The organism is Desulfosporosinus burensis (assembly GCF_054657535.1).
Map to the genome: position 1 here is coordinate 345,004 of NZ_BAAHYN010000004.1, position 57,671 is coordinate 402,674.

Below are 57,671 nucleotides of genomic sequence, written 5' to 3' on the forward strand. Positions count from 1 at the left end.
CTCCAAGCTTTAACTCTTTGGTTATCTGCTTCAAGAGCGTTTTGACGTTCGCTCCAGAAAGTACATCCAATTCTAGTATTTTATCCTTGAATAAGGCCAAGACACTCGACACCTGCTCGCCCTTTAACACCTCCAAGGCTTCCCCTTCAGGACTAAGCGGCACATCCCCATGGAAATAATGTACGAATTCCTTGGCTTCTGCCATATAAGATATTTTCTCAGAGATGGCCCCAATAAAATCGTTAAACCACTGTTGTTGGTCCGCAGACCGCTCTCCGAGAGGACTAATACCCAATTCCTCTACATGAGGCAAAGCAAGCTCTGCCAACCGTTCTGGAGCAGTCTTTTTAATGTAATGAGAGTTGATGTAATTTAACTTATGTCGATCAAACACAGCAGGGCTCTTAGAAACTCGGTCTAGCGAAAACGCTTCTGTCAACTCGGCCAAGGTATAAAACTCTTCTTCTCCAGAAGGAGCCCAACCAAGAAGGGCAATAAAGTTGACAATCGCTTCCGGTAGATACCCTTTTTTCTGATAGTCTATGACGGCAGTATCCCCGTCGCGTTTGCTCATTTTCCCACCTTCCGTATTAAGAATGAGAGAAATATGCGCAAATTCAGGGGCGGGCAACCCCAAGGCTTGATAAATCAGAACTTGGCGTGGTGTATTCGATAGATGTTCCTCTCCACGAATAACATGCGTAATTTTCATGGTAAGATCATCGACCACCACCGCAAAATTATAGGTAGGTATCCCATCTGATTTAACAATGACGTAATCCCCAATTCCATCACTATCAAAAACAACATCCCCACGAACCTGATCAGAAATATGAATCGCTTGTCCTTCTGGCACACGGAATCGCACAACAGGTTTACGACCTTCAAGCTCCAGCGCTGCCCTCTGTTCAGGGGTTAATTGTCGACACTTGCCTAGATAACGCGGAGTTTCCCCTTTTGCTATTAAAGCCTGCCTTTCTTGTTCCAATTCCTCCTCGGAACAGTAGCAATAGTAAGCATTCCCACTAGCAATGAGCTTCTCGGTATACTCTTTGTAAAGTGCTAAACGATCTGTTTGGCGGTAAGGGCCATGTTCCCCACCCACCTCGATTCCCTCATCCCATTGGATATTTAACCAACGCAGTGCTTCCAAGATGTTATGCTCTGACTCTCTGCTGGAACGCTCTAAATCAGTGTCCTCACTTCGAACAATAAAAATCCCTTTATTTTTGCGTGCCCATAAATAATTGAATAAAGCCGATCTTGCCCCACCTATATGTAGTGGACCTGTTGGACTAGGTGCAAATCGAACGCGAATTCCCATAAATCATCCTCCAACCTTTTCTAAGCTTACAATGGCTTGAGCACCTACGCCTTCTTCTCTTCCAATAAATCCCAACCGTTCAGTTGTAGTTGCTTTCACAGAAATACAAGCTTCCTCTACGTTCATAGCGCGCGAAAGGTTATAGCGCATCTTTGAGATAAACGGAGCAAGTTTAGGTCGCTCTGCCATGATGATACTATCCATATTTCCGACGCGATAACCCTTTGCTTCAAGGAGTCCCATGACATGCTCCAATAAAGTGAGACTTGAAATACTACGATAGCGGGGATCATGATCTGGAAAATGCCCACCGATATCTCCTAAAGCCAAAGCCCCTAAAAGCGAATCCATGACCGCATGAATTAGAACATCCGCATCCGAATGTCCCAGTAAACCTTTTACATAAGGAATTTCCACCCCTCCAAGAATTAAAGGGCGCCCCTCTACCAGAGCATGTACATCATAACCGATTCCTACTTTAATACCTAACACCCCTCAATCGAGGCACGAAGCACGAAGCTCGAAGTTCGAACCTCAAAACCCGAAATCTAAGCATATCTCAAAACAAGGTCGGACCAAGCTTAGAAGTACGTGTTTCGCGCATTTATACCATCGTGTATCTTGTCTAAATGTCTCGCTCAAGCGGTAAGCGGTAGCTCATCACAGGTAGCGCCTTACGCTTCGAGCATCGCGCATCGATAAAATCCGTTCAGCCAACCACAAATCCTCGGGCGTTGTCAGCTTAATATTTTCCTGCAAACCCGCTACCACCTGCACGGGACATCCTATCCATTCTAGCAAAGATGCATCATCAGTACCATAGTAACCCGCAGAAAATGCCTTCCGGTGTGCTTCTTCCAATAGTTTACGGTCAAAGATTTGCGGGGTCTGAACAGCACATAAACTTTCACGTGGCAAAGTTTCAAGCACTTTACTCGATAAATCGATTTGTTTTACGGTATCCTTAACAGGAATCCCCATAATAGCAGCGCTGAACTCTTCCGTCTCGCTCAGAAATTTATGAAATGCTTGTAACGTCAAAAGGGGCCGCGCCCCGTCATGCACTACTACCCGTTGAATAGTAGGACTAAGAGCTTGAACCCCCGCACGAACCGAATCTTGGCGTAGTGCACCACCTTGACAAATGGCCCTAATTTTCTTAAACGAATGGTGATGCACTAGCTCTTCAATAACGGAAATATCACCTTCTGCCCCAACAATGACAATTTCCGATACATGACCCGAATCTTCAAAGAGTCTTATCGTATGAGCTAAAATCGGCTGTCCCATCAATTTCATAAATTGCTTGTTGCACCCGGCCCCCATCCGTTTGCCCTGACCGGCTGCAGGTATGACAATCCCGAGCTTAGCCAATCGCATTCACCTCATCCGTTGGACGAAGGCCCATCGGCTTTTTTTCTAAAGAGCTTTTAGGCTTAGCGAAAATCATCCGCCCAGCTGCCGTTTGAAGAACACTTGTCACTAAAACGACTACACTTTGCCCCATATAACGTCGGCCCATATCCACCACAATCATGGTTCCGTCATCCAGATAGGCTACACCTTGACCAGGTTCTTTTCCTTCTTTCATAACCTGGACTTGCATTTCCTCACCCGGTAAAACAATGGGTTTAAGGGCATTGGCTAACTCATTAATATTTAGAACCTTAACTCCTTGAAGTTCAGCCACTTTGTTCAGGTTATAGTCATTAGTTAGGAGAGGGGAACCTAAGACCTGTCCTAACCGGACCAGTTTGCTATCGACTTCATTTATATCATCGAAGTCTTGCTCATGAATATGGACTTTGATGACCGTTTCCTTCGAAATCTGATTGAGAATATCAAGCCCTCTACGCCCGCGATTTCGTTTAAGCAAATCCGAAGAATCCGCGATATGGCGAAGCTCTTCCAGCACAAAACTTGGAATAAGTAAGATTCCCTCAATAAAGCCTGTCTTGACAATATCCGCGATTCGGCCATCGATAATTACGCTGGTATCAAGAATCTTATAATTCACCAATTCTCGTGTACGGCCACCCTTTGCTTCCTTATTTTTTTCTGCTTTATCCGCCTTGTCTCCTCTGTCGCGAAATCTCGGAATAAAATTAAGAAAGCCTAATACATCCTCTTTACGCTTCAGTCCAATCGTTAAACCCAAATAACCTAAGAAGAGGCTTAAAAGGACTGCTAACAGTGGTCCGAAGAATGTAATACTAACAAAAGAATTACTGAATAAACTTGCAATAATAAGTCCAATAATCCCCCCGATGGCTGCGCTCATCAGATCATGTGTGGGGACTCTAGTTAAGCGAAAATCCATCCAACGCATTAATGCTATAAAAGAACGGATACTTACCGGAGCCACTAAAAAACCCAAGATAGCAAATAAGATTGTCATTACTGCGTAAGTCCAAACAGGTGATAAACTCCCTCCAAGTGTTTGTAAGAAATCAAGGCGTATAAGAACATAGTTAAGATAAAACCCAACCGCCCCTAATAATAAGGTGATGATCCCGCGTATTAAATTGCGAATCATCTTTTCACCTCCTTTATAACTTATTCTGACTAAAAGTCTTTCCAATTATACTCCGAGCTTCATTATTTTTCAACCTAAGGTAAATAAATCCTTTTATCTTTGGTAAACCATGAGTATAAAACCCTTGAACTGGTCTCAACTACCTGTTACTTGCCATCACGACACCTTGCCATCCATGGCGGTGTTCTAATCTCGAAACATCCTCGTTAGAGTCATGGCGATGCTCTAATCTCAAACACCTTGTTCGAGTCATGGCGATGCTCTAACTTCGAATATCCTTGTTCGGGTCTTGACTTGCGCACTAATCTTTAACTTCTTTGTGTGATGCATTAAGCCGATTCTGGAGTTCAACAAGATTTCATTAATTTAAGGGAAGGGCTAGAACAACCTAAGAAAATTTTAAACCAAGGCTGTCGAAAGCCATTGCCTGACCGCAGCCTCTTCAGAACCCTCAGTTAAAACGAGTTCACTGATTAAGATTTGACAGGCATTTTCGTACATCTTCTTTTCTCCAGTAGAAAGGCCTTTTTCGTGATCTCTTTGAGAAAGACTACGAACGACATTAGCAACTTCAAAAATATTTCCGCTCTTTATCTTCTCTAAGTTCGCACGATAGCGACGATTCCACGCTAAGGTTGCTGCTGTATCTTTGGTCCTTAGCACCTCCAACACATCTTTAACCATCGCAGGAGAAATCACTTGCCGCAAACCAAGATTTTCCACGTTGCTCAGAGGAATGAATAATTTCATGTTCCCCACTGGTAAATGCATGACATAGTATTGGCGTATTTCACCTAGAACTTCCCGTTCTTCAATCGATTCAATAATTCCGGCACCGTGCATCGGATATACTACTTTGTCACCAACTTTAAACATTCAGCCACCCCCTTAACTACCATTATAGCAAGGAACATTGCCCGGGTCAAAATTTTAAAATTATATCACACAGTCTTTAGGCTGTCAATTTACCTTTTTTAACCTTAATTCTGTTTAAAATTGACAACAGACCAACCGTCTCGTTATAATAGAGATGGCAGAAAGGAGTGAGGATAGCACTTATGGAGCAACTCACTGACCAATTCCAAAGCACAGTAAAATCTCTGTTGATCCGACATCAAAGCATTCTCGATATCATGTCAAAAGGGCAAGAAACCTCCGCGCGTGTTAACCGAGCTGTTGTCAAATCCGTGACAAGCTGTGGTTGCCATGCCATAAATGCCCATAAGAAATTCTTGCCTGCTGATGCAAGCCTTGCTGATTTAAAAGAACTCTTGGACAGTCAGCTTGAAGGAAACGTTTGCGATAATTGCCGAGACATCATAGAAGCAGAATTAGGTAAGCAACTCTTTTATATGGCCGCTCTGTCCAACGCCTTGGACATCTCACTGACCGATGTCCTTGAGCAAGAATACAAAAAACTTCAGACTTTAACGATTTTCAATTTGACGTAAGTCATTACCCACTCAATTTAATATTTCTTGAGTAATTAAGCTCCTGCATGGCAGGAGCTTTTATATTATTACCTTTATCCACGAATTCTAGTAGTTGTGAAAGAGGGACATCTTTACACGGGTTTGAACATTTTTTTACCAACTCCACACAACGGGCATCTCCAAGTATCCGGCAATTCCTCAAAAGGAACATCCTTTGGTATTTTACTTTTTTTACAGCCCTTTTCTGAGTTAAAAATATATCCACAGTTTTGAGTTTGACATTGATACATTTTGCTTTCGCTCATTTTTTGGCTCACCTCCTAATTTATTTTACCATTAATTAGTATGGATTCCAATTAGCTAACAATAATAATTCAAAGACATGAAGGCCACTCGCCCCCCCTTCAGGGCTATTATCCAATTGCTCATATGAAACCTTTAACAGTGGAATATTCAAAAAAACCAGCGCGTCTAAATACGTTCTGGCAGAGCTACATTTACCTATTTGAGCGCCAGTACTCATTGGGAGCCGCTAGCCCGAATATTAATGAACTCTTATGTTTTTTACAAATACGTTCAATATAGAAACAATCCTAATACACAGAAAGCTGCTATGTCTGGTCGTAAATGAAAACTTATAAATGCACTATATCCCATTCCTGATAAAGCAATGCCAATCGCAATTCCGGCATTGCGTGAAAGAACATTTATGCTTGCTGCCATAGCAGCAAATTCGTTAGGCACACTTTGCATAATCATTTTATTATTGGCAGGGTTAAAAATGCCTACTCCCGAGCCTAGAATTAGATTCCCCATAATTAGAATCCAATTCAATTTAAGGTAGACTCCTATAAGGAGTGTCATCATGCCGAATAGCACTAACATTATACCCATTGATGTGATTTTTTGAGTTCCTAATTTATCCGCTAAAAATCCGCTATAATATGAAACAGCTACTATTGAAACGGCCATAGTAGCTAGAACCATACCTGAGTACGCGGAAGAGTAAGTAAAAACATCATGAAAATAAAAAGGTAAAACTACTGTAACTGCCATCATAATGGCGTAGATCAATCCAGACTGCATATTTGCCTGGAGAAAATTTTTTCGTCCCCAAATCTTTGGATTTAAGACAGGATTCAAACTTTCTCTTTGACTGTTTCTGAAAAAATAGAATAAAGAAATAGCCCCTACTAAAGCTAAAAGAGCGAACGACGGATACCTGCTCTTCACAAGATAAAAACAGCTAAAAAACGCAAATACACCAAGAATACTCAAAACTGACCCTTTTAAATCAAACGACGCTATTGGTTTTTGATCTTCTTTTTTTAATAGTTTCATAGCCAACACCCCGGCTAAAGCACCTATCGGGGTTATTAAGAAAAAAATTGCACGCCAACCCCACATTGTGGCAATAGCTCCTCCTACAACTGGACCTATAATACTTGCAACGGATGTGGCAGTAAATATAATTCCAAACGCTCTTCCCTTCACCTTGTTACTGAAGTGGGTATTTATCAAGGCCATACCGTTTGCCATGAACATAGCAGCACCAATCCCCTGAATTATCCGGAAAAGAATGAGAATAAAAATATTAGGAGAAAAGGCAGCTGCCAGGCTGCCCATCGAAAACAAAGTAACCCCTATACTAAAAACGTATTTTCTGCCAATCGATGCGAGAGATAGGCAAAAAACAACAATAAACTGCAGATAGCGAAAACATAAGAAGACGACACGAATTGGACCGTACCCAGATCAGTTTCAAATTCCTTGGCTAATAGTGGCAGACATATATTTAACACGTTATTGTCCAATGCTGCAGAAAAAGCGCCTAGAGCCATTGGTAGAATCGCAATGGATAATTTATCCTTCATTCATGCACGCCCTTGCCAAAATACCTATGGAGAACCTTCACGAATTCCGGTATTCCTTTTTGCAGACTTAATAACTTGGCTATTTTTTCATAGTCCTCCTCAACCTTAAGACAATGGACAGCATACTCAATCAGATTCTTTGCCTCAACCTTACGCCCTGTTTTAGAATGAAACAAAACAGCGAGTAGGTCCATGGCCTCACGACTTTCAATAATCGCAAAAGAGGTAAAAAGACAGAAGCCAAGGTTTTCTAAGGTCAGCATATTGGCATATAGATATTGTTTGTCCTCTAAATCCTCACACCCTGTAACTTTAAAGCTGAGCTTTATATTAAAGCTATGTTCCTCAGCGATGGAAGGTTGGGTAACCATGGGCAACAACTCGGTGTGGTCTTGATAAAGACGATATAATCCTTCCGTCCTGGAAGCTAAAATTCTTCCAAGATTGGTTAACTCTTTAACTTCGTTCAGAGCCGCTAATAATTCTATTTTACCTACCTTGATATCCTTGATTTTGTAATATAACGCGCAACAAAATAGAAACTCGACTGAATCAATCCCTTGTTCAAAGGCTATTCTATTAAACCTCGAGGCAAATTCAGCGTCTTCTATGCCAAAATCCTCAAGCGCTGCCGAAACCTCACTCTCAGCTGGGGATGAAAACAACGTTTCTTTGGCATGTACATGACGGTTTAGGCAGCCTACGACACACAACGGGGCACAAGTACGGTTGATTCTGCGACTACCCTCTTTAGACGGATTAACACTCTGGTCCTCTGATATTATCTTACTCTGTGGAGTCGCTTTGATCGAACTTAGATTTAACTCATTACTCTTCATCATTTTCATTAAGGTGATTGAACCATAAGCAGGTAAAGCTCCCCCACATACCGGATGATCGATAATTATTCTGGCCAGACTTTTAGAAGCTTTTTCCATTTCATCCACATTCACTACCCTGCTGGTAAAGTTAGATTTTGTCGTGACTGCCACTGCTTTTAAGCCTTTTGAGCCAAAAATATCTCCCATACCACCACGTGCACAGTTAAAGAGGGGATTTCCCTCTGGATAGGTAGTGAACACAGAAGCAATCGGTAATAAATGTTCACCGGCAGAGCCAATCCCGATTGCCGCTGTGTCCTTTCCCCTACCGATATTGTTCCTAATATAGCTAATCGTCTCTGATATTTCTCTTTCCTTAAGACAAGGGACTTTTAGGATCTGCGCTCCAGCTTCATCGAAACTTAAAACGGCTGGAACATCTACATCTTCTAGATTTTTACCCTTAATCACTATAGATACAATACCCAAACAAGCCATTTTCTGTGAAAATGGCCCCGCTAAGTTTAGGTATTGTATTCCAGAATCCTGTGCTTTCTTCGCGGCAATAATCAGTCTTCCAGTACTTGGTGCAAAAGTTCCTGTGAGGAGCCCAGGCACCAGAATAAGACTATTTTCCGCACTATGTCTCCCTACATGAGGAGGCAAGTTTTCCTTGACAAGGTAGGAAGCCAGTCCTCTGCCATAATATTGACTGAGGGCGTCACTATATTCCTTTTCTTCCACTGTTTCAGTCGTGAGATTTACGTACACTATCCTGCTCAAAGTCAGTTCTCCCTTCAATATTTAACATGCACTCCAAATATTGACGTGTATATTCCTCTTTGGGCGAGGTTAAAACCTCTTCTCTCGGCCCGGCTTCAACAATTTTTCCTTGATGAAGGACATATATGAATGTGCACAAATCAAACAAAGTATTTTTGTTATAAGTCACAATAATAAAGCTAATCCCAAGCAGTTTGTTTAATCTTCGAAAGATTGAACTCATTTCCTTCGCAGAACTTTCGTCGAGCATAGAAGTACTTTCATCAGCGATAATGATTTGGGGACGTGTAATCAAGGCACGGGCTATGGCGATTTTTTGCCTTTGCCCACCACTAAGGCTCTTTATTTTCCGGTTCATAAATTCTTCCACAGAAAGCCCTGCTAAAACAAGTGCTTCTTTAGGCTCCAAGTAATCTCTATGATTTCGTTTACATAGTCTTGCTGGTTCAGACAGGGTGCTTATAACCGTTGCTTCATCCGCCATGGAGGCGTAAGGATCCTGAAAAACATACTGAATAGAAGCACATGCTTCAAAACTGCGCTTTCTAAGTCGTCCTACCTCTTTTCCCATAAAAAACACACTGCCTAAATCTGTCGTTTCTAAACCAATTAAGATTCTGCAAAGCGTTGTTTTGCCCCCGCCGCTCTCACCGATCAGAGCAATAATACCGCCTTCATCTACCTTAAGATTTATTCCACTCAGGATTGCCTGGCGCCCAAAAGGGGTATCAAACGATTTAGTTAAGTTCGTCCCTCTTAAAATTTCAGACATTTCACCCTCCTGATAGAGTTCAGCTCTACCCAATTGAGCCTCATGCTATAGCTCAATCACCTTGTCAGCGATACTAGTTGCAAACCCCAAATGATGAGACACAACGATTAGGCCCGTCCCCTCATGTTTCCGCTCTTTAAGAAAATTCAAGGTCTTATCTAAGGTCATAAAATCCAAGGCGGAGGAAGGTTCATCCAAGATAAAAAGCTGAGGCTGCTTGATAAATCCCATTAGAATGACCACTCTTTGCTTCATTCCACCACTAATCTGAAAAGGGTATAAACGACTGATCTCTTTTGCTAAGCCTAGTCCTTGAAAAAATAAATCAAGTCTTGAGTCAGGTACCTTGCAGCTTCTTTTAACTAGCTCAATCTGTTCCCCTATTGTTAATGCTGGGTTTAAGCCGTTTTGGGCATATTGCGGCATATAACTGATCGCTTGATACCGCTCCCTCCCCCAGGCCCGAATATCCTTCCCCATTAGTTCAGCAAGGTCGTATTCCATAATGCCTGTAAAAGAATGACTAAAAAGGGCATTTAACAACGTTGTCTTACCACACCCGGTCTTTCCCATAATCGCCAGACACATACCCTTATCCAACTCAAGTCTTGGATAACTCCACCAGGGAGAATTACTACAATACCTTGCTTTAAACTTATTAACGTTCAAAATCATTACTTTTCACTTCTAACTTCATCAACGTTATAGGCAATCCTTGAAATAGCCACCACGAAGGTCAGAATACAAAGGATCGGTGGTAAAAGGTACCAAAGATAAATATCTCCACTGAAAATTCCTTCATAATCCAAAGCATTCCGCATAATACGCCCCCACGATTTGGCCAGAGGGTCTCCTATCCCAAAAAAGGCCAAGGTGGATTCATACACAGCTGCTTTACCACACTGGAAAACAAACATCGTGGCAACTGCAGGATACAATTCTCGCCACATTTTAAGAATAATATCTAAGATGTTGCCTTTTAAAAGCAGGGTGTATTGAACCTTTTCCAGCTCAATAACACTTAGAGCTTTAGCTCTAATAATCCTAGTGATTTTACTCCAGGAAAAAAATGCAATCGCCAAAATGCTATTATAGACCATTGGCTTTACAATAGCCGTAACAAAAAGCAAAACAACAATTTCCGGGACAAGAATAAACACTTCCGTAATCCTAACAATAATCCGATCGACCAAGCCTTTATAATAAGCAGCTATGGTCGCCAGGACTGTCCCGATCAAAGTTGCCAAAACTGCCGCAGTGAAGGCAATTCCAATAGATATCCTAAAGCCGACGAGGAGCATGGATAAAATATCATGGCCCATTTCATCGGTTCCCAAAAGATGATCTAGGGATGGGGGCATTAACGATTGAAAACTAAAATCACCCGCATCATAGGGAGAAATTAACGGATACGTTAATCCTATCAGAGCCATTACTAATATGATGATCCAGGATCCTTTATTTGAATGAAAGATATTCATGGCTACACCCTCGGGTTTAACTTTTTGATGATTAGTTCAAAGATTAAATTAATAACGATTCCGTACACACCCGTGACGAGCAGAATACCCTGCAAGAGCGGGTAGTCCCTGCTATAGGCGGCGGTCTTGAGCAGGGTTCCGATACCCGGATATGAAAATACTACTTCGACAAATAAGACTCCCGAGATAGCGTAGAGAAACTGAATATTTATCTTGCTCAGAATCTCGGGTAAGGTGTTCTTTAAGATGTACTTATAATTAATAACGTGCCCTTGAATATTAAAATACTGGGCCATTTCCACAAACGGTTGGTTCTTGGTTCTAGAACAGGTATTATAGGTCAAGATAAAAATTGGAGGCAGTTCAGCCAACACAAGTACCCATAAGGGTAAAATAGCATGCCCTATTACATCCAGTATCCAACCAGGGTCACTAACGCCGATTCCTGGAGTGTATGCTCCACTCGAAGGAAACAGGTCAAACTTATAACTTAACAACATTTGCATAACGATAGCTATTACAATAACTGGCACAGAGTTTAGTCCAGTAAAAACGTTCAGCCAAACTGCTCTTTTTCTAGCCTTTCTAACCGCATAAAATAAGCCTAAAGGTATTCCTATACTGGATGAAATTCCAATGGATACAAAGGACAAGAAAATTGTCCAACCCAAGCACCCCGTCAATAAATCAGCAACAGGCAGTTTATAATGGAAGGACCTCCCCAGATCAAAATTCAAGAGATCTTTGAGATACAACAAAAACTGCTCTGGTACAGGTTTGTCTGGGTGATAGTATTGGACAAAGGAGTTAAAGCTATCTTCCGGCATCGCGGTATTGAGCACATACATATCCGAATGGGAAAAAAAGAAAGGACTACCCGGGATTAACCTGGGCAGTAAAAAACTTATTGAAGCTACCAGAACTATATAAATGATCGTCTTCTTTAGAATCTTCATCATTGATCCCCGTACTATTTCCACTGTCCCTTAATATAGACCAGCTTGTTTTGTGTCGTGGGCACAGCGATAGCGACCCCGTCTTTCGTGAAAAACCAGCCGTCAAATTTATTCTGATTATAAGCAAACGTAATTTTCCTATAATACAGGGTTAACGTCGGGAGTTCCTCGGCAATGATTTCTTGAAGCTCGGCAACCTTTTGGTAGCGCTTAGAGTGATCATTTTCCCGTAACTGCTCAGTAAAGAGTTGATCAAATTGATCGTTAGACCAACCTTTTCCGCCCTGAGTTGTTATTTTGGGCGTAGACCCTTGAGTAACTTTTTCCGAAGCAAATCTGGCAAGCAGCACCGGATCTCCACCAAAGGAACCATGCCCATTGAGAGCTAACTGAAATTTCCCTTCCTTCATTAAGGAATCTAGGCTCTGCCCATCCATGGCTTTAACATTTATTTCAATCCCCGCAGCAGAACAATAATTTTTAATCATTTCCGCTTCATTGACCCGATCATCTGTGACGATGAATTCGTACTCCATGGATCTACCCTGGAAATCCCTCGTGCCATCTTGATTGACGTCCTTCATCCCCGCAGCATCCAAGAGTTGTTTCGCTTTTTCGGGACTAAATTCATACTGCTTTACATCTTTAGAATACCATTCGGAATCGGGATGAATATGCCCAGGATTGCCCGCTACGGTACTTTTTTTAGTCGCTTTTTCGACCAACTCTTGACGGTTGATGGCGTAATATAAAGCCTGTCTCAGCTCACGTTGGTTAAACTCTGGTACTCCAAAGTTAAAATATATCCTGCCAACCCACAGACCGGGTCCTTCGATTACTTTAAACTTTCCGTCCTTTTGAAGCTGGATGGCCTCGCCGTATTTCGTTTTCTGTGCAACATCAAGTTCGCCCTTTTCAAGAGCTTCTTTCGGATTTTGGCTAGGACTAAAAACGAGCTTATCGACAACCGGCTCACCATAGAAATAAGCTTTATTGGCCTTATAAATATAAGTACCTGCTGCTTTGTCGTAGCTCGTTAACGTGAAGGGTCCTGAACCGATTACCGCGTCTGTAGTATCGAATTTTTGAGGTTCTTTGATATCCTGCCAAATATGCTTAGGCATAATAGGTACGTTTCCGGCCACATCAGTGATGAAGGGCGCATAAACCTGATTAAGGCTGATTTGGACCGTGGATCCGTCAATCACCTTGGTTTGGTCAATCATGTTTAGATAGACCCAAGGGTGAGGATGTTGTTTGATATAATCGAACGAAAACTTGACATCTTCAGCAGTGAGTGGCTTGCCATCCGTAAATTTTGCATTTTTAACAAGGTTAAAGGTCCATGTCTTCTGATCAGGAGTCACCTCCCACTTTTCTGCTAGCAGAGGAATAACCCCTTTTTCATCTTTCCAAGTCAAGGTGTCAAAAATAAAGCTCATCATTAAATAGCCTCTACCACGTGAGGATACAGTGTATACAGAAGGATAACCCAGGTTTTCTTCATCCATACGTAATACTTTTTCTTCAGCTGCTTTAGGTTCAGATTTTTTTTGAACTGTGTTTGTTGAACAGGCCATGGTAAATAGAGATAATAATATAACAATAAATATAGCAGCAAGGTTTCGTGAAGTTTTTCCCAATTAGATTCACTCTCCCATTCTTACGATTATTCTCACTATAAGTTCTGCTTATAAAATAGCTACCTTAGATTATGTACAATTTTATCCAAGGCATTTGGCATTTTTCTCCTTTCTATTATCTACCATTTAATTATATTATATATTGTCATAAGTGTGAATGTATGTACTATAATAATAGATTGGTTATGCATCCACATGAAATCAAACCATCCAAATAGTAATAGAGCAACTTCAACGAAGGCTTTCTAGTCGACGCTTCATAAATCCTGGAGGTTTGCTCATGAAATCTGTTAACACTACAACGCAGTCCTAGAGTCTGTCACTTGGGTAATTAAGAGCCTGTACAGGACATGCTTACACAACGGGGGCTGTCATCATGACCATCACATAGGTCGCATTTGACAGCCACTTTGCGTATAGGGTCACGTTAGATTGATCAAAAAAATACAATGACCTTATCAAAACATTTTTTCCCTAATAGTGCCATGACCTCAAAAAGGCCAGCCCAAACGGTCCGCCAAAAAGCTCGATGCCGCCCTCTCTTTACGCGAGAGCAAAGCGCTTCCGGCTTTCCTCGTACCTAACTAATCCTTGCCTTGACGAACTATTAAGGTGCCTTGATACTTCAGACGGGGTCAGGCCTAAAACCTTCGCGATCTCTCCGGTTGTAAGGGGTCCTTCCCGCAAGAGTGAGATAATTTGGCTTATTGCCAATTTTTCTACAACTGTTTCATCAAACAGCCTGTTGAACTCGTCACTGGTAAAAAATTTATGATACTCTTCATCCGATTTAAAACGCACTCTCAGTCTCTCCATGTCTACCAGCTTAATGTAGGGGACTAAGCGTGTAACTGCTTCAAGTTTAGACTTTAAGGCATTTTCGTCTATTCCTTCGCCTTGACCAAGAGGTCCTAACTTCTCTATTTTCATGCTGAATTCATTCATAATATTGGCGAATCGGATTCCTTCACCGGCAGATACCCATTCAATTCTTAATCTTTCGGGGTTCACCCCTATGTGCTTTAGTATTTTTTTACATAGAAGCACCATCCTTATTGCATCGTAATTTCCTTCAGTATTATAATGGCAGTCACTAAGATGACAACCGCCGATAAACACCCCGTCTTCTCCATTTGAGAAGGCTCGAAGTATATGTGCCATTTCGACTCTGCCGGAGCACATCACCCTTATAAGCCTTATATAAGGGGGATATTGAAAACGTGAAACTCCAGCAAGGTCTGCCCCTCCATAGCAGCACCAATTGCATATCATACCTAAGATCCTTGGTTTAAACGCAAGTTCTGCACTCATTCTATCTCACCCCCTTAGTTGACTGCTTTCTCCATTAGTGGACTTTCAACAAGTCTGGGAACCGCCGCGTCAATTTGGCTCATGAGCTCGTCATTGGTATAGTGCTTTAGTGAAATTGCCCCTGTTGGACACTTTGCGTTACACAGACCATCTCCCTTACAGAGAACAGAATTAACCACAGCCTTTCTGCCTTGTGGTGTATCATGAAACTCTATGGCACCATACGTGCACGCTGCAATACATGCTCCACACGAAATACAGTTACTCTCATTCACCTCGCAAACAGAGCCGGAAGCTACGACAGTATCATGGGAGAGAAGCGTTAAGACCCTACCTGCAGCTCCATAAGCCTGGCTAATCGTTTCCGATATATGCTTGGGATAGTGAGCTATCCCACATAGGTAAATGCCGTCTGTGCTAAAGTCAACAGGTCTTAGTTTGACATGGGCTTCCTGAAAGAAACCATCTAGACTAGAATTCACCTTGAATAACTTGGTTGCTTCCTGACTTCCCGCTGACGGAATAATGGCGGCAGCTAAAGCGAGCACATCCGCATCTATTTCCAGCTTCTTACCTAAAACAAGATCGGTCACGCTAACCCTTAAGACACTCCGGCCATCCTCATCAACAGCTGCATCCACCTGAGGTTCATCCTGCGGCTCATAGCGGATGAACCTTACATCCTTACTGGCCGCTTCCCTGTAATAATCCTCTTTGAACCCATAGGTTCTTATATCCCTAAACAGAATGTAGATATCCATCTGGGGCTTTAGCTCTTTTAGTTTCAGAGCATTCTTTATTGACTCGCTACAACATATCCGACTACAGTAGTTTCTGTCTTCATTTCTACAGCCTACGCATTGGATCATCACCAAACTCTCGGAGTTATGCAGCCTTTCATCTCCTTTGGCGATTTTACCCTCCAACTCCAAGTGGGTCATTACCCTATCATCTTCACCATAAAGGTATTCGGTGGGTTGGTATACTTCAGCGCCTGTAGCCAGAATGGTTGCTCCGTGTTTTACCTCTGTGAGCCTTCCTTTAGACTTCACCTTGGTTACGAAATTTCCCACAAAGCCGCCAGTCTCTGCGATGGTAGCATCAGTATAGACATGGATTAAGCGGTGCTGATAAACCTTGCGTATGACCTCACGCAAATACTCTTGAACATCCAGCCCTTCCAGTGTGTAATGGATTCTTCGCGCCATTCCCCCCAAGTCTGTATCCTTTTCCACCAAGTAAACCTCATGTCCCTGGTTGGCCACGCTCAGAGCACTGGTCAGTCCGGCCAAGCCACCGCCGACCACTAAGGCCGCCTTGTTGACGGGCAGATCAAATTCCTGCAAGGGCTCCAAACGGCAAGCTCGGGCTACCGACATTCGGATAATATCTTGAGCCTTTTGGGTGGCCTTCTCCTTTTCTTTCGAGTGAACCCAGGAGCAATGTTCTCTAATATTAGCCATGTCGTAGAAATATTGGTTAATTTCTGCTTCCCGAAGCGTGTCCCTGAAGAGCGGCTCATGTGTCCTAGGGGTACAGGCGGCGACAACCACGCGATTGAGCCCTTTTTCCTGAATCGATTTTGACAGTTTCGCGGCAGCTTCAGTAGAACATATAAAGAGGCTGTCTTCAGCGTGTACAACATTGGGTAACGTCAGCGCATATTGAACTGTTGAAGGAACATCTACTATTCTTCCGATATTCGCTCCACAATGACATACGTAGACACCCACCCTAGGCTCCTCTTCTGAGGTATCTCTTTCCGGTGGATATATCCTTGCTTTGGCCAGATCCCCTCGCCGGTAGTCAAGGAGTTCACCACATTGAGAACCTGCCCCACTGGCGGTCACCACTGACTCGGGGATATCTACAGGACCTTGGAAGGCTCCGCTTATGAAAATTCCCGGGCGAGAGGTCTCCATAGGATTAACAGGATTGGTTTTACAGAATCCGTGAGAATTGAGCTCGATGCCGAACTTATTTGCCAAGCCCACCACATCCGCAGGAGGGTTCAATCCCACAGATAATACCACCATATCGAATTCTTCCTCTTTTACTCCATCCTCAAAAGTAGAATACCTTATCGTTACATTCTTGCTTTCCGGGATCTCTTTTCCTATTGATACGTAGCTTCTGACAAATCGAATCCCGGGAAGTTTCTCTGTTCTTTGGTAGAATCGCTCAAAATCCTTGCCATAGGAACGTATATCGTTATGGAATATCGTACACTCTGCCCCATCGTCATGGTCTTTTGTCAAAATCACCTGTTTCTGGGTATACGTGCAACATACGCCTGAACAATAGCTGTTGCCGCCCTGGATAACCGTTCTGGAACCGACGCAGTGAATCCAGGCTATTTTATGGGGATGCTTCTTATCGGAAGCACGCAGTATCTCCCCTTCGTGTGGTCCGGTGGCACATAATAGCCGTTCATAGTCAAGACTGGTTACCACGTTCTCGTACTTTCCGTAGCCATAGTCGTTCTTCAACTTAGGATCAAATGGCTCAAAGCCCGGAGACAGAAGTATCGCCCCTACTTTTACTTCTACCTTCTCCGCCGTTTGATTAAAATCTATGGCGTTAGACTTACAGACTGATTGGCAAATAGTACATTTCTTTTCTTTAAGGAAAAGGCAACTTTCATCTATATACGATACAAGGGGAATTGCTTGAGCGAAGTATATATGGATAGCTTTATTCTTCGAAATCTCTTGATTAAATTGATCAGGGGACTTGACCGGGCAGTATTCTACACAGACAGTACAACCCGTGCATTTACTTTCTATAACATATCTGGGCTTTTTAATCAGCGTTACCTTGAAGTCTCCCGCTTCCCCTTCTACACTGTCAACTTCAGTATAGGTCATGATCTCGATATTGGGATGCCTGTTACATTCAGAAAACTTAGGAGATTCAATGCACATGGAGCAATCATTCGTGGGAAAGGTCTTGTCCAGCTGGGACATCTTGCCGCCAATGGTCGGTGATTTATCAATTAGGTAGACCTTGAAACCTGCAGTGGCAAGATCAAGAGAAGCCTGAATACCGCTGATCCCTCCACCGACAACCATAACATCTCCAAAATTACTACCTACCAGACTTTTAACAAGTTGTCCTTCAATTCTTTCTAGTTCATTTTCCATTTCTCTCCACCCTCATCAGTAATTGGGGACATTCCTCCAACCTCAAAGACAGGCTTCAAATAGAGGTGTGTCCCCTTTCCTTTATTGCCCGAACTGTTCGGGTTCGATCGGATCAGCCGCACAAATTTGTTGAACAGCGTAAGAATTTTGCACACATATTTCTTTATATCCCTCCAGTTTCTTTAAATTTCATTTCGTATAACTTATCATAACGTATAACTTATATTCAAGCATAACTTATTTGTAATGCAATTAACATGCCATTATCATAATTCGAAACCTCATTTTTTAGCTCATCGGTTAAAAGCTATGTTTAACTGTCTAAAATTACTGCTCAACGGTAAAACTCTTATAATATTTAACTTTATTATAGAATTGGTCGTTCTTGAAACGATAAATACCACTGCAAGATTGCAGTGGTATTTATCGTTATAGACATTAAGGCTGCTTGAACAAAGTTTTACTAAGTCGGTATCGCATCGCCACGATGCAATTCCGACTTAGTGTTTCTATGCTAAATAAAATCAAACATCAATTTTCAGTTTCTTCATGTCTCACTTGCTAAGGATTGGATTTTTTCTTTAAGCGCCTCATCATCGAGCAATTTATCTGCTACCCAGGCCGCAACTTCCCCGGTAATTTTCACACAGTGCGCTTTTCTTTCAGGAGAGTCGAAGACTAAATCTTTAGTAATCACCCGGCAACAAGTACTCTTATATGATTTTTTAATATGGTCATGTAGTTCAGCCGCGACAGGAAACATTCTACTGTTCATTGCATTGCCGGGATCCCTGCCGTAGACCATCCCTAATGCCATTACTCCACCACTGATAGCTCCACAAACACACCCAGACCTACCGATTCCGACCGGGAAACCGGCGGCCAATCGGACAATTGAACGATCAAAGGGCCAGCCAAGAAATTCATTGAGGGTATGAATCACGGATTCGGAACAATAAAATTCACCTCTTTGGAAACACCCTCCCGCCTTTGTTCTTACGTCAGCAAGGATTTTTTCTCTTTCCATTATATTGTTACCTCCCAAATTTCATTGATAGTATACGAGTATGTTTATCTAACAAATAGCACTTGCTAACTTCAACAAGTGCTATTCTCAGTTATTATGCAAGTAATGCCGCACCTAAAGCAGCGGTTAATTCAGGCTCTGGTGGTATGACGATCTTCCCCTTTAATTCCTGTTCGAGGAAGCGGACAAGGAGGGTATAATGAGCGCCTCCTCCTGTGAAAATTAAAGATTCAGAATGTCCGACAGACTCGACAAAATTAGCGAGACGTTTAGCCGTACTTTTGAAGAGGCCTGCAATCACCTCAGGTTTTGGAATTCCTTTAGCAAGCATGGTGATGACTTCAGATTCTGCAAAAACCGTGCACATGGAATTGATGGGCATTGGCTTAGCCTCTGCGGCTAACTCCAGCTCCTCGGAAGTTAGATCTAATCCTTTGAGGATAACATCCAAAAAGCGCCCGGTTCCGGCAGCACACTTGTCATTCATGATAAACTGAACAATTTTTCCTTCTGCGCTTTTCTTAATAACCTTGGCGTCTTGTCCTCCTAAATCCAAGATGTAGGTATGATCCGGGAAATAAGCGTGACAACCTCTGCCTTGACAGGAGATTTCCGTAATAACCCTTCCTTCGGGAAAGTTTACCCGCCCATACCCTGTGACCACGAGTTTTTCGGGTTTTTCTCCGTGTTCTTCGACGTAGGACTTTAAAAGGGTGATACCCGCTTGCACAGAATCGAAACGGGAGGGTATGACTTTGCTGTATACCCGTTCCCCGTTTTCTAACACGACCAACTTTGTATTAACCGAGCCGAGATCTAACCCTGCTTGCTTCATGCACGAATCATCTCGATTAAAGCCTCAATCCGGGTCAAGAGTTGTCCCTGATCTTCTTCGGAAAAATCACTTTCCAGCCGCAAGAAGGGAATCTTTTTCTTCTCCATTTCTTTGCCCACAAAATAACTTTCTACACCATAGGGCTGACAGAACTGAAGAGTAAAATCAATCACGGCATCTGCTTTTAAGGTTTCAGCCATGAAAGTTATATCTTCCATACGTCCTTGATTCGGGGTAAAGCAAGCACAATTCACCTTTAAGGGGCGCTTAGCAATATTGGCGAGCATATCCGATACGTTATCTGCAGGCTCGGTGACATCCTTATAATAGCGTTCTCCCGTGCAGGTTTCCTCCCCGACAACGACAGCCCCAGCTTGTTCGATTAAGGCATGAAGTTTCCAAGCTGGAAGCGGTTGCGGCGTTCCCGTCACCAGAATCCTGGGTGCATCAGCAGGAGCAACTCCAATCCCCTCTTTGACCCGCACATCAAGTTCGTCACACAGCGCATTGACTTGAGCAGCGAAGCGAACTGGATCGTCAAAGAAGGAGAGTTGATTGATTAAGAGGACATCTAAGCCGTGAATAGGAGCTGGGTTATGTTTTCTTAAGTTGGCTAACCTTTGAAGCGCTTGGCGTTTATTGTTAATCGTCTGAATTCCCTGAGTAAGATTCTCGGTGGTTAAATCCACCTTGGTCTCGCGTTCGATGAAGGAAGCAAATTCACGTACTTCTTCTTCCCAAAGACGGGCGTCCTTGGAGTCTTTCTTTTGCGGGAGGTCCATCACATAGGTCGGAATATGTTCATTGAGAATCTCCCAGGCCTTCTTCTTCCCGTCACAGGTCGTCTCCCCGATGACCCAATCCGAAACTTGAAAATACGGGCAAATCCGGTCTAGTTTAAAGCCCATGGTCGATTTAATCAATGGACAGAGGTTGCGAGGCAAGACTTTTTCCCCCGAAGAAACTGTATACTGGGCCCCAGCACATAAGCCGATGCTGGCACTCCCTGTCGCAACAACAATTTCCTCCGGAACATAGACGCAAAAGGTCGAGAACACCTTAGCGCCAGCTTCTCTCTTAGCATAGAGTTCATGCACACGAATTCCATGCACATCTCCGACTACTGCATCAAAATACCCCATCGCGTTGGGGCGATTGGGTCGATCCAAAAACAAGCTCGTAAAAATCGCTGGTACAGGGGCCAAAAAATCATCGTGTTTCTCTAAATCCATACCTAGGGCTGTCCATAATTCTCTGTTATCCATTCTTTTATCCTCCTCGTTTCTCTACAAATTAGATATGTATCACTTTATCGCTTTCATGCATAACAGCGATAATCTCAGGCATAGTGGAAACCTCTCCAACTTCGATCTTATCCTTGATACCGTAATAATCTAGACAGGTCACACATGCCAACAGAGTAACACCCGACTCCTCTGCTAAAATCTTCAGGGCATCAACAGCAGAAAACTCTGGTAACAAAAGCTGCACCCCTTTTTCGAGAAAAAGAATATGGGACGGTTTCTCAGCCGCCACCAAGAGCTTCAAAAAGAAACTGTGCATCAGGCGTTTGCCCAATTCCAAGTCTTGATGGCCTATGGTATCTGAGCTGATAAAGTAGGTAAAGGACATTGAATTCTTCCCTCCAATTATAATAGTTTTCTTATTTTATATTATCACTAAATACATATGTGCGAAAGAGCTAACTTTAACATTATGACCCACTCTTTAGTTTTTTTCCACTATTTATTAAACTAGCAAAGACAATAAATTATTTATAGAAAATTAAGAAAACTTGGCTGGCGCCAAGCTTCAGCGCAGGCGGCCGCCTTAGTTGCACTTATGCTTACCAGAAATTTATACTTTCTGATAGTACAAAAAAAGTCCGGAATAATTCCGGACTACATTGTGGCATAGCTATCATTTCATTATTTAGTTCCTTTGTGTTTGCTCAAACTATAAACTTCATTCAATAGTTTGTCCAACTCACGGCTAGATGTAACTACTTCTTCAGAAGTCAGCTCTTTACATAAGGCAAGTTTATTTAGTTGATCGCGTTTCGTTTCAACGGCATTTAGTAAATCTAATAACTCCAGTAAATCGTCCCTCATTAAATCACCTTCCTCAACTTCCAGTAAGCTAAAACACAAAAGCTTAGTGAAATAAGGTTAATCCGCTTTAATGAAATAAGACACTTGGGAATAACATTATGATATTACGGAAAATGCCAATATAGATTGAAAGCACAACAACTATGTTTTAATCATCACCTCTAAGAATTCGCAAATAATTTATATTCTTTATTTAGTTATATTATAATTTTGTCTAATTAGCAAGAGATTATAATCCATAAATCCGTGGTATTTTGTAGATATATGGAAGATTTTCTTTCATTGCTAGGCAAAGTCAGGTATCAGGTTGAACAAGGGTGCGCAAGAAAATCTTAATCTCTTGCTTATTACTATCCGTACAAAAGGAGCCGGCAGAAGCTAAGAGACTCCTAGCCAGCATACCCTATACGAATGCATCTTAAATATCTTCACTAATTGGAAATTCGATTTCAGTCTTAGCTCCAGTCTTCATTTTTAAATCCAGAATAACCTCATACAAAGTGTTAAGCTCTATGATTTCAAGATTTTTATATCTTGAAGAATCTCTTAGAGAATTTTTTGCTATGTAGACACGTTTGAAACCCATTCTGTCTATTTCTCGGATGCGCGCCTCGATCGAAGGGACCTTTTTTAGTTCTCCAGTAAGCCCGACATCCGCCACAAACACGGTATCATTGGGAATCGCTTTGTCTTTCACAGATGAAACTATACACATGATAATGGCTAAGCTTACAGATTGTTCTTTGAGTTGAAGACCACCTGTTGTTTTGATAACCACATTTTTATCGTAGAGGTTAATCTTGCCTCTTTGCTCCAGAATAGAAATCAGGGTGTTTAATTGATCTCTTCTCAAACACTCCGCAATTCTTGACGGATAGGGAGTGAACGACTTCGATACAAGGCTTTCGACTTCTACAATAATAGGTCGTGTCCCCTCTTTGATCACGGTCAAGGCGCTTCCCGAAACCGTCTGTCCCGCTCCCCTTTGAGTCATAAAGAACTCAGACGGGTTATCAATGGATAACATCCCTTGTTCAGTCATCGAGAAAAACCCGATTTCTCCTGTACTTCCGAATCGATTCTTCGAACACCAAGCGCCCCTCAATTCTTCGCCATTTTCTCCATTGAGAATTAACACCGCGTCGACCAGATGCTCTAGCGCTCGAAGTCCTGCGATTTCATCGTCTTTCGTCATTTGCCCCACCATGATCACAGCTCTGGGGCGGCTGTTATTTTTGGCTATTTTTAAGAGTTCGTTGGCACACTCCATTGTTTGAATGGGCGAACCAGGCCGGGAATTATGTTCTTCAAGGGTGAACGTCTGAATACTGTCGATAATAATCAAATCTGGGTCAAGCTCCTCAATTGAGGCCAGAACATGGTTCATACTTGTATCAGAGTAGATCCAGATGTTACTCTTGCTTCCATTCAGAATTCGATCTGACCTACTTTTAATTTGACTATCACTCTCTTCGGCTGAAGCATATAGAACCTTGTAGCCCTTATTGGCAACATCATCGGCTACTTGTAAAAGCAAGGTTGATTTTCCTGCTCCAGGCCTTGCTGTCAAGATAATGATAGAATCCTTGACGATGCCTCCACCCAGTACTCGGTTAAATTCACTAATGCCTGTCACAATTCTATCGCTATTTCCAGCTAAGACCTCAGATAGCCTCTTCGGGGAAGTCTTTCTTTTACTCGGTGATGACGTCGTTTTAGGTTGACTCTCTGATTCTTCAAATGTGTTCCATTCCTCGCAGTTTTGACACTTTCCTAACCATTTTGGACTTTCGGACCCGCAATTAGAACATCTATATACTACCTTAGTCTTCATGCATACAACGCCCCATCCCCGAAGGGGCAATTCATGAATCGAACGATCATCAATTGCCCCTAAAAATTATAGTAATCCTCAATCCATTGCTATGGATTATTTTGAAATCCAATTTATTTTCCAGGATGCTCGGAATTACCGTAGGGGCAATTCGCAAATCCCTACAACTGTTTAAAGCTTAGAAAATTTCATTTTTCCATCTTCTGCTTCTACACGAATCCGATCTCCGCTTCTGAATTCTCGTTCGAGTATTTTTTCCGAAAGAGCATCTTCGATTAAGCGCTGAATGGCCCGACGGAGGGGTCGCGCTCCAAAAATAGGATCATTTCCCTCTTTGGCAATCAATGCAATAGCACTCTTCTCAACCTGAAGTTCCAGGCCATTTTCACTCAAACGTTTATTGACCTGATTAATCAATAGTTCAGAGATCTTCAATAAATGTTCTTCTTGGAGGGAATGGAAGACCACTAGCTCGTCAATCCGATTTAGGAACTCTGGACGGAAGGATCGTTTTAGCTCTTCCATTACATATCCACGCATATTTTTATAATCCGTTTTTTCATCTTTCTTGGCTGCAAAGCCCATAGCTTCTTTCTTGAGGAAGGAAGAACCAACATTGGAGGTCATGATTATGACAGTATTTCGAAAATCTACAGTCCGTCCCTTAGTGTCCGTTAAGCGCCCATCTTCTAGAACTTGGAGTAAAATATTGAAAGCCTCAGGATGCGCCTTTTCGATTTCATCTAACAAAATGACACTATAGGGTTTTCGTCTTACTGCTTCTGTGAGCTGACCTCCTTCATCATGTCCAACATATCCCGGAGGTGCTCCTACAAGTCGAGAAACTGCATGCTTCTCCATATATTCCGACATATCAATGCGAATCAGAGCCTTTTCATCCCCGAACATCCCCTCAGCTAAAGCACGACCAAGCTCGGTTTTCCCGACCCCTGTAGGTCCGAGGAAAATGAAGGAACCTATTGGACGCTTCGGATCCTTCAACCCTGCCCGCGCTCGGCGTACTGCCCGGGCCACCGCAGTGACTGCATCCTCCTGCCCAATGAGTCGTTGATGAAGGACATCCTCCAAATGCAAAAGGCGTTCACTTTCTTCTTCAGCTAGTTTTTTGACGGGTATTCCCGTCCAGCTCGCTACGATCTGAGCGATGTCATCCCCTGTAACCATGGCGTTTTCTTTATACCGCTTATCTTGCCACGCTCCTCGAAGGTCAGCAAGCTCGGCCCGCAGTTTTTGTTCCTGATCACGAAATTCAGCAGCTTTCTCAAATTCCTGGCTGGAAACAGCCGCTTCCTTTTCTTTCTTTAATCGTTCAGTTTCTTCCTCAAGCAGTTTCAAATCAGGTGGTGCCGTAAAACTAGCCAGTCTAACACGTGAAGCTGCTTCATCCATCAAATCAATAGCCTTATCTGGTAAGAAGCGATCCGAAATATAACGATCAGATAGTCGAGCCGCCGCTTCAATCGCCTCATCCGTAATCTTCACTCGGTGATGAGCTTCGTAACGATCCCTTAAACCAGTGAGAATCTTTATTGCTTCCTCGGCAGTTGGCTCACCGATCTTGATGGGTTGAAAACGTCGTTCTAATGCTGAATCCTTCTCAATGTATTTACGGTATTCATCTAAGGTTGTCGCCCCAATACATTGAAGCTCACCCCTCGCTAGGGCGGGTTTTAGAATATTCGCAGCATCGATTGCGCCTTCTGCAGCTCCTGCCCCGATCAAAGTATGCAATTCATCAATAAAGAGAATGATGTTTCCATCTACTCGGATTTCCTCCATGACTTTCTTTAAACGCTCTTCAAACTCGCCACGGTATTTACTTCCAGCCACCATGGCCGAAAGATCTAAAGTGATAACCCGTTTATTTAACAGTATTTCAGGTACTCTATTACTGATAATCCCCTGTGCCAATCCTTCAGCTATGGCTGTTTTACCGACGCCAGGCTCCCCTATTAGGGCAGGATTATTCTTAGTTCGGCGGCTTAGGACCTGAATAACCCGTTCGATCTCCTTTTCTCGTCCAATTACCGGATCTAACCGTCCTTCGCGAGCTTGCAGTGTTAAGTCACGACCATACTCGTTGAGCGCTGGTGTATTGACAGATCCACCACCTTTATTAGAAGACGAAACTGAATTAGCTGCAGGCAATGTCGCTTCTTCCAATTCTCCACCTAAAAGTTTCACCACTTGTTTCCAAACTCTTTCGGGACCCACGTTGAGATTTGCTAAGATTCGAGCAGCAATTCCCTCCCCTTCCATAATTAGACCCAAAAGCAGATGTTCTGTGCCAATATAATTAACTTCTTGACGGTGTGTCTCCTCATTAGCTAACTCCAGAACTTTTTTAACTCGCGGTGTGAGTCCCACCTCTCCGCTAAAAGGTTGACCCACTCCTGCAATTTGTTCAACCTGACTTTGAATTTTTACAAGATCCAAGCCCAATCCTGTTAAGGCCTGGGCGGCAATCCCTTCCCCTTCTTGAATCAGTCCCAGTAAAATGTGTTCGGTTCCTACTACCTGATGTCCCATCCGTTTAGCTTCACTATGGGCAATCGCTATAACTTTCTGAGCACGTTCTGTATAACGTCCTTTCATTATTCCTTCATCCTTCCTTTAATCGATGCTCGAGGTTCGAACTTGATTGAAAGCGAAGCTTTCATACGTGCTTCGCGCCGTGAGTATCGTGCCTCGTGCTTCGTACATCGCGTATCATGCCTCACTAACAGTAGTCCGCGCTCTTATCAGACGGGCCCGTTCCTCGTCCCGCTGGCTGGGGTCAAGTTCTCGGTCTAGGATATATTGCAAACATCCTGGCCGGGTATCAATCATTAACGTAGCAAAGCAATCCTTGATTTTGGGTAATAAGCCCATATCCGTCCCAAGTCGGTCATGCGACAAGAGATGCATTGCATCTTCAGACGAAAGTAGCCGAGCGTTTTGTAAGGTTCCTCGAGCCCTCCATACCTTATCCTCTAGGAACATAGGCATTTGCTTGCGGAGTAATTCTCGTGCCTGGAGTTCATGCTCTACGATTTGTCGAGTCACGGCGTCCAAATGAGATAAGATATCCTCTTCACTTTTTCCAAGCGTTATCTGATTAGACACTTGGAACATGTGTCCAAAAGCTTGAGAGCCTTCTCCGTAAAGTCCTCGCACAGCGAGCCCTAAGCGTGTCACTGCTCCAAGAACTTGTTGAACCTGCTTCGTTATCACTAAGCCCGGCAGATGAACCATGACCGATGCCCTCAGTCCCGTGCCCACATTCGTTGGACAAGCGGTGAGATAGCCATGGCTTTCGCGGTAGGCAAAATCCAGTTTTTCTTCCAGAAGATCATCTAAAGCCGTTGCTAAGCGGTGTGTCTCTTGTAATTGATTACCCGGCAAAAGAACTTGGATCCTAAGGTGATCCTCTTCATTAACCATAACCGCATATCGATGGTCAGGAGCCAACGCCACTCCGCGCGCTCCAGTTGATCCTCCTAAACTTGGACTGATTAGATGTTTTTCGATAAGCACTTGATGTTCTATGCTGCTTAACTCTGTTAAGGATATATACACCAATGGCTCAATATTCCCGGCGGAAAGTACCTCCGTGAAGGTTTTTTCAACCTGTGTAGCACCTTCTGAACTATTAACATGGGGGAAGGGAAACTCTTCGAGGTTGCGCGCTAATCTCACCCGGCTACTAATCACAACCGGAGAATTTGGCTCGCTCATCCAGGCACTGCTCTGTAAGAGTAACTCCTTACGAATCATTGGTTTCCCCTCCTTTCGCTTGTTCAATCTGACGAATCTGATCCCTTACTAAGGCTGCCTCCTCAAACGCTTCTTGTTGGATTAAGGTTTGTAGCGTCTCTTTCAGGGTTCTGAGTTCCATACGATTTTTGATAGCAACCCCACGTCTTGCCGGAATTTTCCCGACGTTCTGGCCGCCACCATGCACACGACGAAGTAACGGTTCGAGCTGATCTTCAAAGGTTTCATAACACTTACTGCATCCCAGCTTCCCTGCTTGAGTTATTTGGGTAAAGCTAAGACCACATTTGGCACAGGTCCTCTCCGAAGGCTGTTCAATTGACGTTGGATTAAACCCAAAAAGGGCCTGCAAAAACTCGGGTACAATCGCTGGATGGAAAACAAAACTTACTTCTTGGTTTTTCTTAGCACATGATTCACAAAGGTATACCTCACGAGTTTGTTCATTTTCGGTAATGGATAAACGCATAACCGCTTCTTGCTGTTGACAATGTTGACAAAGCATGTCAACCCCCCCTTTATACCAAATCATCCCTACTTAACGTTGTCAAAATGTTCTTCATTAGACGCGCTCGTAACATATCCCAATCTCTGAACTCTCCACTTAAATCATTACCAGATACAATACTCTTAATCATCGCCGCTTCCCGAGTCGTGACAAGTTCCTCATCTAAAAGACGATCTACCAAGGCGCTTGAACGCTCACGTGAAAGCTGCTCTCCAATTAATTGTCTCATTACTTGTTGGTACTCCCCTTCGAGGCCTAACCCTAAACGAATAATTCGAAGATACCCTCCACCCCCCCGGCGACTTTCAACCAAGTATCCCCGTTCGACTGTGAAACGAGTATCTAGTACATAGTTGATTTGAGATGGAACACAGGCGAACTCACCCGCAAGCTCGCTACGCTGCAAAACGATATACCCCTCTGAGGTTTTTTCTAATACTCGTTTCAGATATTCCTCAATGCGATCCGCAAGGTTTCCCATTGTAATGTACTCCTTATAACAATATATTTCTAAGATATCCCACACATACTGTTTATTGACCTTTCCTGACCTTCTATCTATATGATACCCATTTTTCGAGATTTTGCAAAGGATTTTTAGAAAAAAAATAGTTTGGAAAGGGTTAAGTCTAGCAGACTTAACCCTTTCCAAACTAATAGTGATCCATTTTAAACCTAATTCGAAAATAAGACAAAGTAAAACCAAGAGGATAATGTTAAGAGACCAACACTACCCAGTAACCAAATAACTGGTTTTCCTTCCAGCGGTTTTGAGTAGACTTCTTGCTCTATTGATTGATTGATCGCTATTTGATCGGTTTGTCTGGAGACTGATCTTTTTTCAGGAATAGCTTCCCCTAACTTACGTATCCCCGTTTTGGATGAGGTAACACGGGGTGCTACGTCGTTCCATTGTAATGAACCCCGCAGCATCTGTTGAAGTTCTTTAGGACTCAACCAAACATTATCTTCTTTCATGAAACGGTCTGCCTCCACGTCGCTAATAAACAACTTCTTACTGTGCTATTCGCGACCTAAGAAAAAATCCCTGCCACGAAGACAGGGACGTTTGTCCTAAAATATCTGCATAATTGCTATAAATTTGCTATAAATCCTACTTGCGCGTCGAGCATATTCGCTCTCGCGACTTATTACCCCTAAATTCAATCTGTAACGATTCTTCTTACTTAATAATTAGTACTGGACAGCTTGCCCGTTGCAACACCCGTTGACTTACACTGCCAAGGACCGAGCCAGTTATTGCGCCGTAGCCATGACTTCCCATAACTACTAAGTCAATGCTTTCCTGCTTGATCTGATCTAGGATAACGGTTACTGGATGACCTGCTTCTACTCGTTTGTTAATGACAATCTGCCCCTGATCAACCCCCGAAAGGGTTGCATCTAAAGCAAGTTCTCCGTTTTGATCAAGTTGTTCTTGCGTCACCGTGATTCCATAAGAAATGGTATACCCCCAATAAGCCTGAGGAGTATAGCTAACATGAAGAAGTAACACCTCAGCTTGATACGAACTGGCTAACTCTAGGGCCATTTTTAAGGCGCGGCGAGAATTTTCAGAGGCGTCAGTTGGGACAAGAATCTTTTTAAACATTCTATCACCCCTTTCCTTGAAGCTTGATCGATTGCCTATAATATATCCTATTCATGCAAACTGCACAACGTAATCTCTGGTTCGATCTTTGGCTATTATAAAACAACCAATTCTCGAGGGGTTATGGATAAATATCTGGCACCCATCTCTGACTCAACGACCACAGTATCTTCAATTCCTACGGCTCCAACTCCCGGGAAAATAAACTTGGGTTCGATCGCAACCACCATCCCTGGTTTGATCACTACCTTTGAACCCTTGCTAAGGGTCGGAAGTTCATCAAGTTCCAAACCTACCCCGTGCCCTATAAAACTAACTCGACTTGTCCCGTAGCCCATAAAATTCTCTTCATAGGGTGTATTTTCACGAACCCACGTCAAGATTTCCTCGTATATTTCACCGGCCAATCTCCCTGGTATTAAGGCACGGCGAATTTTTTCTTCAATTTTTAGGGTAAGCTCGTAAGCTCTTGTTAGCTCGTCTGATAAAGGTCCGAGGCTTAGGATTCGTGTTTGGTCGATCTGATAACCATGAACGGTTGTCACCATATCAAGGACAATCGGTTCACCCGCCTGGATCTGGGCCATTGATGCCCCATTCGGATGAGCAATACAAATGCCCTGCCCATTCACTGGCCCATCAAAACAACTTGGCACGGCAGCGCGGGCTCCCGAAGTTATTGCTCCAACATGGAATTCTAAGCCAAAACCGCGTATCCTCACATAACCACCGTGTCCCAAGGCCCGTGCCTTACCCGCTAATAGCCCTTCTAGTTCAACTTCGGTCATTCCTATATGTAGAATTTCCTTAGCAAAATCCAACACCGGGGTATGAATCTGGGCACTCTCTTCGAGACGGGATATTTCCCACCTGGATTTTACAGCACGCTGTAAGCGGATTTCTGGCGAAACATCCAGAAACATGACCTCCGGGAATAGTTTGCGATAACGCTCAAATTGATTTACCGGAAGGACATCAAGTTCTAGCCCTAGCACTCTCGGGTGAGGAAGCCCTGCCTCTTGAATATCTTCGGGAATTTTAGACAAGCCTCGCAGTAAGATCACTTTCCAAGGACTTTCTCTCTTAGCTCTGGCAAAATCTCTGTAGGCTAATACAAGCGGCATTCCTTCCTGGGGAACGTAGACATGGACATTTTGGGCTGTACCAGTATAGTAGAGGGTATCCGCGCGTTGGACCAAAAGTGCCCCATTAATTCCTTTTTTAATCAGATTGTCTTGGAAAATCTTCAGTCGGTCTTGTAATTCTGGCATAGGGACTTGCATTCTAACTCCTCCGCCTTGTTAAATATTCAGAATTATATCTCTTTTGCTTATTATGCTCAGATTGGATATACATTGCAAGTCTTTTTCGTATAATACATCAGTTTCCCCTAGATAGTTAATTTAGTAGTACATATGCTCCCAAAAAGTAATACTTTCTGAGATTCATAAGTGAAAGGGACTTGGACAGTATAAAAGCCGAGCAGGAAGGTCCCGCTCGGCTTTTATGTCAATATTTTCCGGGCAAATCTTCAAAATATCCCTGGGGATGCGAACAAGCCGGACATAATTCAGGTGCTTCCGTGCCATCATGGATATAGCCACAATTTGTACATTTCCATAAAGCGGCTGTTTCCTTTTTGAAGATCGTTCCCTTTTCGATGCCTAAGGCATAATAATCAAAACGATTCATATGATGCTTTTCCACTTCTGCAATGGTCCTAAAGGCCTTCGCGACATCAGGAAATCCTTCTTTTTCCGCAACCGTGCCGAAGTTCGAATAGATTTCTGTCCATTCTTCTCTTTCCCCTGCTGCAGCCGCCCTTAAGTTGGTTAGCGTGTCTTTATTAACTAACGGATAGTCTGCATCAACATGAATGACATCAGTTTGATCTTGAACGTGGGCGACTAAAAGTTTATAGAAGACTTTAGCATGTTCCTTTTCGTTAGCAGCTGTTTCTTCAAATACTGCTTGAATATGTTGATACCCTTCCTGCTTAGCCACTCCCGCAAAAATAGCATACCGAGTGCGTGCTTGAGACTCACCTGCAAACGCCTTACTCAAATTCTTAAATGTTTCTGTTTCCTGAAAGTTCATGACACACTCTCCTTTGCCATAGTTTCTCATCAATGCTAATTTTTATACCTTTTCCCCCTTTGAGAAAAGGTATAATTCCTTGGTTGAAGGTTTCTTAATACGAATGTCGAAGTAATAAAATGTCACACAAAACTAAAGGTGGTCTTCCCTTGCTATTTAAACGATTCGATATCCCCCATTCTGTCTGGGTCTTAATCTTGGGTGGTTTCATCCAGTCAACTGGTAATTCTCTCATGTGGCCTCTAAATAGCCTTTTTATGCATACCGTCTTAAACCGTTCATTAACTGAAGCTGGTACCCTTCTTGCAGCACAATCGGCAGCATCTCTATTTGGCCAATTTATGAGTGGTTTTTTGGCGGATCGTTTTGGTCCAAAGAAAGTAATGATTATTGGCTTAGTTGGAGCAATCCTCTCCGTTGGATCTATCGGTATTTACCCGGTCTGGAGGGTTTACGCACCAGCGTTTATCCTGTTCGGATTAGCTCAAGCGTTTATCTTCGTCCCACTTAACGCGCTGATTTATGCCCTTTGGCCTGAAGGCGGGCGGCGAGGTTTTAATTTCCTTTATATCTCTAATAACGCTGGAGTCGCTGTTGGCACTGCCATCGGAGGAATGCTGGCTCAAGTCTCTTTCCGTCTTACCTTCTCTTTGAATGCTGCAGGCTTCTTAATTTTTTTACTTATGTTGTTGATAGGTGTTTCAGAACGAAAGGCACCCATTCATTCAATTTCATCGAAGCAATCAACAGAAGGGTTGACGAAAGACAGTGGATTCAAAGTACTTCTAGCCTTATGTGGAGGCATATTTTTTGCCTGGGGAGCCTATATTCAGCTCGTTACGATTTTACCTGTGGTAATGAACCAACTCGGATTTTCTCTCTTTTCTTATAGTGTGCTTTGGACACTGAACGGCGTCTTCATCGTTACTTTGCAGCCCTTCATCAATTGGGTCATCAAGGCTTGGGCAAAGTCATTCGAACGACAATTTTACCTCGCCGCTGTTCTCTTAACCATCGGGTATGTCATTCTCCTGGGCAAGCTACCGTATATATCCTACATTATCGCCATGCTCATTCTAACCCTTGGTGAAATGCTGATTTTGCCTGCGGTTCCAGCAGCTGCCGCTCAGCTTGCCCCACAAGGAAAAACTGGAGCTTATCAAGGGATCATTGGAGGTGCTTCGTCTGGAGGGCGAATGGTGGGTCCCTTGCTAGGTGGAATGATGTATGATTATGGTGGAGGATCTAGAGTATGGACGTTTGCTATTCTATTAATGATTGCTTCCTTGTTTACATTCTTTATCTATGGAAAATTCATTCAACGCTTTAATAGTCTTCAAAGAAGCGAACCGTCAGAGCTAACTAATGAAGAATCTATAAAATGATAATCATAATTCCAATTTTTTATTATGAAAAACACTATGTCTACTCCGTGTTTAATTTACCCCCCTGCGGAAAGGAATCGAAAACGGAAAGCCTTCATTATTTCTGGCCAGTCTTCCTCATTAACCCGAAAAGTCACTTGCGTCGCCGGGATTTGTATCGACCCTAAAGTACAGGTCCACTCATCACTCAGATTTACTTCCCAGTCCGGGCCCAAATACAATCCCTGACCAACCTGCTTTCCCCCAATCGAAAGAAAATAGTCAACTAAGTCTTGGTGAGGCATTCCTCTCATTTCAAGGCAATACTCTTTTATGGTCATACACACGCTTCCTTCTTTAGGTTACACTGACAGCTGATAGCGGACCGCTGCCTAGTGTATTATTTACGCTCAGAATCATGATAACCTTTCTTAAAACCGTCAATTAAATGTCTGATGGCGATTATGGGATGGTTCAAAAGCATCCTAGGCCCGGCATAGCGCATGACCCCAATAATTCTTTGCCGCATTTCCGGTTTATAGCAGTGCACCGTACATTTACCACAGGTTGGTTTAAGCTCTCCGAATTTACAATACGTTAGACGCTTGGAAGCATAATTCAACAAGTCTCGACACTCTGCACAGAGTCCATCTACAGGGTGATGATGAGCCTTACAATATAGTTTAAGCATTAATTCCACAGTTGCTTTCTCCCGGTCTAACCTATTAGACACTTTTGGCTACACTCCATTCATTACTAATCCCCTTGTCCATTTACATGGAATAGTTTAATTTGGGTATGATAATCGAGAGTTAAAACTCCACCCGAAGTAAATTTTCAAATGAGGGGGTAAGTCTGATATGGCGAAGAAAACGAATGACAAGTCGCGCAAACCCGATAATACTGAGAAGATTCCGCTTCCCTTTGATGCTGATAAAATTGGTAGGAATGTATCAAAAGACCGGGTGTAAACCCGGTTTTCTTTTTCTTTACCCTTCTCTATCTATTATTTAGGGAAATAAATTTAAAAACGACTTAGGGATTTCTGATTCATACCGCACCACTTCGCCCGTCATCGGATGCTTAAAAGCTAGGACTTGAGCATGAAGCCCTATTCGTCCAATAGGATGCTTAGTGGCCCCATACTTCTTATCTCCAATCACACTATGACCTATATCTTTCATGTGCACACGAATTTGGTTCTTCCGCCCAGTTTCTAGCTTAACTTCTAAAAGTGAATAATGTTTATTTTTCTTAAGCAGCCGATAGTGAGTCACTGCTTTTTGGCCCTCATTGGGGGTGCGACTGGAGTACATAATAAAGGCTTTACTCTCGGTCAGCCAAGAGGTGATCGTTCCTTGCTCTTTAGATACTGCCCCTTCCACTACTACGATGTAAGTGCGCTCTAAAACCGCTTCCTTCCACGCTTCTTGCAACAATTGCTGTACCTTCTCGCTTTTAGCAAACATCATCACCCCAGAGGTTTCTCGATCAAGGCGATGCAAGACAAAGATCTTGTTCTTTGGGTCTCTTTTCTTGACATGATTACTTAATATACTATAAGCCGTTTGCTCTTTTTCTGTAGCCGTTGCGATTGAGAGCAATCCCGCCTGTTTTTCAATGATTATGAGATCCGGGTCCTCATACACGATATCTAACCCATCAGGTTGCTTTTCTATCAACACTTTAGCCCAATTTACGACGACCTGTTGACCGATCTCCAGGGGATGATTGTATTGAGTAATCACTTCATTATCTACCGAAATTTGACGATGGGCCAGCAGGGACTTGATATCGCTTCGGCTTTTACTGGGTATTGCACCAAGCAAAAACTTCATTAACTCGGCCTGTTCTGTAACCTCAAGATGACTTTGTTTATCCTTCCCAGTCTTGGTCCTCAACTTACTGCTTGGTGTATGCATCCGATTTACCCCTTATCCTAGTTATCTGTATTAATATCTCCGATTACACTGGCCTCAATTCCTTTTCCAGAATATCTTGAGGATTGCGACGTCATGCAACTAGCCACCATCTCGGAATCCCTTAATACTTAAATTTATCCCAATACTACCAGTTGGCTTGATTTAGGTCAATAAATTTGGTGAGGAACTCAAATTCGGATCCTAAAACCAGTATAAGCAATGGCATATGTAAAAACTTGGCTAAGAGAAGAGTCTGTTAAAGCATCGAGTACTCGCTGGGTCGATTCCGCTTCCTTCTCCCAAGTCTCCAAAAAAGCAGTCAATGTAAAAACCATATTAAAGTCCCCCTCGTACACTAATTTACCCAATATTACCAGTAATTCTAAAGCCGATCAATCATCTTCTGTCTTTCCTAATCGAAAGCTATCTCTCTCAGATTCTGTTTTCTTTTGAATCGTAACAAGTTATCCCTCTAATGTTAACAGTAAGGGTTTTTCCTTACTGTTAACATTAGAGGGATAATATCAGCTTGTTCTTGCTCGAAAGGGCTATTTAGCATCGAAACGATCGAAGGTTACCTTTTCTGGATGCTACGAGAAGCAGAGTAAGGGGTCCCACTCTCCCTTGCAGAAGTGGGAGTGGGAGTCTCACGATTGGATGAAAGGTGGCCTTTTAAAAAGGCCACCTTTCAGTGAAGCACAATTCTATTTATATTGGTTAGCCAATCTCTTTTTAAGATTTTCAGCTACCCAAGCTGGATCAAGCGGGTTTCTAGCAATTCCACTGTCGATAGCAGCTTTTGCTGTAGCGGCAGCAACCGCTGGGGCTACTTCCGGGTTCAAAGTGTAAGGCATGATAAAGTTAGCATTAAGTTCTTCAGCGGAGACACAATCGGCAATTGCTTTGGCTGCTGCAATCTTCATCGCATCATTGATGTCAGTCGCTCTAACGTCAATAGCACCCCTGAACATACCCGGGAAGGCTAATACGTTGTTCACTTGGTTAATAACATCTGAACGACCCGTAGAAATGACGGCAGCGCCAGCTTCAATAGCTCGTTCAATGGGCCAAATTTCCGGGATTGGGTTAGCTTGACAGAAGCAAATGGAATCTTTGGCCATAGATTTAATCATATCTTCGGTAAGAACGTTTGCTGCAGATACACCAATGAAGACATCTGCACCTACAAGTGCTCCAGCCAGATCTCCGCTGAATTTGTCAGGGTTAGTCGCTGCAGCGATTTGTTCTTTCCAGGGGTTCATACCCTCTGTACGTCCTTCATAAATAGCACCCTTAGTATCACACATGATCACGTTTTTAAGACCAACGCTCATCAAAAGCTTAATGATCGCGATTCCAGCTGCACCTGCACCATTGGCAACAACTTTAACGTCTTCAATTTTCTTTCCGACGACTTTAAGTGCATTATAAAGTCCAGCCAAGGTAACGACTGCAGTTCCATGCTGATCATCATGGAAAATCGGTCCTTTAAAGATCCCACGGGCCTTGAGTTGTTCCTCGATTTGAAAGCATTGAGGGGCCTTAATATCTTCTAAGTTAACTCCACCAAAGGTAGGAGCTGTTAATTCAACGATTTCCACAATTTTATCGACATCACTGGTATTTACAGCAAGTGGGAAGGCATCGACATCTCCGAAGGCTTTAAAGAGAAGAGCTTTCCCTTCCATAACAGGCATAGAAGCAGCAGGTCCAAGATTTCCAAGTCCAAGAATAGCAGACCCGTCGGTCACAATGCTAACAAAATTAGCATGGTTGGTGTAAATATCGAGATTGGCGAGGTCTTTTGAAATCTCCAAAACTGGTTCAGCAACTCCGGGAGAATATGCAAGCGTTAGATCATCTCTGTCTTGTGCAGGACATGTCACTCTAACTTCGAGTTTACCTGGTTTCACGGCATGAAATGCCAAGGCCTCTTCGCGAAGATTCTTAATGCGCGACATATGCATCTTCCTTTCACTATCTTTTTAAGTCTTATTGGGGTAAACGACAAATTTTAGGATTGATAAAGCAACTTGGCTGGCGGTAGCCTTAGTTGCGCTTATGCTTAGAAAGTATTTAACAATAAGTTATACTTTCTGATAGTGCAAGTAAGAAATTGTTTGGTCACCCCGTTGAAGAGGTAACCAAACAATCAAACAATCAAACGATCATCTTACTTAGCGTTTTTTGCATCGATCTCAGCTTGTGCAGCTATGATATCTAAAGCATTTAAGTATACAGGAGTATCTACCATTTTACCATTGTAAGAAACGGACGCTTTACCCTTGGCAATACCTTCTTCTTCGAAGACTTTCACAACACCGCCAGCCCATTCAACATCGGCCGGATCAGGAGAGTACATACGATTAGAAGGTTCGATTTGTCCTGGATGGATGATCATCCGGCCTTCATAACCCATTTGACGTCCTTCAGCTACGTTTCTCTCAAAAGCTTCTATGTTTTTGAAATCAACGAAAGGAGCATCGATGGCTACGATTCTGGCCGCACGGCAAGCTACAGCTACATGCGCACGTCCATATTGTTGTTCTACACCTTCATTGGTTAATTTCACGCGCATGTCACGGCAATAGTCTACTGCACCGAAAATAGCGTTAACGTTTCGTTTACTAGCTAAGCAGCACTCTGCGGCATTGATAATCCCTTTGGCAGTTTCCAGCAACATGGAGATTTTAACGGTCCCAACTTCAATACCACGACGGCGCTCGAGTTCTTCAAGTTTCCAGTCGAGACGCTGTACGTCAGCGGCGCATCCGGTTTTAGCCAAGGTTACTCCATTGAGGCCTTCATAGACAATAGCTTCCAGATCATCGTTGGTTAATTCAGTTTCCCAGTTATTAATACGAACATATACTTCTGCACCGCCAGTGCCTGCATACTTGAGGTTTTCACGAACGATTTGACGAGCAGCTTCTTTTTCTGCTGGTGGAACAGAATCCTCGAGGTCAAGAGTAATAATGTCAGCCGTGAACTCAGGAGCCTTTGCCACCATTTTAGGATTGTTGCCAGGAATATACATTACAGATCTCATGATTGTCATTAGTATTACCCCCTATAATTTTATTTTTAGCTTTATTTCTATAAATTTAACCCTAGGGATATCCTGATTCAGCACTTAGCCTTTGATTTTCTCTTTTAAGATAATTGGAATATCGGTTGGGGTCTCAGCTACAAATCCTCCAGCCCGAGTCACTGCTTCCATCTTACTTTTAGCGGATCCACGACCACGCTCGACAATATTCGAGGCATGGGAGAATCGCATACCAGCAGGTGCCCATGCTCCCGCTACATAGATTACGAAAGGCTTCGTAAATTGACCAGCTGCAATAACCTCAGCACACTCTTCTTCTTGAGTTCCGCCAATTTCTGCATAGACCGCTACACCTTTAGTTTCCGGGTCAGCTTCAAATAACGGTAATAGGTCCGCCATAGACGTTCCAAGGACTGGTTCTGTTCCGGTATGAATTACGGTACTTACCCCAAATCCCCCTTCTCTGAGTAACCAAGGAATGGTTCCCGACTGACCGCCACTGCGAGAGAATACCCCAACGCTACCCCTTTGGAAGAATTTATTGGCCCATTCTTTGTTCCCACCGAGCCAGCCTACAACAGCCTCACCTGGAGTAATAATTCCGATCGACCCTGGTCCAAGAAGTCTTGACCCCTTAGATTTAGCATAAGCAATCATTTCCATGATATCGTGGATCGGAGTACCTTCAACGCAAGGGATAATATTCTTAACCCCTGCATCGACTGCTTCGTATACCGCTGTTTTTAAAGCTCGGCCAGGTACGAAGATGACGCTAAAGTCAATTTCGCCTTGCTCACGGACAATCTCTTTTACGGTGTTGAAAACGGGAACTTCATGAACCTGTTCTCCAGCTTTTCCCGGGCTGGTTCCACCGATCACTTTGGTACCGTATTCTTTCATGTATTTTGTCCGTACGGATCCTTCACGGCCCGTTATCCCTTGGACGATGACCTTGGTATTCTTATTGATCAAAATGCCCATCTTTATCCCTCATTTAACATTTTGCTACGTTTTGTATCTACCTTACACTTGGACTATTGCTAATTCTACTTTGATGCTATTGACGCTTTTGAAGGTACTCATCCAAACCTTTAACAGGAATCTCAATGGTTATGGCGTTGTTACCTTTGGTCTTACAAGCGAGTTCACATGCTAAACACTCAGTTCCGAGACGCAAAACTTCTTCCGCATCGCGATGTGCAACTGAAGCTCTACCTTGGTCATCAATCCCAAGCAAACCTCTGGCGTACTTTTTGCACGCGTCGGCACATGCCTTTGTCTCGCATGTATCACACTTGCTGGTATCGATTTTGACTGTCAGAGTTTTTTCTGCGAATTCCAGCATAGGTTTCCCCTACTTTCCTTGAGATTCTTTCTCAGCTCTGTATTCTTTACTAAGAGCTAAGAGTCTTTGTCCAATGAACTTAGTATCAGTTACATACTCTTTGCCATAAATCTCGATTCTCTTACCTGGCCCGTCAGGAGTCATTAGATCCGCAAGACCTTTTCTGAGAATTTCCAAAGATTCATCTTCCCTGTTGCCACAAAGCAATAGGACACAAGGTAATCCAGACTTCTGAGTCGGGAGTACTTCCCTAAGTACCTTGACGATAGCATGGGCATGATGCCACTGCTCCTGATTTGCCATCATAAATCCGCCGAGTAGATAGCCGTCTATGTTTGGCTGAGAAAGAACACACTTTGCTACTCGATAAATTTTTGAACCGACGGGGTTACCACTTGTGTCAGCATAGTTAGCAGGCTTAAGACCCACTTGGTTTAGCGCGTCAAGACCCATCATCGCTGAACCGCCACCAATCGGATGATAACCAATGTAGCCTGGGCTTACTTCATCATAACCCATATTCATGAGGAACCCGGTACCACGAGCATCGGTTTCCTCGATACTCCAGCCGATGAGATCCAATTCTGTAGGAGCTCCTGGAAGGTCTCTAGCAATTGAGATTCCGAATTCCGGATGCCGACCCACGGAACTATTGTCAATTTCCATTTTACAATCCGCACAAACTAAATTGCCGCTGCCCGTCATGATGAAGGGATTAATCTCTAAGGTTTGACAATCATATTTTTTGTAAGCCAGTGAAAGCTTCGATAAGAAACTAGCAAACTTGCTAAGGTCTTGAGCAGGGATTCCAGCTCGAGCACACACATCAACTGCGTCGTAAATTTGTAGACCGTTAATAGGATCGATGTTAACTTTGAAGAGCAACTCTTCCGGGACACTTTCGATGTCCATTCCACCCTCAGTGCTAAACATTAGCATCGGAGAACGAGCTTCTCTGGCTCCGTTAACGACAAATGAACAATAATACTCTTTTTTAATGTCCAGTTTTTCCTCGATAAGAACCTGGTTTACGGGAACTCCCATGACGTTTTTAGCGAAAATTTCGGTTGCAGCAGCTGCTGCTTCGTCAGGAGTGTTAACCAGTTTAACAATTCCTGCCTTGCCACGCCCACCAGCTTGAACCTGACCTTTGACGGCTACGGCCTTGCCAATCTCCTCAGCAATCTTTTTGGCTTCTTCAGGGGTAGAAGCTACTCGGCCTTGTGGCACTGGTAGTCCCGCTTTTCTAAGCCATTCTTTTCCCTGGAACTCTAGAAATTTTGCCATTTCGTTATCACTTCCATAATGAAATTTTCTGCAACTATTCAGGTCGCTTTAGAGATCATCCCACATCATGTCTTGATGAGCGCTTAGAAGGTAGATCTTCCTACTTTTTTAATACTTAGTTAAATTTAGTCAATTTCACTGTGCAATGCATTCCTAATCACGTTTGTTTAAGGAGCTTTTTGAACAGTTACTAAATATCAAGTAAAAGAAAATTTCCCCTCCCTTCTACGCAGCTTTTCACACTGGGTATTGTGGGTTGTGAATACATCAGAAACTAGTTTCTAGGCCGTTGTTTCATCATGTGAAACTCAGTTTCATTTTGCTTTAACACTATTATCTATCTTATTAGCTCATTAGTCAACATAATAATGAGCTAATTTTTTAATTTTATAGTTTAACTGTCTGGACTGGTACTGGACCAGCAATTCCAATAAACACAAACCGATCCTTACCCGTATTGCGCATACCGTGAGTTTGACCCGCTTTGGCAAGCATGGCCATACCCTTTTTGATTTCTACTTCTTGTCCTTCTCCTGCAAAATATTGCCCTGACTCTCCCTCAAGGCAAATCCACACATCATCCGCATTGGAATGTTGATGGAGGAACACCTCTTGCCCTGGTTCCAAACACCACATGGCACCTAAGGTCTTATCCGTTTGGTAAACCATTACTTTTTGGGGTTCATTAACATCAAACTGAGCTAGTTTGTTGAGCTCAAAAACTCTTTCTTCCATTCTTTCTCCTCCTCATCAATATAAATATAGTTAAAACCTTGAAGAATTCCGCAATATTCTGAACTTTAAAGTCACCTTAACTGAACGAGTATACTCTTCAGCAGTGCAAACACGTAATTGCTATAAAAAGGTTAAGGTGTGTTGTCTCGTAAGCTTGACGAGACCCGAATTACGGGAAAACTCAGTATAGTTTATCCCACTTCCGATTAATAATTCTGTTATATGTAAAAATATACTTGGTGCAACAGTAGAGATTTGCGCAACTTGTCAAAAAACTGCTCTAGTGTATAAACACCAGAGCAGTGTCAATACGCCACTTGGAAATCTAAATCCTTATATCCTCTTAAATGTCCGTTATTTTACCAGGGTTAAAGCGACTGGTCGGGTCAAAACTACGCTTAATCTTTTTAAAGACTTCGATTGTTATAGGCTTAAACTCTAAACCTAGATATTGTTTCTTTAACAGACCGATTCCGTGTTCACCACTCATGGTTCCCCCTAAACCCAAGGCCAACTCACACATTGATTTCTCTGCCTTGTGAACCCGATCCACTTCATCTTCATTTCTTTGGTCAAAGATAACCAGTGGGTGGAAGTTTCCATCTCCGGCATGAGCCATGATCCCAATTTGCAAATTAAAATCTTTAGCGGTCTTCAAAATTCCGCTTACCGCTTGAGGGAAATTACTTCTAGGAACGGTAATATCCTGTAAGGAATAAGAAGGTCTTATACGAGAAACCGAACCAATAACAATTCGGCGAGCTAACCAGAGCTGATCAACCTCAGCCGCTGTCCGAGCTACCTTAAACTCCCTAACATTCGCCTTCTTACAATTCTCCTCAATGATTTTTACTTGCGCATCCATATCTTCCGGCTGCCCGTCGACCTCAATAATCAGAAGCGCTCCTGCATCTCGAGGCAAGCCAGCATGGCAGGCATCCTCTGCTGAATTGATCAAGAGGTTATCCAGCAGTTCTAACGTCGTCGGAACAATACCTGCCGCAACAATATCGGAGACGGACTGGGAAGCATCTTCTACTTTGTGGTAAATTGCTAACATAGTTTTCTTAGCTGGAGGCAATGGTAGGACTCTAACAATCATTTTGGTAACCAAGCCCAAGGTACCTTCAGATCCTACTATGATCCGTGTCAAATCATAACCAGGTTCGCTTTTAAAGTTCCGACCGCCCGTTTGGATGACTTTACCGTTCGGTAAAACCACTTCCAAACCTAACACATAATCGCGAGTCACCCCATACTTAAAGCAGCGAGGCCCTCCAGAACATTCACCTAAGTTTCCGGCCATCGTAGAAGCTTTAAAGGATGCAGGATCCGGGGGATAATAAAAACCCTTTTTATTAAGTTCTTGCTGCATATCGAAGTTAACGACACCGGGTTCAACCACTGCGACAAAATTTTCCGTATCAATCTCCAGGATTTTGTTCATCCGTTGAAAGTTAATGACAACTGTTTTGTCTGTAGGAATCGTACCTCCGCTGAGGTTTGTTCCTGCCCCCCGAGGGACCATGGCAATATCTTGTTCATTCATATATTTAACAAGTTCAACGACTTGTTCCGTCGTTGTAGGAAACACAATCCCGATGGTCTCTCCCGATAAGAGTGTGGCATCATAACCATAGGCATACAGGCCTGTTTTATCCGTTACGACATTCTTCTCTCCTAAAATTTCCTTTAAGCGATTGACAATCGTTTGGGTTAACATGTTCAGCCCTCCTTATTATCAAATAGATTTCTCGACATTCATCGAGTCAATTAGTATAGGAAAATTAAGCCTTCAAGCTTACCCCAGGATTCATAATACCTTTGGGGTCAAACTGACTGCGTAGTTCGTTTAACACCCCAGTCGTTTCAGACCACATTTCTGCATCGTTGTAACTTTCACTTCTAAGCCTTATCCCTAAAAGTCCGCAAACATTACCGCCAAGGGACATAGCCAGCTTATTAACTTTAACCGCCAAAGCCCCTTTATCCGTGCCCTCAGGTAAGACTAAATTTACATATCCCAGTAACCCTTCCACGACTACGCCTGGATAAGCTCCAAGGTCCCCTATAAGTCCTTCCAATTGTGATAAAGCTTGACCCATCTTGAGTGGACCCACCGCAAACTCCAGTAAGTTTTCTGGTTTTCCCTTTACTTTAGCACGAACCTTTAGCCATCCGTTGATCAGATTCTCATAATCCCCTGCTTCTTCAACGATCTTGACTTCGCTAGCTCCTCCCAGTGTCATAACCGCGGCAATTTCATTGGCCATGGTCTTGGAGGACTCAGTAAACCCTTCAAGATCTACCATTACAAGCTGTCCATCTCCAGGAAGGATTTCCTGTGCTAAAGAAGTGTTCATAAGATTAAGGCGAGTTGGATGAATATTTCTCTTTATTAAAGTGCTAAACGCAGCATTTGCTTTATGAATGGACGCGAAACGCGCTATAACTGCTTTTTTGGCTTCTGGTCTCGGCAAAAGCTTCAAAAACAATTTAGTGAAGATTCCGAAGGTCCCTTGGCTTCCAACCGCAAAGTGAATAAAATCATAGCCAGATACGTTCTTGATACATTTATTACCTATGTCCATAATCTCACCCGTTGGAAGTACCATTTCGAACCCAAGTAGAAAGGTACGAGTCGGACCATATTGGAACGATTTTGAATCAGAATCACCGATCGCAAAACAGCCTCCAATGGAACTAGTCTCCACTTCATAGGGTTCCGGTGGAAAATCCAGACCTGCTTCAATCACCTTTTCTAATAACTCTTTATGGAGCATTCCAGGCTCAACCACGAAGACTAGATTTTGATGGTCAATCTCCAAAACCTGGTTCATTCTTGCCATTATAAGTACAATGCCTTCATTTAGGCCTTTATTATCAGCGACCTGCCCGGCAACTGTTATTTTAATAGTTTGCTCATTTGCCCATTTTACCACGGCAGACACTTCTGCAGTATTCCCGGGAAGAACGACTGCAACTGGTTTTCCACTACCTTTGAGATGCTTTGCCATTTCAGATGGGGACTCAATAACATATTGTTCACCGACAATCCCTTTTAACTGGCTAATTATTGCTTTACTCATTACTACCCGCCCTTCCTCAAATATTTAATCTTCGTATGCTTTAGCTAATAAGTCAGCTACGTGTACAACCTTTTGCTTTTGACCATTCATATTAATTCCACCCTGGATCCTCAACATACACGCTGGGCAACTGGTAGCTACCACATCTGCACCAGAATCTTGCACGTTTTTGGCCTTTTGATGGGTAATGCTTGTCGCAGTTTCATGATAGAACGCTTGTACCAAACCGGAGGCTCCACAGCAACGATTTGCTTCAAACATATCCGTGAATTCTAAGCGAGGGATTTGGCGAAGGAGCTTGCGAGGCTGTTCGGTTATTTTATTATACCGAACATTATGGCAAGGATCATGATAAGTCACTTTGACCCCAGTTGAGGCTTTCAATTTGCTAACATCGATATCTAGCTTTCCGTCCACATACTCGGAGAACTCGTACACTTTATTACAGAATTCTTCAACCCGTGGCATATATGACGGATCATCTTTAAACAGATCATGATACTCTCTCTTTAACATAGAAGCACATGATGCACAGGCTGAAACAATAGCATCCGCTTTTAGGCTAAGAAATAGATCAATATTTTTACGAGCATTAATCTTTGCAGTTTCAAAATCTCCGTAAGCATATTGAGGGAGTCCGCAGCAAACTTGCCCTTTCGGTATAATCACTTCACAGTCATTTTTGGTGAGGACTTTAACGACGGAATGAGCCGTTCCGTCCAAGGAATGATTCAGGAAACAACCTACATAGAAAGCAACCCGTTGTTTTGGTTGAGCAACCTTTATCACTTCAGGAACTTGTTCTTGGAAAGGCTTCTTTGCCGCTGGCATACCTTTGATATCTACCCCACGGAAGTAATCTAGGCCGTCAATTCTTTTCAGAACTCCTTTTCCCATTCCTCTAAACATCTTGAACCCAAAATTCAACCGACTAGGGCTAGCTAAAGTCTTTAAGGCAAATGATTTAGCGAAAGGATGGATTCCCTTTCTGAGTTTTAAATCCCGCCGAGCTGCTAGAACAAGTTCGTGCGTTTTTACACCACCAGGACAAGCAATTGCGCATTCTCCGCATAAGAGACAACTGTTAATTGCGTCTTCATAATCCTGATCTGGTTGGATCTTTCCATCCGCGACTGCCTTAATAAGTTGGTTCCTTCCTCTTGCAACCATGGTTTCTGAACCATTTACTTTGTAGGTCTTACAAGCTGTAAGGCAGAAACCACACTTACTACACGTATTTAGCTGTTCATATACATCTGCTAAAACCCCCACTGATATTCCCCTCCATTTCAGCGTTTAGATTTTTGAGTGGACACTTCGCCTAATGTTTACCGGTCCTACAAGTAACACTGTTTTACTATATAAAACATAGTTTCAATATTTTCATAAGTCTATTATTACCTCATCTGAGTAATTCGTCAAGAGCAAACTTTCCAAAAAATCAAATTTCCCTCAATCGAAAGGTTGGCAGGTTGTGCTTTTATTTCTGAAAAAAGTCAAATCCTAGGTTCGCGGAAATCCGTTCTCCAGATTGTTTCATCTCCTCACCAATGCGCGCTATCCCTTTCTCCTTAATTCTACTAGCTGGTCCAGAGACACTGATCGCACCAATAGCCCTTCCAGAATAATCGAAGATAGGTGTTCCAAGACATATAACCCCAATTTCATTTTCTTCCGTCTCGACTGAAATTTTAGTGGCCCTGATTTCCCTAAGCTCTACTAACAAAGTATCCGGATCAGTAATTGTATTGGGAGTATAGCTTGTCATCCCTTTTAGGTCTAGAATGTGTCGAACTTCCTCTTCTGACATAGTTGAAAGGAGCGCTTTCCCCACTGCAGTACAATGCATTGGAGCCCTGCGGCCTACTTTGGAATGCATACTGACCACCTGAGAACTTTCCGCTCTATCGATATAGACAATCTCCCCCTCGTCAGGGAGCACGAGATGAACAACTTCATCTAGGACTTTAACTAGGTCACTCAGAATTGGCGCTGCCACTTTTCGAATTTCAAGGTCATTAAAAAATCGAATTCCTAATTCAACGATCTTAATACCTAATTGATAACGCTCAGTATCCTTTTTTCTATCGACATAGCCCCTGTGACATAAAGTTTGTAAAATACGGTGAACCGTGCTTTTATGCAAACTAATGCGACTTCCGATTTCAGTAACCCCTAAAGGTTCTTCTGCTTGAGCAAGGACTTCTAGAACATCAAGAGAGCGCTCAAGAGTTTGCACATATTTTTCTGACACTAATAATCCTCCCATCCTGACTGTGAACCTATAAAAAAGTTCAAAGCAAGGTTTTAATAGGTGAAACACCGTTTCTTAGAACAGTATACCTTTTTGAAAACAATAGTCAAGCTGATAATTTTCACAATTAATTATATTGGCAGGCAAATTAAAAAAGTTTGTTACTTAGCGGTAAGCGCTCAGAACTATTCAAATTATGCCATTTCTAACTGGACCTTACTTCCGACTCCACCAGCCTCGGCAGGAGTAACGATCAAACGACGAGCAAGGCGATTTTTCAGTTCAGGAACATGACTTATAATCCCGATGGTAAGATTTTGAAGATGAAGTTTTTCTAACGTGTTCATTACAGTTTCAAGAAGATTAGCATCAAGGGTTCCAAACCCTTCATCGAGAAAGAAGAACTCTAAAGGAGATTCCCCTCGCAGCTGAATTTGTGTGGATAGAGCTAAGGCCAGTGCAAGGGCTGTGAGGAATGTCTCGCCGCCTGACAAACTATTCACAGGACGCCGAACCCCTCCGTTCGCATCATCTCGCATAATGAAGCCACCCTCGGAATCGACCTCTAAGGCATAACGCTGGTTGGTTAACTCTTTCAAGCGCTCTGAAGCATCTAGAGCAACATTCGTTAATTGCTCTTGCGCAATAAACTCAATAAAGGCATTTCCTTTGAAAACGGTTTGCAAGGTTTTACATAAGCTCAGCCGACGGTTAAGCGCCTTTCTTTCCGTTTCCAGACGCATCCATTCTTCGTGTTTTTCATTTAACCTTGCCAATGTTTGTTGCGTCACACCCCGCCTCTCTATCCCTTCGTTATGAGCCTTTTCCTTTTCCTTTAATCGGACAGGCCAAGCAAGCCATTCCTCTGGACGAAGTCTTTGTCCCTGTAATCGCTCTTCAACGTCTTTACGTCTTTGCTTATAGATCATGACCTCTTGTTGAAAGGCCGAGATATCCTGGTCCATTTTTAGCCGCTCAGCAATATCACATAACGCACTATGAGCTGCAGCTACTGTCGGAAAGTGTTCTGCTTGGAGACCCAGTTCTAGTTTGCGCTGGGCACCTTCAAGCCCTTCTCTTGAAAGATCTAACGTTTTTCGGTTAACTGCTAGGGTTTGTTCAGCTTGAGTCCATAACCCTTTGGTTAACTCATAGCTATATTTAAGCTTTTCCTCTGTCTCTATGACAAGAGCCAACTCATTTTTAACCAGCTCAATCAGTTCTCGCGCTGGCTTCCCCTCAGTTAGATCATTCCATTTGTGCTTAATCTCTACAAGATCCCGAGCAGCTTCACTTCCGACTGTTTTGAGATTCTCTAGTTCCAGTTCGCATTGGCTTTTCTCTGCAATGAGCCGCTGATAAGCCTCATCCGATTCTTTCAATCCCACTTCGAGAAGCGACAATTCCTGGTTTAAACGTCTTGTAGCCTGATCCCAACTTGTGTATTGTTGCTGTAACGATAAGATTTCCGTCAGATCAATCTCTCCACGTACAGTATCTAAGCGTTCTTTTCTCAGGATTTGTTCTTTGAGCAATTGGTTGAGCTGATTACGAATCTCTCCTCCAACCCCCTCGAAAGAAGCGATTTGAGCATTTGTGCTATGCCGCTTTTTTTCCACTTCAGCCAGCTGGCGCTGGACTTCTCCCAGCTTGCGATTCCCTTTCTCTAGTTCAGCTTTCCATTGGTTCAAGGTTTGACGATCCTTCGTCAATTGCAATTCTTGCTCTACTAGTTGGGCCTTTAAATCCTGTACAGCCAGATGGCGATCCAGCAGGGAAAGCTCTTCACGATCCTTAAGAATCACTTGTTCTTTAGCTTTAAGGAGGTATATCTGGTTTTGTTCGAGCTCTCGTTTAGCTAAGAGCTGGGCCTTGGTTACTGCCACGGCCGTAATGCTCTCAGTAAGTTTGCCCTCCAAAATCTGGGTTTCTCGAGAGGCCTGATCTAGTTCTTTCCTCGCCTTGTATAAGATAGAGTCATCTACGCCCTGAGCAGGTTTTGGGTGGTGAAGTGAGCCACATACCGGGCAGGTTTCTCCCTCCACAAGATCCTCGCTGATTAGCCCCGCAAGATTCTTTTGTTCTAGCCCTTTGACTTCAAGCAATTTCTTCTCTATCTCTGATCTGGCTTCCTGGACGCTCGTCAAAATTCTAGACTGTTCATCCTCCCTGCTTTCAAGCTCAACTTGTACCTTTTGGCAATCCGCGGAGAAAATTTGCAGGCGTTCTTGTTCATGGGTCACATCCTGCTCGGCCCGCTCTATATTGGCAATTCTATGTCGATAACGCTCTAAGTCCTGAGCCCGCTCACTCAAGCTATCCTCTTGAACTGGCGGATCTTGATGCCTTCTGTCCAAGGACTCTGTCAATTGTTCTATTATTCCCTGGGCAGCATGTGCCTCGATCACAAAGGTCTGCAAGGTTAAATGCCACTCTTTTATTTCACACGAATTCTTCTCGAGATCTCTTTGCAACCCTTCCACTTGTTTAGAAATTATCTCTAGGGCTTCTAGAGCTTGGGCTGCTGAAATAACCTTTGCTCTTTGCTCCGGGTCTACAGAGAGTTTTGTTAGTTGGGTTTTCAGGGTAAGCTGTTGTTTTTGGGTTTCTACTCTTTTATTGACAAGAACCTGGAGCGTTTGTTCTAAATCCTTGCGCACTCGATCAAGATTTCCATAGTTTAGACGCGTCGCGCTTAACCGTTCTTGTCGCGCTTGGATATCGTTCTCTAAGCCTTTAGCTTGTTCAAGTTGTTCTAATCGGCGCAGACAACGAGGCTCAGCTTCTAATCGTCTTTTGTTTTCCTCAGACCACTTCTCCTCTGAAGTAACCTTTTCAATTCTAGCCGTTATCAGTCTCCTGTCCGCATTTTCAACTTGATCCTTAGCCACTGTGAATCGTTCCTCTTGAACGCTGATTTCTTCTAAAATTGAACGGATCGATTCCGCCCGTTCAGACATACTTAAACGCTCAGCCATTATATCCATCTTTGGTTGTTCGACTGCCAGTTGTATCTCTTTGCTCTCAATTTGTTGTAACTGTTCTTGAAGGCTCCATAGTTCCTGAGCATGATCATACTCTTTCCTTAGGTTTTCTAATTCCTTTGCAATCTTTCCTAAGCTTACAATTGCAGACTGATATTCTGCTTCCGCCTCTTTAAGCCGCTCCGCAGAAGCATCTCCTAAACCCTGTTGCCGTTGTTCCACCCCATTTAAGGCGAATTTGGCCTTCTCCAGTTGGTCAGCTAGTCGAGTGGAAAGTTCCCTGCCGTAGGCTTCGAGGGAGAACAGCCTTTCCAGCATCAAACGCCGATCTTTGGGTTTTATCGTCAAAAACTCAGCAAATTTCCCTTGGGGAAGTACAACCGCTCGGGTAAAATCCTCCACTGTAAGACCTAGCACATCCTCTATTTTCTTTGTCATCTCATCTGCTTTTGAGGACAGAACAGTTTCGACGCCATCGTCGATTTCCACCAAACGACAGGTTGAAGCTTTGACTGTACGTGCACCTGAGCGTCGATAAGCGCGTTCTGCTCGATAGGACTTTCGTTGATTTCCCGTAGACAAGGTAAACATATACTCCACCGTGAGCTGCTCTTCCGCATAGTTCAGAATTCCCTGCGTATTATTGGCCGCTCGTTCGACCGTCCCGTAAAGCGCAAGCGTAATGGCATCAAGAATTGTGGATTTCCCACTTCCTGTGGAACCAAAAATTCCAAACACGCCGGTTTCACATAACCTTGAAAAGTCGATCTCTTGAACTTCCCTGAAACTGTTCAAGCCAGCGATCTTGAGTCGAATGGGTTTCATGCCGTCTCACCTTCCTCAGCCCTGTCCATCAAACTCTGAAATTCTGACTCAGGATAGTCTTGTTCGGTAGGATCGATCGCTGCGCCTCCAGCACAACTCCCTCCGTCTTTACTAGGGTCAATTAAGGATAAGAACAAAGAGATTAATTCTTCCTCCGGTTCAGCTCCTCCCGTTCTATCTTGATAGAACTTACGGAAAAGTTCATGGATCGGCATCTTTGATCGGGCTTCCGCGACAATCTGTTCCGTCTCAGGAAAAATAGGGCGAATATTCACAAGACGTTCCCGCTGCTGACGGAGGGAGTGGATATCTCGCGGATGCAGTGCATTGGCTACATTAACTTCTAAATCAATCCAAGCATGGAGATCCTTACCCGCATCGATCCAACGTTGCACCTGAGCTAGCCCTTCCTTGGCCTGCCATTTCACCAACGGGTAACCCGAACTCAGGAAAATCTCCCGGGTTTCTACCGCTTGTCCAGGTTGAGCCTCCACGAGGACCACGGATTTGGCATAACCCGATTCGGAAAAGCTATAAGCAAGCGGCGAGCCGGAGTAACGGGTCGGCGCAACCGCTCCTTTGACAGCCTGAGCACGGTGTAAATGTCCAAGTGCAACATATTGAGCGCCGAATGGCATCGCCTCGGCCTCAACAGTCGGGGCACCTCCCAGTTCGATCGGACGCTCTGACTCAGATTTCATACCCCCTCTCACGAAGAGGTGGCTTACTCCAAGGTTGATTGCATTCGGGCGAAAGTACTGCCCAAACGAGTTAAATAACTGTTGTACGCGCTTTGAGTATTCCTGGCGCAGGATTTCCTCATCTAGGCTTTCACTTAATACCTCATTGAGCCGAGACTCAGAAGGATAGGGCAGCATAGCCACGATAGCTGGATCTGGGCAATTGGGAATATGTAATTCCGCCCACCCTAGACCTGCTGCAACCCTTACGACTCTTCCTTGATTTGGCTGCAACAGTAGACTCGGGGTGAGGATTTGTTTCGGCAGACCATATAAAGTGATCCCATGCCTGACCGCTAAAGGACTGGACGCACACAGCCGTTCCGGATTATCGTGATTCCCGGCAATTGCCACGATCCCTCTCCGACCGTCATTCGACAGACGATTTAGGGCATCATAAAAAAGCTCTTCGGCGATGGCAGGCGGATTGACCGTGTCAAAAATGTCCCCTGCTATTAAGACAAGATCGACAGCTTCCTCTACAACAATCTCACAAAGCTCATCAATAAACTTCACTTGTTCTTGAATTCGACTACGCCCTTCGAGCGTTCGTCCTAGGTGCCAATCCGATGTATGTAAGATTCGCATGGGTTACTTAACCCCTTTCACAATGTATCTTCTTAATGTTCTCATTATAGCGCATGTCCTAGACAAAAAGCTGTGGGGATTTTTGGATATTATGTTCTGGGAAGTATTAAATGTACTTAGTGGGAGCAAACCGTTCTGCTTTGCGTGCAGCGGCTTGCCAGCGCTAATAATCCGATCGATCGTCAATCATTACTAACCAACCCACAATAACCTTGTCCTCAAAAATCGGTGATACCTGCCAATCGATCCAATAAAGTTTCTCTTCTTCTAGATCGTTCTTGAGGGATTCCATCTGTCCGTTAAAAAGGGGTTAATACACCTAATTTACATTTGAATTGGCCATAGGATATATCAACTTGTTGGGCAAATCCTTCCTGTCCGGTTAGATAAGCTTTAACTAAGGATTCATCCCCTTTAATATAAATAGCATTAGTTTGATCATTTTTAAATTGAACCCAACTGCCTTCTGCTTCTAAAATGATGATTAAAGCACGCGTTTTAAATAGCGATATACACATTTCTTGTGAGTACTATGTTTCTTACTCACCCCATCTACCAATTTTCCTCTTTGACGTTCATCATAAATATCCGGTTCCATTTCCACTATATCGCAAATTATGTTCCACGCTTTGTCTCTGTTTCTCAGGCTCTTTTCAGAAATATCCTCTCTAGGTTTCACAAACTTGACATAAGGATCAGTACTAAGCTTTCTTGCTATTCATTATGTAATGCTTCTCCAACTTCCTTATAATCCTTATACTCAGGAAGTTGAGAATTATCGCTGATACTAATAACAACTATCTGAGAACGATCGGAAGCAATCCAAAGCACACGTTCAACCGTTGTGATTTTCATTTCTTCGTCCCGCAACTCAATAACTGAATTAACAAAAATATCATCCATATCTACTTCACCCCACACTACAATAGGTTTGTCGACCAAGTTCTAATTTTAAACGATGAGCCGCTTAAGGATCTCTTTATATCACCCAATTCATAACCTACTTAGCTCACTTTCGAAACTTGATATCCTTTCATTGAAGCTGCCGAATAATGCGTTGTTCCTTTTCTTGTTCGCGTTTGGCCAAATATTCCGTTCCTAGTTCTTTGTATGGCTCCTTGGTAAGTAATATCTTGTAGGCAATTCGAAGAATGAGATGCCCTAGTGCAAGCAATGCCTTTTCTTTCCCATGCGTTTTACCCATCGCCAATTCGTCGCAGACAGACGTGTACTTTTTGTGTTAGATGCCGCCCATCGTACAGTCCACCACAAAAAAAAACGGCTAACAGGACCCCGCCTTATTAAGATTATACAGTTTATTGGTGTCATGAAAAGATGCTACTTAATTTTCATGCCTCCCAGCGAACTGAAAGTTCATGAATGTTTATTGTGAGTATCCAAAACTTTACGACCATTCAAAGTGCGCTACTTAATAGCGCAATTGGATAGCCACTCTGTTGTAAGAAATGCCTTCATCGACAAATAATAGTGCCAAGTGTAATTAAAAGAGCCCTCGGCGTTGGCAGGGCTTTAATTGGTTATTCTCGCTTTTTCATTTCCATTATAATCGTATGATAAACCAAATCCCGGGTACAATATCCCTCAATGCCATCTTTATTCCTCCTCATAGCTCTCATCGGGAACGCGGTAGGGGCTTCTTTTGTACCCAAATGGTATTTGTATAAGATGTAATGATAACCTAACTAAGGATTATTAGAAATTTATATATAGAACATAATAAGCCAATAAGCTCCAAAATGTAAATTGAAATGATTCTCCCCTAAAGACTTCCAATGGAGGTGATTTCTTTTGTTTGAGCCTTTAAACATAATATTAAGAGTAGTTTTAGCACTGATATTACTTCTTGCAGCCACCAAATTTTTAACTAAAAGAAGTCTAGCTCACCTCACTTATTTTGATTATGTGGCAGGAGTAACACTGGGGACTATTGCAGGTAACTTAGCCTTTAATCTTAAGATAGGTATCTTAAATTTTATTCTTTCCATAACAGTTACAACACTAATTATCGTGTTAGTCGCATATTTCTCACTAAAATACGAGCCAATTCGAAGAATTCTAGCTGGCGAACCCACTATTTTAATTAAAAATGGAAAGATCCTAGAAAATAATATGGCTAGGTTAAACTATTCTTTTGATTATTTAGTTCAGCAACTCAGACAGGAAAAAGTTTTTGATATTGATCAAGTTGAATTTTCTATTCTTGAGCCAAGTGGAAAATTGAGCGTTCAGCTAAAATCACAATTTAGGCCATTAACTCCTCAAGACCTAAATTTGACAACCAGTTATGAAGGACTTGCAACTGAGGTAATCTTGGACGGTAAAATAATTGGAAAAAATCTCCTACAAAGTGGCTTAAACCATGAATGGCTCTATCAAGAACTAAATAAAAAGGGAATTCAAAGCACAAAGGATGTTGCTTTTGCTGTGCTTGCTACCAATGGTAACCTTTATGTTGATCTTTATCGGGATTAAGAGTAGACAACCATTTTGACATTTGCCGGTTTTCAAATATTTGTAGGACGGCTTGCTTTCCTTCCAACCATCTTCATATCGTTTCTTGGTAGCCTTAGCGGTATGTCCTTAAGTTACTTCATTGGTAAAAAATCGGTAGTAACCCAACTCACTTTCGAAAACCATATTTATTTTCCAGCTAAGTTTAGCACTTCTTCACTGGTTAAGTTTCTCGATTTATTTATGCGTGATCGTTCTAATAAATCTACAAACGCTTCCAGTCGCGTCTGTACCCCTGTACGTCCTGTATGTTCATCCATGATTAAGTTCATAATCGGAATTTGATAATCGTTCTGAACTCTAGGTAAAACCTCAGCTGCTACTATTTCAGGCATACAGGTAAGAGGAAATAGCTGAATAACCCCATCAAACCCTTCTTGGGCAAACTTTACGGCAGCCCCTACACTTTCTTGACCATGTCCTCCTACGAAATGGTCCAAATAGGGCTTGGCTAACTTATGGTAAGAATTCATGGGACGGTAACCATCAATTAACCCTCGGAATACGTTTTCTCCTACCCACCCGGATAAATAAATCGAGCGGTCAACGTGAACGCCCAATTGACCGAGCTGCTGTTCAACATCTGCAGAACTAAACGGATCGAGAACAGTATAAATTTCTCCTACTATGCCAATACGTAGAGGTTCTCCGATAGATTCATCCCTATCAGTATTCTGATGACTAAATTGCCGTTCACAAATACTTTCTTTAAGCCAACGGACCACTTCTTGTACTCCTGTATAACTCATCGTTTGGGCCATTCGCCTTTTTGCTTCGTCGTATAATTTCTCTGCTTCTTGAGCTAATCGTGGTCGCGCTGCATGGATCATATCTTCAATTTGATCCAACGCAATAATTTTTTGATAGGCGAATCGCATTGCCTGAAGAATTTTAGCCCAGGAAACTTTTTTGCCTACCAAATAGCGGATGCGTTGAGCTAATCCAAGAAAACTTCCATCTGGCGGTTCAAGAATCACCACATCATAAGGGTATCCTGCATCTTTGAGGATTTGACGTTCAACTTCTCCGTAATAGCCAAAACGACAAGGCCCAATTCCTCCGGTCATTGCTATCGTATCAGCGCCCTTTTCCGCCGCCTCAATAAAGTTACCCAGGTTAAGTTTAAGAGGGAGGCAAGCGGATTCGGGTGAAAATTTGGTACCAAGCGTAATGGTACGCTTGCTGTTTTCTGGAGGCACAACAACATCTATGTTGACCGATTCAAAGAGCGTTTGTGCCATAATCCAAAGGTTCCCCATGTGTGGAAAGGTTAATTTCAACAAAGTGACCTCCTTTTGTGTCAAGCGTTTTCCTTTTATTATTATTTACGGAGAAACCCCTCCTTAGCAAAAATTCTTAAACAGAAAATAGTATTTGTAAACAGACTTATTTTTAATATTGAAAATAAAAAAACCGGTAATTCTCACTACCATCGCTGGGCCGGACCAATTACCTGCTTAGGACTCCATATTTTTGTACTAACTCGTTTTTTAACGGAACATCCGCAACAAAATGGTAATCGATTCCCCTACGTCCCCAAATGTTATTGATAAAAAAATCGGTATGAACGTTAATGACAGGGGTCTTAATTTTCCCTTGAACTTTCAGACACGAAATCAAAAGAGATGGATAAGCTTGGGTACAAACTATTAGATCAGGCTGCTTTTCTGACAGCAGCCGTTGCATCTTTGTTAGGAACAAACTTTCATACACTTGCCTATATTTTGTACTACTTGACGGGTAAGCGAAGTAATCATAAGCCCAATTATAAGTTGCTGGAGAGTAACTAATCCAGTTTAAATAGAGGTTCGTAACGGCTCTTTCCAGTCGTGGGCTAAAATAGCTCAGGAAGTCAATACTCGAAAATTCTCCTTGAATCCGTTTTTTAAGAGAGGTAATTAAGGCATTGGCCACCGAGTGATGCCCTGTAGGTACGGTTAAGACGGCAAAAATAAAATCTTCTTCAAGCTTCATCTCCTCTTTCTTCACGGACTACTTTATAGGGTAAAAAGTATTTGAAAACTTTATTAGTATTCTTCACAGCAGTCCCTTTTAAGCTAACTATCTACAAGAAATTTAAAATCTTATTTGGAAAATAATTAAAGCAAAGGGTAGGATTTTTTCCTACCCTTGTTATTTTCCTAGTTCCCTACTCCTTCCATGAACATCCAATGGACGTGTTGAATAAAATATCTCAGATCATTTTTTCTGAAACATTAAAAAAAGGGGTAAAAATATATGATTGAAGATCATAAACATGATCCTTATAGAAATCATTTAATAGAATTTGAGTTGGCAGTCATAACAGTTTTATTGTTAGTTATAATCCATGAACTAAAAGAAGAAGAAGAAGAAGAGATATAACAGTTGATAATTTGGCCTAGGTGTATATGCCTAGGCCTTTTTTATTCATACAACAAACAGACTATATTACCATATTCGGGGTATAAAAAAGGCCCCTACTGTTTCTGATGATTCACACCCCCCTTAATTTACCAACTCAAAATAAGAATTAAAAAGAAAGTAATTGTAATAATAAGGTTGACTAAATGGAGGTTGATAATATGACGGTTGCTTCTCAGGTAAAACAAACTCTAGCAAGTTTAAAAGGAGCTCGTGGAACGTTAAGTATGTATACAGTGCAAACAAGGGATGACGAAACTCAATCAGTTTACACAAATTCTCTAGAAATAGCCGATAACATTATCAATGATTTGGAAGATCGACTAAAAGCTCTTGAATTTGAAGAGCCACAGTATAAAGGTAATTAAAAGGGTGTGAAACTATGCAGGAACCGATTTATGTCATTATAAGATCACTATCTTTATTTTTTTTAGTTTGGATATCAATAAGACTTATAGGAAAAAGGAATATAAGCAGAGTAAAACCTTTTAATTTTATGAGCTATATAGTTTTAGCCATCGTGGCTACTTTAATGTCCTTAAACCTAATAAATCTCAGTTCTGGGTTTATAGTTTTGCTAACATGGCTTGCCCTTCCCATAGCCCTTGATTATTTATCTATAAAGAGTGAAGTAATACATCAGTTGATCAATGGAAAAGAAACAGTCTTAATTAAG

The 57,671-nt window shown here is 42.7% G+C and carries 58 protein-coding genes (2 of these 58 only partly in view); 6 read left to right on the top strand and 52 right to left on the bottom strand.

Annotated elements, in window-relative coordinates:
* The 5 genes from gltX to ACYQ3Q_RS09125 all read right to left on the bottom strand — a co-directional run.
* A protein-coding gene (gene gltX, locus ACYQ3Q_RS09105) for a glutamate--tRNA ligase (protein WP_459928246.1) crosses the window boundary here: on the bottom strand, window positions 1-1,324 show its 5' portion. Its footprint begins 161 nt before the window's first position; only the first 1,324 of its 1,485 coding nucleotides appear in the window; it begins with the start codon at window positions 1,322-1,324; the stop codon falls past the left edge of the window.
* Between the two features lie 3 nt (window positions 1,325-1,327).
* Window positions 1,328-1,816: a 2-C-methyl-D-erythritol 2,4-cyclodiphosphate synthase gene (gene ispF, locus ACYQ3Q_RS09110; RefSeq protein WP_459928247.1), complete on the bottom strand. Its 489-nt coding sequence runs from the start codon at window positions 1,814-1,816 to the stop codon at window positions 1,328-1,330.
* A 168-nt stretch (window positions 1,817-1,984) separates the two neighbouring features.
* A complete protein-coding gene (ispD, locus tag ACYQ3Q_RS09115; RefSeq protein WP_459928248.1) occupies window positions 1,985-2,698 on the bottom strand; it encodes a 2-C-methyl-D-erythritol 4-phosphate cytidylyltransferase in 714 nt (237 codons plus the stop codon).
* Window positions 2,691-3,860: a PIN/TRAM domain-containing protein gene (locus ACYQ3Q_RS09120; RefSeq protein ID WP_459928249.1), complete on the bottom strand. Its 1,170-nt coding sequence runs from the start codon at window positions 3,858-3,860 to the stop codon at window positions 2,691-2,693. The genes ispD and ACYQ3Q_RS09120 overlap by 8 nt, the downstream gene beginning before the upstream one ends.
* Window positions 3,861-4,259: 399 nt before the next feature.
* The gene (locus ACYQ3Q_RS09125) at window positions 4,260-4,736 is read right to left on the bottom strand and encodes a CarD family transcriptional regulator (protein WP_034140506.1); all 477 of its coding nucleotides are present in this window, start codon (window positions 4,734-4,736) and stop codon (window positions 4,260-4,262) included.
* Between the two features lie 182 nt (window positions 4,737-4,918).
* Between ACYQ3Q_RS09125 and ACYQ3Q_RS09130 the strand changes: the two genes are divergently transcribed.
* Complete coding sequence (locus tag ACYQ3Q_RS09130) at window positions 4,919-5,311, top strand: nucleoside triphosphate pyrophosphohydrolase family protein (protein ID WP_459928250.1); 393 nt, start codon at window positions 4,919-4,921, stop codon at window positions 5,309-5,311.
* 113 nt (window positions 5,312-5,424) lie between these two features.
* On the opposite strand, the gene ACYQ3Q_RS09135 is transcribed toward ACYQ3Q_RS09130, so the two are convergent.
* From ACYQ3Q_RS09135 to rbr, 25 genes are all read right to left on the bottom strand, one after another.
* Window positions 5,425-5,598, bottom strand: a complete 174-nt coding sequence (locus ACYQ3Q_RS09135) for a rubredoxin (RefSeq protein WP_459928251.1) — start codon at window positions 5,596-5,598, stop codon at window positions 5,425-5,427.
* A gap of 271 nt (window positions 5,599-5,869) precedes the next feature.
* Window positions 5,870-6,919: an MFS transporter gene (locus ACYQ3Q_RS09140; protein ID WP_459928326.1), complete on the bottom strand. Its 1,050-nt coding sequence runs from the start codon at window positions 6,917-6,919 to the stop codon at window positions 5,870-5,872.
* Window positions 6,920-6,936: 17 nt separating this feature from the next.
* Window positions 6,937-7,167, bottom strand: coding sequence for a hypothetical protein (locus ACYQ3Q_RS09145; RefSeq protein WP_459928252.1), 231 nt, complete (start codon window positions 7,165-7,167; stop codon window positions 6,937-6,939).
* Entirely contained in the window at window positions 7,164-8,771 is a 1,608-nt protein-coding gene (locus ACYQ3Q_RS09150) for an aldehyde ferredoxin oxidoreductase N-terminal domain-containing protein (RefSeq protein ID WP_459928253.1), read from the bottom strand. The genes ACYQ3Q_RS09145 and ACYQ3Q_RS09150 overlap by 4 nt, the downstream gene beginning before the upstream one ends.
* Entirely contained in the window at window positions 8,737-9,543 is an 807-nt protein-coding gene (locus tag ACYQ3Q_RS09155) for an ABC transporter ATP-binding protein (protein ID WP_459928254.1), read from the bottom strand. The genes ACYQ3Q_RS09150 and ACYQ3Q_RS09155 overlap by 35 nt, the downstream gene beginning before the upstream one ends.
* A 45-nt stretch (window positions 9,544-9,588) precedes the next feature.
* Window positions 9,589-10,218, bottom strand: a complete 630-nt coding sequence (locus ACYQ3Q_RS09160) for an ATP-binding cassette domain-containing protein (protein WP_459928255.1) — start codon at window positions 10,216-10,218, stop codon at window positions 9,589-9,591.
* Window positions 10,218-11,024 carry an ABC transporter permease gene (locus ACYQ3Q_RS09165; protein WP_459928256.1) on the bottom strand — a complete coding sequence of 269 codons (807 nt, stop codon included), beginning with the start codon at window positions 11,022-11,024 and terminating at the stop codon, window positions 10,218-10,220. The genes ACYQ3Q_RS09160 and ACYQ3Q_RS09165 overlap by 1 nt, the downstream gene beginning before the upstream one ends.
* Window positions 11,025-11,026: 2 nt before the next feature.
* Entirely contained in the window at window positions 11,027-11,980 is a 954-nt protein-coding gene (locus ACYQ3Q_RS09170) for an ABC transporter permease (RefSeq protein ID WP_459928257.1), read from the bottom strand.
* A 14-nt stretch (window positions 11,981-11,994) separates the two neighbouring features.
* Complete coding sequence (locus tag ACYQ3Q_RS09175; protein WP_459928258.1) at window positions 11,995-13,623, bottom strand: ABC transporter substrate-binding protein; 1,629 nt, start codon at window positions 13,621-13,623, stop codon at window positions 11,995-11,997.
* A gap of 543 nt (window positions 13,624-14,166) precedes the next feature.
* Entirely contained in the window at window positions 14,167-14,934 is a 768-nt protein-coding gene (locus ACYQ3Q_RS09180) for a hydrogenase iron-sulfur subunit (RefSeq protein WP_459928259.1), read from the bottom strand.
* 14 nt (window positions 14,935-14,948) lie between these two features.
* The gene (locus ACYQ3Q_RS09185; RefSeq protein WP_459928260.1) at window positions 14,949-18,077 is read right to left on the bottom strand and encodes an FAD-dependent oxidoreductase; all 3,129 of its coding nucleotides are present in this window, start codon (window positions 18,075-18,077) and stop codon (window positions 14,949-14,951) included.
* Window positions 18,078-18,624: 547 nt separating this feature from the next.
* Window positions 18,625-19,104 (bottom strand): C-GCAxxG-C-C family protein, encoded by a 480-nt coding sequence (locus ACYQ3Q_RS09190; RefSeq protein WP_459928261.1) that lies wholly within the window; start codon window positions 19,102-19,104, stop codon window positions 18,625-18,627.
* Between the two features lie 94 nt (window positions 19,105-19,198).
* The gene (locus tag ACYQ3Q_RS09195) at window positions 19,199-19,939 is read right to left on the bottom strand and encodes an acyl-CoA dehydratase activase (RefSeq protein WP_459928262.1); all 741 of its coding nucleotides are present in this window, start codon (window positions 19,937-19,939) and stop codon (window positions 19,199-19,201) included.
* On the bottom strand, window positions 19,936-21,204 hold the full coding sequence (locus tag ACYQ3Q_RS09200; protein WP_459928263.1) for a double-cubane-cluster-containing anaerobic reductase: 1,269 nt from the start codon (window positions 21,202-21,204) through the stop codon (window positions 19,936-19,938). Before ACYQ3Q_RS09200 ends, ACYQ3Q_RS09195 begins: the two co-directional genes overlap by 4 nt.
* Window positions 21,205-21,232: 28 nt before the next feature.
* Window positions 21,233-21,571 (bottom strand): DsrE family protein, encoded by a 339-nt coding sequence (locus ACYQ3Q_RS09205; RefSeq protein WP_459928264.1) that lies wholly within the window; start codon window positions 21,569-21,571, stop codon window positions 21,233-21,235.
* A 296-nt stretch (window positions 21,572-21,867) separates the two neighbouring features.
* On the bottom strand, window positions 21,868-22,050 hold the full coding sequence (locus ACYQ3Q_RS09210) for a Spo0E family sporulation regulatory protein-aspartic acid phosphatase (RefSeq protein WP_459928265.1): 183 nt from the start codon (window positions 22,048-22,050) through the stop codon (window positions 21,868-21,870).
* Window positions 22,051-22,468: 418 nt separating this feature from the next.
* Window positions 22,469-23,884 carry a DNA repair protein RadA gene (gene radA, locus ACYQ3Q_RS09215; RefSeq protein ID WP_459928266.1) on the bottom strand — a complete coding sequence of 472 codons (1,416 nt, stop codon included), beginning with the start codon at window positions 23,882-23,884 and terminating at the stop codon, window positions 22,469-22,471.
* Between the two features lie 171 nt (window positions 23,885-24,055).
* Window positions 24,056-26,500, bottom strand: a complete 2,445-nt coding sequence (locus ACYQ3Q_RS09220) for an ATP-dependent Clp protease ATP-binding subunit (protein WP_459928267.1) — start codon at window positions 26,498-26,500, stop codon at window positions 24,056-24,058.
* Between the two features lie 114 nt (window positions 26,501-26,614).
* A complete protein-coding gene (locus ACYQ3Q_RS09225) occupies window positions 26,615-27,661 on the bottom strand; it encodes a protein arginine kinase (protein ID WP_459928268.1) in 1,047 nt (348 codons plus the stop codon).
* Entirely contained in the window at window positions 27,651-28,166 is a 516-nt protein-coding gene (locus ACYQ3Q_RS09230; RefSeq protein ID WP_459928269.1) for a UvrB/UvrC motif-containing protein, read from the bottom strand. Before ACYQ3Q_RS09230 ends, ACYQ3Q_RS09225 begins: the two co-directional genes overlap by 11 nt.
* Before the next feature lie 13 nt (window positions 28,167-28,179).
* Window positions 28,180-28,650: a CtsR family transcriptional regulator gene (locus tag ACYQ3Q_RS09235; RefSeq protein WP_459928270.1), complete on the bottom strand. Its 471-nt coding sequence runs from the start codon at window positions 28,648-28,650 to the stop codon at window positions 28,180-28,182.
* A gap of 194 nt (window positions 28,651-28,844) precedes the next feature.
* Window positions 28,845-29,147 (bottom strand): hypothetical protein, encoded by a 303-nt coding sequence (locus tag ACYQ3Q_RS09240; RefSeq protein WP_034144546.1) that lies wholly within the window; start codon window positions 29,145-29,147, stop codon window positions 28,845-28,847.
* 205 nt (window positions 29,148-29,352) lie between these two features.
* Window positions 29,353-29,781: a universal stress protein gene (locus ACYQ3Q_RS09245; RefSeq protein WP_459928271.1), complete on the bottom strand. Its 429-nt coding sequence runs from the start codon at window positions 29,779-29,781 to the stop codon at window positions 29,353-29,355.
* Between the two features lie 95 nt (window positions 29,782-29,876).
* Complete coding sequence (locus ACYQ3Q_RS09250; protein ID WP_459928272.1) at window positions 29,877-31,064, bottom strand: M24 family metallopeptidase; 1,188 nt, start codon at window positions 31,062-31,064, stop codon at window positions 29,877-29,879.
* A gap of 226 nt (window positions 31,065-31,290) precedes the next feature.
* Window positions 31,291-31,878: a rubrerythrin gene (gene rbr, locus ACYQ3Q_RS09255; protein ID WP_459928273.1), complete on the bottom strand. Its 588-nt coding sequence runs from the start codon at window positions 31,876-31,878 to the stop codon at window positions 31,291-31,293.
* A 149-nt stretch (window positions 31,879-32,027) separates the two neighbouring features.
* Between rbr and ACYQ3Q_RS09260 the strand changes: the two genes are divergently transcribed.
* Complete coding sequence (locus tag ACYQ3Q_RS09260) at window positions 32,028-33,263, top strand: MFS transporter (protein WP_459928274.1); 1,236 nt, start codon at window positions 32,028-32,030, stop codon at window positions 33,261-33,263.
* Window positions 33,264-33,319: 56 nt separating this feature from the next.
* Here the strand turns inward: ACYQ3Q_RS09260 and ACYQ3Q_RS09265 are convergent, their stop codons facing one another.
* The 20 genes from ACYQ3Q_RS09265 to ACYQ3Q_RS09360 form a co-directional block, all read right to left on the bottom strand.
* Window positions 33,320-33,583, bottom strand: coding sequence for a MoaD-like domain-containing protein (locus ACYQ3Q_RS09265; protein ID WP_459928275.1), 264 nt, complete (start codon window positions 33,581-33,583; stop codon window positions 33,320-33,322).
* A 59-nt stretch (window positions 33,584-33,642) separates the two neighbouring features.
* A complete protein-coding gene (locus tag ACYQ3Q_RS09270) occupies window positions 33,643-33,975 on the bottom strand; it encodes a nitrous oxide-stimulated promoter family protein (RefSeq protein ID WP_459928276.1) in 333 nt (110 codons plus the stop codon).
* A 277-nt stretch (window positions 33,976-34,252) separates the two neighbouring features.
* Window positions 34,253-35,164, bottom strand: a complete 912-nt coding sequence (locus tag ACYQ3Q_RS09275) for an RluA family pseudouridine synthase (RefSeq protein ID WP_459928277.1) — start codon at window positions 35,162-35,164, stop codon at window positions 34,253-34,255.
* Window positions 35,165-35,352: 188 nt separating this feature from the next.
* Entirely contained in the window at window positions 35,353-35,499 is a 147-nt protein-coding gene (locus tag ACYQ3Q_RS09280) for a hypothetical protein (protein ID WP_459928278.1), read from the bottom strand.
* 369 nt (window positions 35,500-35,868) lie between these two features.
* Window positions 35,869-37,125 (bottom strand): NAD(P)-dependent malic enzyme, encoded by a 1,257-nt coding sequence (locus tag ACYQ3Q_RS09285; protein ID WP_459928279.1) that lies wholly within the window; start codon window positions 37,123-37,125, stop codon window positions 35,869-35,871.
* A gap of 212 nt (window positions 37,126-37,337) precedes the next feature.
* Window positions 37,338-38,222: an HpcH/HpaI aldolase/citrate lyase family protein gene (locus ACYQ3Q_RS09290; protein ID WP_459928280.1), complete on the bottom strand. Its 885-nt coding sequence runs from the start codon at window positions 38,220-38,222 to the stop codon at window positions 37,338-37,340.
* 75 nt (window positions 38,223-38,297) lie between these two features.
* Window positions 38,298-39,194: a succinate--CoA ligase subunit alpha gene (locus ACYQ3Q_RS09295; RefSeq protein ID WP_459928281.1), complete on the bottom strand. Its 897-nt coding sequence runs from the start codon at window positions 39,192-39,194 to the stop codon at window positions 38,298-38,300.
* 76 nt (window positions 39,195-39,270) lie between these two features.
* Window positions 39,271-39,558: a hypothetical protein gene (locus tag ACYQ3Q_RS09300; RefSeq protein WP_034144534.1), complete on the bottom strand. Its 288-nt coding sequence runs from the start codon at window positions 39,556-39,558 to the stop codon at window positions 39,271-39,273.
* A 9-nt stretch (window positions 39,559-39,567) separates the two neighbouring features.
* Window positions 39,568-40,845: an ATP-grasp domain-containing protein gene (locus ACYQ3Q_RS09305; RefSeq protein WP_459928282.1), complete on the bottom strand. Its 1,278-nt coding sequence runs from the start codon at window positions 40,843-40,845 to the stop codon at window positions 39,568-39,570.
* Between the two features lie 387 nt (window positions 40,846-41,232).
* Window positions 41,233-41,580, bottom strand: coding sequence for a cupin domain-containing protein (locus ACYQ3Q_RS09310; protein WP_459928283.1), 348 nt, complete (start codon window positions 41,578-41,580; stop codon window positions 41,233-41,235).
* 343 nt (window positions 41,581-41,923) lie between these two features.
* Window positions 41,924-43,303 carry an FAD-binding oxidoreductase gene (locus tag ACYQ3Q_RS09315; RefSeq protein ID WP_459928284.1) on the bottom strand — a complete coding sequence of 460 codons (1,380 nt, stop codon included), beginning with the start codon at window positions 43,301-43,303 and terminating at the stop codon, window positions 41,924-41,926.
* Window positions 43,304-43,367: 64 nt separating this feature from the next.
* Window positions 43,368-44,669 (bottom strand): FAD-binding oxidoreductase, encoded by a 1,302-nt coding sequence (locus tag ACYQ3Q_RS09320; protein ID WP_459928285.1) that lies wholly within the window; start codon window positions 44,667-44,669, stop codon window positions 43,368-43,370.
* A gap of 24 nt (window positions 44,670-44,693) precedes the next feature.
* Window positions 44,694-45,941: a (Fe-S)-binding protein gene (locus ACYQ3Q_RS09325; protein WP_459928286.1), complete on the bottom strand. Its 1,248-nt coding sequence runs from the start codon at window positions 45,939-45,941 to the stop codon at window positions 44,694-44,696.
* A 208-nt stretch (window positions 45,942-46,149) separates the two neighbouring features.
* On the bottom strand, window positions 46,150-46,923 hold the full coding sequence (locus ACYQ3Q_RS09330; protein ID WP_459928287.1) for an IclR family transcriptional regulator: 774 nt from the start codon (window positions 46,921-46,923) through the stop codon (window positions 46,150-46,152).
* A 194-nt stretch (window positions 46,924-47,117) separates the two neighbouring features.
* On the bottom strand, window positions 47,118-50,732 hold the full coding sequence (locus ACYQ3Q_RS09335) for an AAA family ATPase (protein WP_459928288.1): 3,615 nt from the start codon (window positions 50,730-50,732) through the stop codon (window positions 47,118-47,120).
* Window positions 50,729-52,060 carry a metallophosphoesterase family protein gene (locus ACYQ3Q_RS09340; protein ID WP_459928289.1) on the bottom strand — a complete coding sequence of 444 codons (1,332 nt, stop codon included), beginning with the start codon at window positions 52,058-52,060 and terminating at the stop codon, window positions 50,729-50,731. The genes ACYQ3Q_RS09335 and ACYQ3Q_RS09340 overlap by 4 nt, the downstream gene beginning before the upstream one ends.
* Before the next feature lie 163 nt (window positions 52,061-52,223).
* Window positions 52,224-52,352, bottom strand: a complete 129-nt coding sequence (locus tag ACYQ3Q_RS09345) for a hypothetical protein (RefSeq protein ID WP_459928290.1) — start codon at window positions 52,350-52,352, stop codon at window positions 52,224-52,226.
* A 7-nt stretch (window positions 52,353-52,359) separates the two neighbouring features.
* Window positions 52,360-52,578 carry a hypothetical protein gene (locus ACYQ3Q_RS09350; RefSeq protein WP_459928291.1) on the bottom strand — a complete coding sequence of 73 codons (219 nt, stop codon included), beginning with the start codon at window positions 52,576-52,578 and terminating at the stop codon, window positions 52,360-52,362.
* 196 nt (window positions 52,579-52,774) lie between these two features.
* Complete coding sequence (locus tag ACYQ3Q_RS09355) at window positions 52,775-53,002, bottom strand: hypothetical protein (protein ID WP_459928292.1); 228 nt, start codon at window positions 53,000-53,002, stop codon at window positions 52,775-52,777.
* Between the two features lie 91 nt (window positions 53,003-53,093).
* Entirely contained in the window at window positions 53,094-53,264 is a 171-nt protein-coding gene (locus ACYQ3Q_RS09360; RefSeq protein WP_459928293.1) for a hypothetical protein, read from the bottom strand.
* A 605-nt stretch (window positions 53,265-53,869) separates the two neighbouring features.
* Here ACYQ3Q_RS09360 and ACYQ3Q_RS09365 point away from each other — a divergent pair.
* Complete coding sequence (locus tag ACYQ3Q_RS09365) at window positions 53,870-54,553, top strand: DUF421 domain-containing protein (protein WP_459928294.1); 684 nt, start codon at window positions 53,870-53,872, stop codon at window positions 54,551-54,553.
* A 167-nt stretch (window positions 54,554-54,720) separates the two neighbouring features.
* On the opposite strand, the gene ACYQ3Q_RS09370 is transcribed toward ACYQ3Q_RS09365, so the two are convergent.
* Both ACYQ3Q_RS09370 and ACYQ3Q_RS09375 read right to left on the bottom strand, forming a co-directional pair.
* Window positions 54,721-55,872 (bottom strand): acyl-CoA dehydratase activase-related protein, encoded by a 1,152-nt coding sequence (locus tag ACYQ3Q_RS09370; protein ID WP_459928295.1) that lies wholly within the window; start codon window positions 55,870-55,872, stop codon window positions 54,721-54,723.
* Window positions 55,873-56,041: 169 nt separating this feature from the next.
* Window positions 56,042-56,566, bottom strand: coding sequence for an MGDG synthase family glycosyltransferase (locus ACYQ3Q_RS09375; RefSeq protein WP_459928296.1), 525 nt, complete (start codon window positions 56,564-56,566; stop codon window positions 56,042-56,044).
* Window positions 56,567-56,830: 264 nt separating this feature from the next.
* Between ACYQ3Q_RS09375 and ACYQ3Q_RS09380 the strand changes: the two genes are divergently transcribed.
* From ACYQ3Q_RS09380 to ACYQ3Q_RS09390, 3 genes are all read left to right on the top strand, one after another.
* Window positions 56,831-56,956 (top strand): hypothetical protein, encoded by a 126-nt coding sequence (locus tag ACYQ3Q_RS09380; protein ID WP_459928297.1) that lies wholly within the window; start codon window positions 56,831-56,833, stop codon window positions 56,954-56,956.
* Window positions 56,957-57,156: 200 nt separating this feature from the next.
* Window positions 57,157-57,363 (top strand): DUF1657 domain-containing protein, encoded by a 207-nt coding sequence (locus tag ACYQ3Q_RS09385; protein ID WP_459928298.1) that lies wholly within the window; start codon window positions 57,157-57,159, stop codon window positions 57,361-57,363.
* Between the two features lie 14 nt (window positions 57,364-57,377).
* On the top strand, window positions 57,378-57,671 hold the 5' portion of the coding sequence (locus ACYQ3Q_RS09390; RefSeq protein ID WP_459928299.1) for a DUF421 domain-containing protein. The gene runs 564 nt beyond the window's last position; the window shows 294 of its 858 coding nt (coding positions 1-294); the start codon lies at window positions 57,378-57,380; the stop codon falls past the right edge of the window.

Excerpts from the sequence above, each read along its gene's own strand:
- ACYQ3Q_RS09120 (WP_459928249.1), bottom strand. The coding sequence starts at position 3,860 with ATGATTCGCAATTTAATACGCGGGATCATCACCTTATTATTAGGGGCG.
- ACYQ3Q_RS09125 (WP_034140506.1), bottom strand. The coding sequence starts at position 4,736 with ATGTTTAAAGTTGGTGACAAAGTAGTATATCCGATGCACGGTGCCGGA.
- ACYQ3Q_RS09300 (WP_034144534.1), bottom strand. The coding sequence starts at position 39,558 with ATGCTGGAATTCGCAGAAAAAACTCTGACAGTCAAAATCGATACCAGC.
- ACYQ3Q_RS09245 (WP_459928271.1), bottom strand. The coding sequence starts at position 29,781 with ATGTTTAAAAAGATTCTTGTCCCAACTGACGCCTCTGAAAATTCTCGC.
- ACYQ3Q_RS09305 (WP_459928282.1), bottom strand. The coding sequence starts at position 40,845 with ATGGCAAAATTTCTAGAGTTCCAGGGAAAAGAATGGCTTAGAAAAGCG.
- ACYQ3Q_RS09225 (WP_459928268.1), bottom strand. The coding sequence starts at position 27,661 with ATGATTCGTAAGGAGTTACTCTTACAGAGCAGTGCCTGGATGAGCGAG.
- ACYQ3Q_RS09180 (WP_459928259.1), bottom strand. The coding sequence starts at position 14,934 with ATGAGTGCAGAACTTGCGTTTAAACCAAGGATCTTAGGTATGATATGC.
- ACYQ3Q_RS09145 (WP_459928252.1), bottom strand. The coding sequence starts at position 7,167 with ATGAAGGATAAATTATCCATTGCGATTCTACCAATGGCTCTAGGCGCT.
- ACYQ3Q_RS09160 (WP_459928255.1), bottom strand. The coding sequence starts at position 10,218 with ATGATTTTGAACGTTAATAAGTTTAAAGCAAGGTATTGTAGTAATTCT.
- ACYQ3Q_RS09385 (WP_459928298.1), top strand. The coding sequence starts at position 57,157 with ATGACGGTTGCTTCTCAGGTAAAACAAACTCTAGCAAGTTTAAAAGGA.
- ACYQ3Q_RS09350 (WP_459928291.1), bottom strand. The coding sequence starts at position 52,578 with ATGTGTATATCGCTATTTAAAACGCGTGCTTTAATCATCATTTTAGAA.
- ACYQ3Q_RS09285 (WP_459928279.1), bottom strand. The coding sequence starts at position 37,125 with ATGTCGCGCATTAAGAATCTTCGCGAAGAGGCCTTGGCATTTCATGCC.
- ACYQ3Q_RS09320 (WP_459928285.1), bottom strand. The coding sequence starts at position 44,669 with ATGAGTAAAGCAATAATTAGCCAGTTAAAAGGGATTGTCGGTGAACAA.
- ACYQ3Q_RS09340 (WP_459928289.1), bottom strand. The coding sequence starts at position 52,060 with ATGCGAATCTTACATACATCGGATTGGCACCTAGGACGAACGCTCGAA.
- ACYQ3Q_RS09250 (WP_459928272.1), bottom strand. The coding sequence starts at position 31,064 with ATGCAAGTCCCTATGCCAGAATTACAAGACCGACTGAAGATTTTCCAA.
- ACYQ3Q_RS09230 (WP_459928269.1), bottom strand. The coding sequence starts at position 28,166 with ATGCTTTGTCAACATTGTCAACAGCAAGAAGCGGTTATGCGTTTATCC.
- ACYQ3Q_RS09375 (WP_459928296.1), bottom strand. The coding sequence starts at position 56,566 with ATGAAGCTTGAAGAAGATTTTATTTTTGCCGTCTTAACCGTACCTACA.
- ACYQ3Q_RS09210 (WP_459928265.1), bottom strand. The coding sequence starts at position 22,050 with ATGAGGGACGATTTACTGGAGTTATTAGATTTACTAAATGCCGTTGAA.
- ACYQ3Q_RS09295 (WP_459928281.1), bottom strand. The coding sequence starts at position 39,194 with ATGGGCATTTTGATCAATAAGAATACCAAGGTCATCGTCCAAGGGATA.
- ACYQ3Q_RS09345 (WP_459928290.1), bottom strand. The coding sequence starts at position 52,352 with ATGGAATCCCTCAAGAACGATCTAGAAGAAGAGAAACTTTATTGGATC.
- ACYQ3Q_RS09310 (WP_459928283.1), bottom strand. The coding sequence starts at position 41,580 with ATGGAAGAAAGAGTTTTTGAGCTCAACAAACTAGCTCAGTTTGATGTT.
- ACYQ3Q_RS09360 (WP_459928293.1), bottom strand. The coding sequence starts at position 53,264 with ATGGGTAAAACGCATGGGAAAGAAAAGGCATTGCTTGCACTAGGGCAT.
- ACYQ3Q_RS09155 (WP_459928254.1), bottom strand. The coding sequence starts at position 9,543 with ATGTCTGAAATTTTAAGAGGGACGAACTTAACTAAATCGTTTGATACC.
- ACYQ3Q_RS09190 (WP_459928261.1), bottom strand. The coding sequence starts at position 19,104 with ATGGAAAGAGAAAAAATCCTTGCTGACGTAAGAACAAAGGCGGGAGGG.
- ACYQ3Q_RS09380 (WP_459928297.1), top strand. The coding sequence starts at position 56,831 with ATGATTGAAGATCATAAACATGATCCTTATAGAAATCATTTAATAGAA.
- ACYQ3Q_RS09290 (WP_459928280.1), bottom strand. The coding sequence starts at position 38,222 with ATGACAATCATGAGATCTGTAATGTATATTCCTGGCAACAATCCTAAA.
- ACYQ3Q_RS09185 (WP_459928260.1), bottom strand. The coding sequence starts at position 18,077 with ATGGAAAATGAACTAGAAAGAATTGAAGGACAACTTGTTAAAAGTCTG.
- ACYQ3Q_RS09165 (WP_459928256.1), bottom strand. The coding sequence starts at position 11,024 with ATGAATATCTTTCATTCAAATAAAGGATCCTGGATCATCATATTAGTA.
- ACYQ3Q_RS09200 (WP_459928263.1), bottom strand. The coding sequence starts at position 21,204 with ATGGATAACAGAGAATTATGGACAGCCCTAGGTATGGATTTAGAGAAA.
- ACYQ3Q_RS09240 (WP_034144546.1), bottom strand. The coding sequence starts at position 29,147 with ATGAAAGAAGATAATGTTTGGTTGAGTCCTAAAGAACTTCAACAGATG.
- ACYQ3Q_RS09315 (WP_459928284.1), bottom strand. The coding sequence starts at position 43,303 with ATGTTAACCCAAACGATTGTCAATCGCTTAAAGGAAATTTTAGGAGAG.
- radA (WP_459928266.1), bottom strand. The coding sequence starts at position 23,884 with ATGAAGACTAAGGTAGTATATAGATGTTCTAATTGCGGGTCCGAAAGT.
- ACYQ3Q_RS09275 (WP_459928277.1), bottom strand. The coding sequence starts at position 35,164 with ATGCATACACCAAGCAGTAAGTTGAGGACCAAGACTGGGAAGGATAAA.
- ACYQ3Q_RS09170 (WP_459928257.1), bottom strand. The coding sequence starts at position 11,980 with ATGAAGATTCTAAAGAAGACGATCATTTATATAGTTCTGGTAGCTTCA.
- ACYQ3Q_RS09335 (WP_459928288.1), bottom strand. The coding sequence starts at position 50,732 with ATGAAACCCATTCGACTCAAGATCGCTGGCTTGAACAGTTTCAGGGAA.
- ACYQ3Q_RS09135 (WP_459928251.1), bottom strand. The coding sequence starts at position 5,598 with ATGAGCGAAAGCAAAATGTATCAATGTCAAACTCAAAACTGTGGATAT.
- ACYQ3Q_RS09235 (WP_459928270.1), bottom strand. The coding sequence starts at position 28,650 with ATGGGAAACCTTGCGGATCGCATTGAGGAATATCTGAAACGAGTATTA.
- ACYQ3Q_RS09130 (WP_459928250.1), top strand. The coding sequence starts at position 4,919 with ATGGAGCAACTCACTGACCAATTCCAAAGCACAGTAAAATCTCTGTTG.
- ACYQ3Q_RS09265 (WP_459928275.1), bottom strand. The coding sequence starts at position 33,583 with ATGACCATAAAAGAGTATTGCCTTGAAATGAGAGGAATGCCTCACCAA.
- ACYQ3Q_RS09220 (WP_459928267.1), bottom strand. The coding sequence starts at position 26,500 with ATGAAAGGACGTTATACAGAACGTGCTCAGAAAGTTATAGCGATTGCC.
- ACYQ3Q_RS09195 (WP_459928262.1), bottom strand. The coding sequence starts at position 19,939 with ATGAAGCAAGCAGGGTTAGATCTCGGCTCGGTTAATACAAAGTTGGTC.
- ACYQ3Q_RS09205 (WP_459928264.1), bottom strand. The coding sequence starts at position 21,571 with ATGTCCTTTACCTACTTTATCAGCTCAGATACCATAGGCCATCAAGAC.
- ACYQ3Q_RS09140 (WP_459928326.1), bottom strand. The coding sequence starts at position 6,919 with ATGGGCAGCCTGGCAGCTGCCTTTTCTCCTAATATTTTTATTCTCATT.
- rbr (WP_459928273.1), bottom strand. The coding sequence starts at position 31,878 with ATGAACTTTCAGGAAACAGAAACATTTAAGAATTTGAGTAAGGCGTTT.
- ACYQ3Q_RS09280 (WP_459928278.1), bottom strand. The coding sequence starts at position 35,499 with ATGGTTTTTACATTGACTGCTTTTTTGGAGACTTGGGAGAAGGAAGCG.